Source organism: uncultured Hymenobacter sp. (genome assembly GCF_964242765.1).
Classification (GTDB): Bacteria; Bacteroidota; Bacteroidia; order Cytophagales; family Hymenobacteraceae; genus Hymenobacter.
In genome coordinates this window covers 1-57,671 of record NZ_CAXTBM010000041.1, presented here as the reverse complement: position 1 = coordinate 57,671, position 57,671 = coordinate 1, and the positions used below count along the sequence as shown (strand labels likewise).

Here is a 57,671-nt window from a genome sequence, read left to right as displayed (position 1 = left end):
AAAGATGATGTAGTAGGTAGTAGGCGAAGAAGCTTGTTGGATTAATTCAAAATGACTAGCTTCTCAAACTTGGAGGTAGTAGATTGATCTGTATTAGAACGCACACTTACTCGGTACACGTACACGCCACGGGCTAATTGGTCGTTGTATTCGTCGCGGCCGTTCCAAGAAAGCGTGTTGTCGTTTAAACTTGGTGGTACATGGGACCCACTACTTGGGATGGTGGCTCGGAGGGTGCGAACTAAACGCCCCGAGACAGTAAAGATCTGTACCTGTACCTCCAAGTCTTCGCCTTTGCGGTTGTGGTCGAAGTGAAAAGTGGTACGGCCTGCAAAAGGATTGGGATAATTCAGGACGTGAGAGAGAGCTAGCTTATCGGTTTGGGCCGCAATGAACTCGATGTCTTCGATAGAAGAGTTGTTGAACGTATCCCAAGCCTTAATATGCAGTGTATGGGGCCCAGTGCTTAATTCCTTGAATTGGTACTGGACGTTACCAGACTGAAAGCTGTCGACGTTGGCAGTGTAAAAATCATTGAGGACTGTAAGTCGGGCCGGGTCGTTGTCGAGAGTGGCGGTGATTTCGTGGCCAATGCCGGAACCCGCCGTATTGATACCACTTTCATCGAAAAGACGAGCAAGTAGCGTGGTAGTTGTAGCGGTAAGACCACCGTATACAAAGGACGTGTTGTCCATGTGCAGGGTGATTCTCGGCGGAATGGTGTCGCGGTTGGCTAACAGGGCAGCGCCTCCGATAGGTACGGACCGGTAGCCATGTGCGTCAACGAGGCGGACGGTATCTTTAGCGTAGAGGCTAACCTTTCCGAAACCTACGTTGTAGTTGATGTCGCGAGGAACTACGAATTGCAGGGAGAAGCGGCCCGCTTTTACTGTGGCCTGACCAGAGTAGATAATGTTCTCTTGGATCTGAATAGGTGCGGTTTGCTTGCCATTAGGATTGTTCGGACCGAACACGGTAAGCGTGCTAGAAGTAGGCTTTTCATAAACGACAACCTGCGCAGTACCCGAGAAATCGGTGTTGACAGCCGCTGAGGTAAGATTGCCATTGCGGACAGAACCTGACAATTGTACGGTTGATAGTGCCTTTAATGTGTCGGTTACGGTAGCGGTTAACGGCTGGCCGTTAATTGCATCTAACGTCATGGCCAAGTCAGGCCGGGCCAACTGAGTGCATGGGTCTCCTAACAACACATAGTTGCGGCCTAAAACATTAGTAGCAACTCCATTTTTAGCGTAGCGAACTGCTTCGCCAATACGTCTGACAGTACCATTGGGGGTTGAGAGAACTGAATCAAGGAATATTCCGGCCTGTGGATCACCTGCGAACACCACCCGGCTGGTAGTAAATAGACCAATGGCACCGCCATCAGTATCAGTAAGGGCTTGCTCTCCAGCCGAATCTTTAAGGGGATTATCATAATAGCTGAAATCGCAGGTGCCTGTTACTAAAAAAGTAAGCTTGCTCTTGTTGAGTAGGCGTAATACGGTACTGTGATTCAGAATCTGCTCTTGCGTTAGACCATCAGGTCCGCCGTGGCCGTTGTAGTTGATAATGAGAGAGCCCTGTTCGAATGACTCGTCTAAGGCTCGCTCGGCATCTGGTGACCTTTGTCCGGATGCTCCATTGATTTGCTGATACATATCCAAGTAAACCTTATGGATATTGAAAGCGGGTTGTTGGGTGAGAATGTCAGCTGTCAAAGGTTCAGCCTGTTCTATATGCAGGCCATCATCCTCATCATCGGTAACAAAAGTAATGCGATTACGCCAGTTGCTCATCGCAACTGATTTCAAATCATAATCGATGAGCTTCTGCACTACTCTGCTAGCCTGTGAGGAGGCCGACGAACCACTCGGAATACGCACGGGTAAACGCCCCACACTAATATCCATCAACTCGGTCTGACCACCATTTTCAGCCCATTCGCCTTCGTTGTCGTCCAGCAGCGCATAATAGTCATCGGAGCAAAAAGTTTGTGGGCCAATGCCGTCAGCAAGGTGGCCGAAAATCTGCGCGAATGATTCCCGCGATTCGTATGTGGGTACGAAGTTCTGGCCACTGATGCTAGGCTTCTTATAGTCGTACGAGGCGTCGCCGAAGAGCAGTAAGTATTGTTGCTTGTTGGGTGCGTTGCGCCGGTCATATACCATTTTCATCATGTCGCGAATGGCGCTGACGTCTTGCCCACCTGATCCGAATTCATTGTAGACCTGTGTAGTCGTTACGACTTCTACTTTTAGCTTGTCGTGAGTGCGGCGGTGGGCCGCTAGCCGTTCAGCCTCCTGCTGGAAGAGCGGATGGGTGACAACAACTAAATCAATAGTGGAATTGAGGCTAGCGTGCAGGTTTTGGTTGGCTACCCGGCCAAAAGAGGCAGGCTTGTCGAAAGCGCCGGTGGGCGTGAAGGCAATGAATTCGCGCAAAGAGTCGGTAGGAGCTACGAACGAGCCTGCGGCGCTTACTGGATACGATTTAGCCCGCCGCGGATTAGTAACATCCCATACAATAGAATTTGCACCATTAGCTATGTCGAATTGGCTGATGCGGCCCGTTTGCAAATTGCTAAAAGAGCGGAATTCCAGTGCGGAGCCACTCAATTGCAGCGGTTTCACGGCATTCACCACCAAATAATCTAGGTAACCAGTGTCGGATGCATCGGTGCCTGAATAAGTAAGCCCGATCCGTAGTGGGGCTGATAAAGAGGCAGCAGTTGCAGAATAAGTTCTAACATTTGCATTGGCAAACTCAGGGAACTGACGGACTATTGGACTATTAGACACGCCCACTAGAAGTTGAATACCAAGTTGGTTGTCGTTGAGCGCAAGCCGGAAGGATTGGGCATTCAGGGAGGTGCCTGCTAGGGAGGCCGTTACCTGCACTGGGGTTCCGGCTACCAAATTGGTGATCTGGCCAAACGAAAAGGTTTGGGAAGTGCCGTTTAGTAAACCCTCACCAAGCCATTGCCGGCCTGACTTAGCTAGGTTTACTAGTTCCTTTTCATAAACCTCGCGCTCTGCGTACTGCGAAATAGTGGGAGCGTTGGCAGCACCTACGGCCGGAGCCACCTGCACTCGGCGGCCGGCGCGCGGAGGAGCGGCCACCGTTACAAAATAGTAGGCCGTATCAGAGTAGATATTTCGGATATGGCGGAAGCGTTGGGTGTTCGGTTCCCGCTCCCAGGTGTGAGGGCCCCGGGCATAGAAAAGAAAGTATTCATTGTTCTCAAGCGTAGCATTGGTGTTGCCGGAGAAGTACACCGCATTTTCTACTAGGTCGTCGGGGCGTAGGGTGCTGATGGGTTGAGGCAGCAAGCCGGTGGCATTGCCGAAGATCTGAAGTCGGCTAGGGTCGACGCTGGCTAGGTCGTTGCCAAAGAGGGTACGCAGCACATCATAGTCTAGCTTGAAGATGCCGCTTTTCGGAACCCCTATCTTGTACCAGTTGCCAGTGGCAAGCACCGAATTGCTGGCATGTATGATTTGCTGGCCGCGGCGGCCGGTGGGGGTACCAGGAATGTAGCTGTACTCAGCCGAAATCAGCTTCTCATACTGACCACTCTGCGCACTGCGGCGCACGGCTGGTATTGTTACAATGCTGATGGTTTGACCTTGTTCTGTGCCTTCGGCTACGGCTAAGTTGGTGGCCAGGGGCTGCGAGGCAGCCTTTAACACGGCTATATCAGCAGCTGAAAAAGGCTCGTAAATAGCGTTGCGCAACTCTCCCTCGGCCACTGGCCCTGGCACGTTCAGGATGTAATAACTAAACAGTGAGCCTGGACGGTACTGAGCGCCCGAAAAAGAAGGCACTTTGTGCAGTTTATAGTCGGAACCTGGTACTTCATCGTGGCCTTGCCAGCGCAGTCGGATAGCGGCCGACCGACGGCCATCCTGGGCTTGTGCTGAGAACCCTAAAAGCAGGTAGCAACTAATTACCAGAAAAGTAAAGTAGCGCATAAGGGTATGTTCGATAAGCAGTTGTGATGTGGTAGTTAGCAATGGGCACTAAACAAGCTCGACCTAATGGCGGTTCACCGGTGGCTGTTTAGTTTAACTCGTTAGCTATTTAAATATTGTAATGAAGCCCACAAATATCAACCCACAGAAGGCCGCAGCATAGAGAGTAACACATAAAGCAGTACCACTAGGGGAATGGCGGTGGCGTGCAGGCCTAAGAGCAGACCAACCGCCAGCAGCAAGAACACGAACTGCACCCCGTTGTCTTGCCAGCGCAGGTTCTTGAATTTGAGCGCAAACAAAGGAATTTCAGCTACCAACAGTCCGGCTAGTAATACGGTGAGGCCTAGTAGCACCCAGGGGTTAAGGATAATACCACTGATATGAAAGGAGTCGTGGGCCAAAATGAGCGGGAGGGAAGCTACCACTAAAGTGCAGGCCGGAGTAGGCAAGCCAATGAATGAGGTGGTCTGGCGGGTGTCATTGTTGAACTTGGCGAGCCGCAGTGCTGAGAATATCGTGACGATAAAGCCGGCGTAAGGCAGCCAGGAAGGGGTGCCGGCGCCTGCCTGCCTCAACAAATCGTATAGGAAGGCTCCTGGTACTACACCAAAAGAAACCATATCGGCCAACGAGTCGAGGTCCTTGCCGATGGGCGAAGATGCGTGCAGAGCCCGAGCCAACAGACCGTCGGCAAAATCGAAGGCGGCGGCTAGGCCCACGAAGTAAGCCGCCGTTTCGAGGTGGCCAGCAAAGATTTGCGTTAGCGCCAAGCAGCCTGCAAATAGATTGAGGCAAGTAATGGCGTTTGGGATATGATTTTTCAAGGGGCTAAAAGTATGGGGCCTTGGAATGCTCGTTGCGTAAGTAGAGCACTATCATCTGGAGGTAATGACAGGGCACTAAAGCTTTACCTATCTTCTAATAATTGATACCCTCAAGTTAAAAATGGATTCGTTTGACGCTCGGTACCAATAGTGGTGGTTGGGCCATGACCGGGATAGACGGTCACGTCGTCGGGGAGAGTGAAGAGTTGGGTTTCAATGCTGCGGATAAGTGTGGCGTAGTCGCCACCAGGCAGATCGGTGCGACCGATGCTGTTTTTGAACAGCACGTCGCCACCGATAACGGTTGAGGTGGGAGCGTGGTAGAACACGACGTGGCCGGGAGCGTGGCCGGGAGCGAAGCGTACTTCCAAGGTGGTATCACCAAACTGAACTGGCTTATCAGGCGTCAGAAAACCAGTGGGCTCGGCTGGTGAGTAGGCGGGAAACCCGTAGCTGGACGCATAAGTGGACACCGCGCGCAAGGTGGCTGAGTCAGCCTCGTGAATCAGGAACGGTACTTTGTAAGTATCGACAACGAACTGATTGCCGAGCACATGGTCGATGTGGCAATGCGTGTTCAGCAGCAAGACAACGTTCAGGTTCTGTGCTTCCACAAAATGGCGGAGTGCCTGCTGCTCAGCGCGGTCATAACAGCCGGGGTCTACTATAGCGCACTGGCCGGTGGCGTCGTGGAGCAGGTACGTGTTTTCGGAGAAGGCATTGAAAGTGAACCCGGAAACGGTCATGAAGAATAGAAAAAAGCAGGGCAAGTTGGAACCGGGTGGTAAGTTACGAGTCTTATCAGTAGAACGGATTATCAAGCGCCGTTGAGTTGCGCGGCTACTAGCTTGAATTACTTGTAAACGCAGCTCTACTGTAAAACAATATAGCAGTTTGCTATACTTTTCGAGGGCCAGGCAAGCGGCACCGTATACCGTGGCAGTGCCGCTTGAAAGTAGCTTGAACTTCTGTGTTACGCTTGTGCTTATCTTACCTCAATGAAGGAATACGACTACCTAATTCTTGGCCATGGCATTGCGGGGGCCACGCTGGCCTGGGAGCTGCGTCGGCGAGGCCGTACTGTATTGGTGCTAGATGCCAATCAACCCAACTCAGCCTCGAAAGTAGCCGCAGGACTGATGAATCCGGTGGCTGGCAAACGGTTTGCGTTAGCTTGGCGGGCCGACGAACTGCTGACCACTGCCGGCGTCTTTTATCGGGAGTTGGAGCAGCATTTCGGGCAGCAGTTTTTCTATGAGCTGCCTATCTGGAAGCTGTTTTCGTCGGTGGCAGAGCAGAACACGATGGTGGCCCGTAGTGCCGACCAACCCTGGCAAGATTTCGTGGAAGATGCTGGTACGGCTCTGCCCCCAACGCCCGGAGTGCGCGCCGAATTTGGCGGCCTCCGCATTCGGCGGGGTGGCTATGTGCAACTGAACAAGTTGCTGGACGCTGTTAGCCGCGAGCAGCTAGCAAACGGCGGGCTACAATATGAAACTTTCAACTGGGAACAACTCGTTACCGGCCCAACCGGTATTACGTATGCAGGTCGCGTGCGCGCCCGACATTTTGTTTGTTGTGAAGGTGCCGCGGCTGTTGAAAATCCGTACTTTCAGTGGCTGCCTCTCACTCCTAACCAAGGTGAGGTGCTGGATGTAGAATGTCTGGGCCTTTCGCAGGAACAGGTACTCAACAAAGGGGCATACATGGTACCGCTCGGCACTGGGCAGTTCCGGGTAGGCGCCACCTACCGTTGGCCCCCATTTGCGGAAGGCACTACGCCCGAAGCGCTGGCGGAGCTAAGCGGGCGGCTGGCCGCTACCACCGATTTGCCCTTTACGGTGCGCGCACAAAGGGCAGGTGTACGGCCCGCCGTGCGTGACCGAAAACCGCTGTTGGGGCGGCATCCGGAAGTGCCAGAGTTGAGTATATTTAATGGCTTCGGCTCAAAGGGTGTGATGCTGGCTCCGCGGCTGGCCGCCTTGCTAGCCGACCACCTTGAAAATCCGGCCACCGAATTGTGGCCTGAAGTCAATATTAAGCGTTACCAAACGTTGTATCAGGCGGCTTCCCGGGCCGTTCAGTTTTCTTCTTGAAGCACAACGGCTCTACGCCTACCTGGAGTCGCCTCTTGTTTACCGCAGTCATTGGCTATGAAGCATTTATTCTTTTCGCGGTGGTTCCGAGGGTCGGGCCGCCAACCCGTGGTGGGAGCCGCACTTATACTACTCACGCTGCTAGCCAGTGGCCCCGTTTGGGGCCAGTCGGCGCAGGAGGAGTTTGGCCGGGTTCGGATCCAGTACAAGAATTTCGACTGGCAGCAGCTTAGCACCCAAAACTTCAACGTGTACTACTACGGTGGCGGAGATGTAAGCGCCCGCCGTGCCGCCGAATACGCCGAGAAGGAACTTCAGCGCATCACGGCATTAGTGGGATACTATCCTTATTCCAAAACCACTATTATGCTCTATAATTCCGTGGGTGACCTACGGCAGAGCAACATTGGTCTTGATGCCGACAAGTACCAAACCGGCGGCGAAACCGACCTGCTGCGCATGAGCAAGGTGCAGATTGCTTTTGCCGGTCAGCAAACCCAGTTCAAGCGCGACCTGAGCTTCCAGATTACGCGTGTGCTGCTCAACGACATGATGTACGGCGGCTCGCTGAAAGAAGTGATTCAAAGCACGTATCTGTTGCAGTTGCCCGATTGGTTTGTAAGCGGCGCTTCGGCATATGCAGCCGAAGGATGGAGCGTAGAAATGGACGACTACATGCGCGACATGACCCAAGAGTACGAGGGCAACCGCGCAGCGCCTTTCTTCTTGCGTAACCCGCAACTGGCCGGCCAAAGCCTCTGGAACTACATTGCCGAGCGCTACGGCTACACCACCATTCAGAACATTCTGAATCTAACGCGCATCACCCGGGACGTGGAAGTGGGAATTAGTTCTTCGCTGAACGTGCCGTATAAAGTGTTTCAAAAAGACTGGCTGGCGTATTATCGTCAACTGAACGCGCAGCCTCAGACGCCCTACACTGAGGCGGACAAGAAGCTTGCCATCACTCATAATAACCGCAAGAACGTTCTGTACTCGCAGGCGGTCATGAGCCCGAATGGGCAGCAACTGGCTTACGTGAGCAACGACCGGGGCCGCTATCGGGTGCTGGTGGTAAGGCGCGATGGGTCGGGCCGGCGCACGGTGCACCGGAGCGGCTACAAAACACCTGGTCAGCAAGTGGAAACCCGGTTGCCGGTGCTGGCTTGGCGCGGCAACAACCAAGTAGCCGTGGCCGAAATGGCGAAGGGCGAAATGAGCTTGCGTCTGCGGCCAGCCGATGGTGGCGCGGCAGGTTTGTTATCCAGAATAGGGGAGGCTCTGCCGTTTATTGGCGAGAAAGGCTCTGCCATTTTTCAGCCGTTTCAGCAAGTGCTGGACTTAAGCTATTCCCCCGATGGCAAAGCATTAGTATTTAGTGGCGTGCAAAATGGACAAGGCGACTTATACGTGCTGCGAGCCGGGAGCCGCCGTCCGGAAAAGCTAACCAACGACGTATTCGACGATGTGCAGCCGGTTTTCATGCCCGACGGCAGTGGCATTGTGTTCAGCTCCAACCGCTGGCTCGATTCGGCCGGTACGGCGCGGGGCAGTTTTGGCGCCGTAGTGAACAACTACGATCTATTTATGTACCACCTCGACGGCCGCACCCAGCCTGTCGAGCAGTTGGTCAGCACGATATCCAACGAAAGCCGGCCGCGGGCTATATCCAACACTGAAATCGTGTACCTGGGAGAAGAAAGTGGTATTCGGAGCCTCTACCGCTATTCGTTGACTACCCGCCAGCGCACGGCTGTGAGCAGCTTCCGGGCCAACCTGAAAGACTTCGACTACAACGCCACTTCCGGTACCCTGGGATTTATTGCATCCAGCCGGGCCCGCGACTTTGTGTATCTGTACCCCAAGTATGCGCTACCAGAAAACTTGACGCTCTCGAAAACGGCCCGCCAAGAAACGTTGGAGGACCGGTCGAAGCCTGCCGCATCGGCGGCTCCGGTGTCGGTGCCAGCCCCTGAGCCGACTGTACCAGCGCCTAATTCGGGGCAGCTTGCTCCAGATTCAAGCCAGTCTACGCAGCAACCAGCCGCCAACCCAGCCAGCACGGCTAGCAAGCCCATCAATACCAGCGACTATCAGTTTGACGAAGACTTGCCAACCGACCGCACCAACACGCGCCGGTCGGCACGTACGGTGGCGGCCGCAGCAGCTCAGTCCGCACCAATTCCCGACGCTAGCGCCTTGGCTCCCCAAGGTCCATACCGCTACGATACACGCTTCAGCATCGACAATGTTGTGTCGTCGTTGGCAGTCGACCCGCTCCTGGGCTTTGGCCTTATAGGGCAGGCCAATATGTCGGACTTGTTTGAAAATCATCGGCTTAGGGCGGGTATCTTCGTCTTGACTGATCTGCGTACCAGTAAGGTATTTGCCGAGTACACCAACCTGGAGCACCGCTACGATTGGAGCATCCGCTACGACAAGCAGGCATACTTCTTCGACAACATCAGGGGCTTTCCGGGCCGGGTGCGTTATGGCCGCCACGAGATTTCGCCTACTGTTGCCTATCCACTCACGCACAGCCTGAGCGTACGGGTCGGGCCACGCTTCGTCAACGTGTCGAGAAACGTATATGAAGTACTGACCGAGGAGCAGGACAGAAACCGTAACTACCTTGGGTACAATGGGGAACTCGTGTTCGACAATTCGGTCACGACGGGCGTGAACATGCTCGAAGGCACCCGGATGAAGATGGGCTACTTGCAACTGAACGCGCTGAACTCCACACAAGACTTCGGTAAGATCTACATCGATCTGCGTCACTATCAGAAACTGCATCGGCAGATTGTGTGGGCCAACCGTGCCAGCTACGGCCAGTACCTTGGTAATTCGCCACAGACTTTCCGCCTTGGTGGCATGGACAACTGGCTCAACAATGACTTTGAAGGTGACCGAGTGCTGAATACTCAGCCCGACCCAGCCGAAATATTCTACCAGCAGTTCGCCACCAATCTGCGGGGCTTCGACTACAGCAAACGAACCGGACCACGCTATTTGCTTTTCAACTCCGAACTGCGGGTGCCCATCATTCAGTACCTCTCGCGCAATCCTATTTACTCGGGCTTCTTCCGCAATCTGCAACTCACCGCTTTCACCGATGCGGGCACTGCTTACTCGGGCAATAACCCGTTCAACGAAAACAACTCGTATAACACGCAACTAGTGGTGCCTCCGGGCAACCCTTTCTCTGCCACGGTCACCAACTTCCGCAACCCCTTTCTGATTGGTTATGGTTTCGGTATTCGGTCCACGTTGTTGGGCTTTTATGGCAAGGCAGACATTGCCTGGGGTCAGGAAGACTACGAGCAGAAAGGACCAAAATTCTACCTCACGCTCGGTTACGACTTCTAAACGTTAACCCGCTGAAGGCATCGTTGCACAGCAACAAAAACCACTCAGGCAGTCTGAGTGGTTTTTTTATGTGGTTTTCGGGTTTTTTACAACCTTGTTCACTTGTATATAAGGCGTAATGGTTGGTTAGTTCTTCGGCCTAACTACTGGTTGACAGCCGCGTTTATCAGCAACTAAAAGGGTAGAGGGGCTTAATGGCAGCAACCTCTGTTAATCCGGGAGTTGGGTTGTATCTTTGCGGTCCTGTTCACCAGCCGTCTTGCCGTGTTGCTCGTTCGTGAGATTTGGTACTTGATGCTCAAAGACTTCCGCTTGGAATGGCGGCAGCGTGCGGCGCTAAACGGCATGCTGCTTTACGTGGGCAGCACAGTGTTTGTGTGTTTCCTGAGCTTCTCGCTTAAGGGTGGCTTACCACCCGCGCCCGCCTGGAATGCGCTGTTCTGGATAATCTTGCTTTTCTCGGCGGTAAATGCTGTGGCCAAAGGCTTTTTGCAGGAAAGCCGGGGCCGGATGCTCTACTACTATACGCTGGTACCGCCGCAAGCCGTGATTCTGGCCAAAATAGCCTACAACGCGCTGCTGTTGCTTGGCTTAGCGCTGGTCGGCCTGGCGCTGTATATGCTGGTGCTCGGCAATCCGGTGCAGGATACCACGCTTTTTGTGGGCAATGTGGCACTGGGGGCCCTCGGTTTTGCTTCTACCCTCACGCTCGTATCGGGTATTGCGGCCAAGGCCACCAACAGCAACACCTTGATGGTAGTGCTCGGCTTTCCGCTGATGATTCCAATGCTGTTGCTGCTTATCAAAGTTTCCAAGAATGCGCTGGATGGCCTCGAATTTGAAGCCAGCCAGAGTGCGCTGTTAACCTTGGTAGCCCTGAACCTGATTGTGGGGGCCGTGTCGTATTTGCTGTTTCCTTTCTTGTGGCGTAGCTGATGAAACAACACCAGATAAGCCGAAAATAAGCTGCCTAATTTCAATAAATCAGCACAAACCCGCGGGATACATTGTTCTCTTTACACACCACAAGAAACCGAGCTAGGTGCCTTTTTAGCTAGCTTATCTTCTTCCTTCTAAGCTCTACTCTTTGGATATGAAAAACTGGTGGAAAGGTCTGGCGGTGGTGCTGTTGCTCTACACCGCGGCGGCAGGTTTTCTGATGCCGGTGCCGCGGCTGGCTATCCTCAACGAGACTATTCGCAACCTGTACTTCCACGTTCCGATGTGGTTCGGCATGACCTTCATTCTGATAGCGTCGGTCTACTACTCGATCCGCTATTTGCGCACGCCAACACCGCAGCTGGATATTTTGTCGCACGAAGCCGCTAAAACCGGCATTTTGATGGGCTGCGTGGGGCTGGCTACGGGTAGCATCTGGGCCAAGTACACCTGGGGCACCTGGTGGACCAACGACCCCAAGCTCAACGGTGCCGCTATTGCCATGCTCATCTATGGCGCGTATCTGGTGCTTCGCTCGTCTTTTACTGACGAGCAACAGCGGGCCCGGATTTCAGCCATCTACAACATCTTCGCTTTTGCTACGGCCATGCCGTTGTTTTACATTCTGCCTCGCCTCACCGACTCGTTGCACCCAGGCGCGGGCGGCAACCCCGCCTTCGCTAAGTACGACCTCGACGACAATATGCGGTTGGTATTCTACCCGGCTGTTATTGGCTGGACGCTGCTGGCTTTCTGGCTGGCACAGGTAGCGAGTCGGATTGCAGTACTTAAACTTAAGGTATATGAAAAACAGCTTGCTTAACGGGGCGCTTGGAATTATGAGCAGCCCCCGGCGGTTGGCGTTGCTGCTCTTGACTTGGCTGCTGCCAGTGCTACAAGTTGCTGCCCAAACTGCCACCGATACGCCCGAAATGGCAGATGCCATGCGCGGAAGTGGTAAAATCTACGTGGTAGTGGCCGTCGTGACGGTGGTGCTGGCTGGCTTGCTGGCGTTGCTAGTTTCGCTCGACCGAAAAGTAAGCCGGCTAGAGCGAGAATTAAAGGAATAACTGAGTGCCAGAGGGATACGGAAGATTTTGAACATTTCCGTTTTATTCTTCTGGCGCTAAAGTATATTCATAGGGACTTTTCTGCTGTTTTATTTGTTACAACATACCCGGCTCGGGCTGAGCTGTTCGGTTCTTCACAAAACATGAAAAAAGCACACATTCTGGCCATTGCCATCATTGCTGTAGCCATTGGCATCATCATGAGCGCCGCCGGCGACGCCAGCGTTTATGTGTCCTTCCAGGAAGCTCGTGAACGGGCCACCGAAGGCAACCTCACCAAGGTGCACGTAGTGGGCCGCTTGCCGCGCGACAACCAGAAGAACATTGTCGGGTTAGAGTACAACCCAGTTCTCGACCCTAACTATTTCGCTTTTACGCTGGTCGATACTAATCGGGTTGCCCAGCGCTGCATCTATTTCAATCCCAAGCCTCAGGATTTCGATAAGTCGGAGCAGGTGGTAATTACGGGCGCCATGCGCAACGATATCTTCGTGGCCGACAAGATTCTGCTGAAGTGCCCTTCCAAGTACGTGGAGAAGGATATCAAAGGCGCTACGGCAGCTATCAACTAACACCTAAGCATGAAGCACAAGCAACTGATATACGGGCCTACGGAAGCGCATTTGCGTTTTTGGCTGCGCGTATTTGTTGTTCAGCTGCTTGTCGTGCACACTTCCCTGCTTGCCACCGCGCAGGTTGCCAACGACAATATCGAGCACCGGCAGGTAGTACGGTTAGGCCAACCCATCAAGTCCAACACCACCAACTGCACTGTGCAGTGGACTGCTGTCGACGAGAAGCTAACTGGCAAGTGCATCGAGTACCACAACGACCAGTGGTTCGAGTTTACGCCACGGGTTTCGGGCCGCTATTACGTGAACATCGGCGGGCAGCAGTGCCGCGACACGCGCGGGGTGCAGTTGGTGGTACTGACGGGTAAGCCGGGCCAGTCGGAAACCTATGACATACTTTCCTGCACGTCGCTTGGCAGCCAAGACGATGTATTTGTGACCTTAGACGGGTTGCGCGCCGGACAGCCGTACCTGCTCGATGTAGACGGCTACCTCAAAGACTTCTGCGAGTTCAGCTTGGCAGTGAGCAGCAAGCCGCAAGGGCTACCAGCCACGGCAGCGCCACTGCTTTCAACGGTGACGCCTTCCAACAGTAGGCTGTTCACTCTGCACTGGAACCTCTCTGATAGCCTTGGTGCGGTTCAGCAGTTTCGGGTGTTGCGGCGAGAGGCGGGTCAGTTCCGGGCTACCTCGCAAGTCACCGTAGAAGTGAGCCGCACCACCTTAGGCGGCGCCGGCACCGACTACCACTGGACTGATACACTCACCACGCCTGGCCGTTACCTCTATCAAGTAATAGCCGAAACTGCCGACGGTGCCGCGCCGGTGTTGGTGCAGCAGCAATGGTACGCATTCAGCCAAATCATGCCGGACCCCGGCTACTTTTCCGGGGCCTCGGCGTTAGCGGCCCAGCGCGCCGCCAAAGTGCAGCAGAGCTGGGAGCGGCGCAGCCACCGGGCCCGCATGAAACGACTGGCTGGGTTAAAGCGGCGGCAACCTAAATCGTAAAACAAGTTCTGGTTGACCGGTTATATTCTGGCAGGTCAGCTTCTTCTCCTATAACGCATTCGATATGCTCAACACCTTCATTGGCGACGCCGGACACCTAAGTGTTATCGTGGCTTTCGTGGCGGCCACGGTGGCAGCGTATTCTTATTACATGGCGGCGCGCAACCAGCCGCTCGGACAATCTGATGCCAGCTGGCTCCGGATTGGTCGGGTTGCCTTCTTGGTGCACGGCGCGGCGGTAGTAGCGGTTATTGCGTGCCTGTTCGGTATCATCCACGGGCACCGCTACGAGTACTACTACGCTTGGAGCCACTCCAGCAACCACTTGCCGGTGTACTACATGATTTCCTGCTTCTGGGAAGGACAGGAGGGCAGCTTCCTGCTCTGGATATTCTGGCACGTAGTACTGGGGTTCATTATTATGCGCTTCAACAAGCTGTGGGAAGCCCCGGTGATGGCCGTGTTTGCGGGCGTGCAGCTGTTCCTAACGTCTATGATCTTGGGCGTCGTGGTTGGCAGCCTCAAGATTGGTTCTTCGCCCTTCATCTTGCTCCGCGACTTCCTGACTGACTTGCCAGTGTTCAAGGTCAACCCCGATTTTGTGCCAAAGGATGGTACGGGCCTGAACGCCTTGCTCCAGAATTACTGGATGGTAATTCACCCGCCCACGCTGTTCTTGGGCTTTGCCCTCACGCTGGTGCCGTTTGCCTTTGCCGTAGCGGCGCTCTGGAAAGGTGAGTTCACGAAGTGGGTGAAGCCCGCTTTGCGCTGGTCGTTGGTAGGTGGCTTGGTGCTGGGTGTCGGCGTGATGATGGGCGCCTACTGGGCCTACGAGACGCTGAACTTCGGCGGCTATTGGAACTGGGACCCAGTGGAAAACGCGGTATACATCCCGTGGCTGGTATTAGTGGCGGCCATTCACGGGCTGGTGCTTTGGAACCAGCGGCGCACCGCGTTGCGCACTTCTTTTGTGCTGGTAGTGGCTACTTTCCTGCTGATTCTCTACGCCACCTTCCTCACCCGCAGCGGCGTGCTGGGCAACGCCTCGGTACACTCCTTCACCGACTTAGGTTTGTCGGGGCAGTTGATGATATACTTGGGTGCTTTCGTGGTGTTGGCTATTGCTTTACTGGTGAAGCGCTGGAAGCAGATTCCAATTTCCGAGAAAGAGCTTACTACCTACAACCCCGAGCTTTGGGTGTTTGTGGGGGCTACGGTGCTGTGCTTGGGTGCCTTCCAAGTACTTGTTACCACGAGCATTCCGGTCTATAATGCCTTTTTGGGCTTCATCGGCATCAAATCCAACCTGGCTCTGCCGGCTGATCAGATTGCCCACTACACCAAGATTCAGCTGTGGATGGGCGTGGGTGTGGCGCTGCTCTCCGGCTTGGCTCAGGTGATGTGGTGGCAGCGCAACGACAAAACCACCATTGTCAACTCGCTCACCAACCCGGGTGCCCTGGCGCTGCTTGGTTCGGCGCTGGTCATCCTGCTGCTGCGCTACAACAAAATGACGATTTCGCCCACCTACATCGTGCTTCTAACAGCGGCGCTGTTCGGTGTGCTGGCCAACTTGGGCGTGGTGCTGAAGATGCTGCTGCGCGGCGTGCAGCTTTCGGGCGGTGGCGTGGCGCACTTGGGCATTGCCCTGATGCTGCTGGGCATCCTGGGCTCGGCGGGTTACTCCAACATCATTTCCCAGAACATGTCGGGCATGGTGTACTCCAAGGAGTTTGGCGAGGAAATGAACCGCGACAACGTGTTGCTGTGGCGCAACGATACCACCCCCATGGGTGAGTACGACGTGAGCTATACCGGCCAGTATTTCGACGTACCTGGCGTGCCCGAGTACGTGAACAAGGACTTGCTCTTCCGCCTCGAAGACGAGTATAAAGCGCTGGCCCGCAATGACATCAAGTTCGGCGGCAAGCAGTATTACAAAACCGGTGACACGGTGGATATTCTGCCGGAAAACACCTACTACCGGGTCGAGTACAAAAACCGGAAAAGCGGCGTGGTGTTCACCCTCTACCCCCGTGCTCAGGACAACGAAGAAATGGGCGGCTTGCTCGCCTCACCCGACATCAAGCGTTTCGCCTCTCACGACATTTATTCGCACGTTAGTGCTGTGGCGCCGATGAAGGAAAAGGAGTGGAGCGAGCTGAAAGAATACAAGCTAGCCGTTGGCGACACCATTTTCCTGAACGACTACTTTGCGGTGTTCCGCTCCGTCGAGCCCGCTCAACAAACCGCTGGCCTCGGCCTCGGCAAAGACGACTTAGCTATTCAGGCCGACGTTATTGTGTTTGGCGAGAAGCAGCGGCAGTACCATGTGCATCCCGTTTTCATCGTGCGCAACCGCCTCATTGGCCGCGTACCCGACGAAATCGAGGACCTGGGCCTGCGCCTGAGCCTAAACGAAGTTGATCCTACCGCCGGTAAATTCACCTTCGGCGTGAGCACTACGCAGAAAGACTACATCATTCTGAAGGCCATCGAGAAGCCTTTCATCAACTTGCTTTGGAGCGGCACTCTGATGATGGCTGTCGGCTTTGGTCTGGCTTTACGGAACAAGAAAACCAAGCGCCAACCTGCCGTGGCGGTACCGCCTGCTGCTCGTCCGGCCACTAAGTCTCGTCCCGCACAGCGAGTGGCATAAGCGAGTGGTGCAACTTATGCAGTAAGTGTTTTCACTTGAGTGCTTCATAAGCTAAAGCTTCCTACAAGTCTTTGGTTGGTAAAAGCTCCTGCGCAACGTAGGTGATGGATCAGGTTTCGCTACTTGCAATGAAATACACTAAAAAAGGGCAGCCAAACGGCTGCCCTTTTTTGGTTGCTCTCGGCTTTAGCCTTACTTAGTAAGCACAAGCTGACGAGTAATAAACTCGTTTCCGGTCTGCACTTTAAGCAAGTACAGGCCACTAGCTAAGCTGGAGACGTTGAGTTCGTTGGTGAAGTTGTCTTTGAGACTAGCCGTATGCACCACTTGGCCAAGTTGGTTGATAACCGTTGCGTGGAGCAGCCCTTTGGCGTTGGCGCCTTGCACCGCCAGCTTCACCAGGCCAGTCGTCGGGTTAGGATACATAGCTACCGCCCGGTTCAGTGCTGCCGACGTGCCTTGTACAATGGAAAGTTGTGCGTCTAAGACAAATACGCCCAGATTGTTAGTGGCTGCGTCTGCGAGGGCAGTGCCGCCAGTAGCCGAGAAAGGCGCTACAGTGAAGAACGTTGCCGGACGCGTAGGAACCTCGTCAATAGTAGCCATTGGGAAATAAGCAGTTGATGCCGCCGTCTGCACAAGGCCTACGTAGAAATCACCGACCGCCACCGAAACTGGGGTAGTGAGGGCAAAGGATTTTAATTGATCGATGTCGGCGGCCTGTACTACGTAATCGGCAGAACGGCCAAGCAGCCCCCCGGTTGAGTTAACCACCACGGCATACACGGTCTTGCCCACTGTTTCATCATCGCCCAAGCCAGCGGCTACTGCCGTAACAGTACGAGCTACGGGGGTAGTGAACTTCGCTACGAAGGCTGCCGTGGTATTGGCCCCAAACCCAACGCTGTTGGTGAACGGCCGGTTGTTGGCGTAGCTGTAGGTGTTGGTTGTCACAACTTGCGCGTACGTCTGCGTGTTGTTGGAAGCCAGGCCATCAGCCGGTACCGCCACGGTAATGGTATTGTTGCCAACGACCGTGGGCGTAAAAGCAGCAAAAGAAATGGTAGTAGAAGCGCCCGGCGCCAGCGTTGGTACAATGGTGCCGTTGGTGAAAGTGTTGGCACCCGTCACGTTCACCGTGACGACGAGGTTGGTTACAGCCGCCGAGCCCGTGTTGCTCACCACAGTTTGTATCACCTGGGGAGTATTGACTGGCGCTTTGCCCAACGAGTAGATAACCTGAACGGCCGCATCGTTGGTTGGTACAGCGCTGGTTACGGCCTCTAGCATGTAGCGGGCATTGTTCGTGGTGTTGCTAGCTGGCGGGCCCGGCGCAGACACGCTAAACTGAAAGTAGGTATTGGGGCGGGCGGGTATTTCTGCCTGGTAGGCCATTGGAAACGCCTGCGTGCTGTTGGCCGGTACCACTTGGGCTAGTCCAGCCAAAAAGTCGCCGGCAGGCAGCAACGGATTAGTGGTCAGGCTGAAGGTGTGCAGCGTATTCAAGTCGGCAGCCGTCAGCACATAATCAGCCGAGCGGGCCAGAATATCCCCGGTTGTAAAGTCAGCTAGCGCACCAAACACCGTTTTGCCGACTAGGTTAGGGTCGTTGCCGATAGTGGCTTGTACTGCCGTTCCGAGCCGGGGCGTATTCAATGTGAACTTGGCCCCGAAGGCGCTGGTAAAAGTCGTAGCAGTGGGTGTAAAGCCATAACTACTGGTTTGCGGGATGCCCGGGTAGATGTAGGACGTCGTGGTAAGGTCCGTTGCCATGGCCAGCGTCTGCGTGTTGTTGAGGTTGTTGCCGTCACTCGGAACCGAAACCGTGAGCGTGTTGCTGCCCGCATTAGGCAACGCTACGTTGGCAAAGCTTACCACACTGGTGGCGCCGGGCGCCAAAGAAACCACAGTCTGGGCGGGAGCACTCACCGTATTAGCGCCACTCACGGCCAGGTTCACACCCACGTTGGAAAGAGCTGCCGTACCCGCATTGCGAATCACGGCCTGAAGCGTGGTAGGCTGACCAGCCGGCACCGTTAGTTTGCCATAGGCGTAAATCAACTGCACCGCCGCGTCGTTGGCAACAGGTAGCGTGAAGCTGTAGGTGCGGCCCGGATCTGGCAGAGCCGTCGTCCGAATGTTGTGGGCGTTGTTTACATAGTTGCCCGCTATGAAGGTGGTGCCCGACCAAGGGGTAGCCGAGGCCTTTACGCCCAAAATCAAGTCGGTGGCTGCCGTGCTTGCACCCTTAACCCCCACGGTTATAAACTTGGCGATATCGCCGGCAACTGGACCCGCCGTGGCGGGGCCATACACGAAATCAACCTGGTTGGTGGTTTCGTAGAGCTTCACCTGAAAGGAAATATTGGCGTATTGCACGCCAAAAGTACCGCGGGCTTTGTCGCTCACGTTTTTCCACTGAACGGTGCATATTCGGTTAGGGGCCGTGCCGGTCGTTGCCACGCGGTACTCGGTAGCTCCCCCCGAACCGGCCAGCAGATCTTGGTTGAAGGGGAGCAGTAAGTTGGTATCCGGGCCAGTTACCGGGCCGTTCAGCAGCGACTGAGCGCCATCGGTGTAGTAGGGAGCTACCGGAGCTGTGGTTCCCAGCTTCAGGTAGCCGTTGGTGTTAAGGACAAAGTCGGTAAACGCGGTGCCATTGTAGGTGAACGTAAAACCGATGGGTGTTGCCGCCGAGTTAGCATCGTCCGTGTTTGGGGTTGCAATAGCCGTTCCGCCAGTACCGAGGTCGGTATACATGCCCGCCGCGTTAATCACATTGGCCGCACTATAAAACTGCGCATTTGCCACCGTAGTGCCTGCTGCTAGTAGCCCAGCCAGCGCCAACTTATGCCAAAAACCGGTGATTTTATTCACCCAAGGGTAGTTGTTTCTCATGAGAAAAGTGAAGAAGATGGAAAAGGAAGAGAGGCTTAGGAAAAGGTTGCTAAGCAGCGTCCTGCCGGAGCATAGCGTATGCTCTAATTTGCTGATTATTCTTGAGATTACCCAGGTGTCTTGCTACTCGAAATAGGCTCTTAACCACTATCATTAAGATGGCAATTAGCGCATAGAAAAGGGCAGCCACTCGGCTGCCCTTTTCTATGCTTCTATGCTGCAAACTACTTGGTTAGCATCAGCTGTCGGGTGGTGTAATCAGCGCCAGTCTGCACTTTGAGCAAATACAGGCCATTAGACAGGCTGGAGAGGTCGAGTTGGTTTTCTAAGTTGTCTTTCAAAGCCGAGGTGTACACCGTCTGGCCAAGTTGATTGATAACTGTAACATTCAACCGGCCCTTGGCATTAGCCCCGCGTATGTCGAGCTTCACGAGGCCGTTGGATGGGTTTGGAAACATGGCTACCGCCTTATTCAGCGCCTCCGATGTGCCTTGTGGAATGGCATTCGTGACGGCTTCAATAATAAAGAGGCCAATGTTGGCATTGGTTGCCGAAGTAGTAATGTCAACCGGTGCCCCCCCTGTTAGTGCAGTTACGTAAATGGCTCCGGCACGGGTAGGGGCCTCTGCCTGCGTGCCAACTGGAAAGTATGCCGTGGTAGCATTAGCTGTTTGGGCAATACCCACGTAAAATTCACCTGCCGCTAAGGCTACGGGAGTGTTGAGCGTAAACGACTTAAGAGTGCCAATGTCGGCAGTAGCTACTGTGTAGTTAGCAGAACGGCCTACGAGTGTGCCGGCAGCATCAAGTAGTACTGCATAAATGGTATTGCCTACGCTACGGGTGTCCTCGATACGGGCTGCAACCGACGTAGCTGTACGGGCGACGCTGGTATTGAATTTAACAGCCAGGACGCCTTCATTCGTCCCAAAGCCCGCACTACTGTTGCTGGTAGTCAGGGCAGGATTGTAATAAGCGAAAGTGGTGCCTTGTACTTGTTGACTGTACGTCTGCGTGTTGTTGGCAGCCGTACCATCCGTTGGCACCGCTACGGTAATGGTATTGGTTCCGGTTGCCGTTGGAGTGAAGGCGCCAAATGAAACCACAGTAGCGGCGCCAGGCGCCAGCGTAGGCACAATTACGCCGTTTGTAAAGGTGGTAGCCCCCGTCACGTTAAGCGTGACAGCAAGGTTGGTGAGGGCCGCCGAGCCGACATTGCGTATCACGGCCTGCACCACTTGCGGAGTGCTAGGCGGCGTTTTGCCTATGGCATAGATGTACTGCACGGCCGCGTCGCTGGCGGGCACCACCCGGAACCGATAGGTCCGACCAGCGTCCGGCAGAAAAGTGTTGCGGATGAAGTGAGCAGCTAGGCTAGCTTGCCCGCCCTGTACTACCACGTTAGTGAAAACAGTACCGCTCCAAGCCTGCTGGCTAGGCTTGGAGAGCAGGCTGAGTTCGTCTAAATCAGCTTGCGTAATGGTAGTGCCGCTGCTGAGCGCATTGCCCTTCAAGCCAATAAGAAACGGCTGGCCAAGTGGAGTGCTGGTTGTGGCAGTCCAGGCGCCATATACAAACTCAATGGTGTTAGTGCCTTCATACAGCTTGATTTGAAACTGCATAGTGGCAAGCTGAGCATCTACAGCCACCGAGCCATCAGGGTTGAGGCTAGCCTTGTCGCGTAGGTTCTTGAACTGGATGGTACATACTTGGCTACCAGGTGCCCCCGTCGTCACCACCCGAAATTCGGTGGGATTAGCCACCTGGTCGGCTGCCCCCTGCAAATCCACTCCCGAAGCTGGTGCGATGATGTTGGCATCCGTAGAGTTCAGGAGCGCTTCCGTATCGTTGGTGGCGGTGGGCGCCACGGCGCCTAGTTTAATAAAGCCGTTGGTATTGAGAACGAATTGCGTGAAAGAAACTCCGTTGTAGGAAAAAGCAAAACCAACGTTCTGGGCGGCTGAGTTGGCATCATCCGTGTTAGCGGTGCTAATAACTGTGCCGGCAGTGCCCAAGTCGGTGTAAGTACCCGCAACGTTTTGTCCTTGGCTAGACACGTAAGGATTGGAAGATATCCGACCAGCTGTGCCCGATTGGGGACTTATTATCTTCTTATAGTGGCTAGTTGGTAGGTGGTCCTGCGCCTGGCTCGCTACTGTGCCGGCCGCCAACAAGACCGTTAGAGCCAGCTTCCGCCAAGGCGCGATGTGCAAATTTGTCATTGGGTAAAGGTTTGGGAAATGAAAATAAGGTTTGCGTGAAACAAGAGATATGCGGCCAAAGCAATATATAGCGCAGCATTTCCGGCCCCTCAAGTTGCTGTTTTATCTTGAGAATTTGCTAGGCTACCGTAATAATCTGCGGCTGCACCTGCGTTCTTTGCTTTCCCGCTTTCTTTGCTGCTTCTAGCTTCCTAATGACACCAACCCAGGCTTCTTCTTTGCGCGTTGCCTTGCTTGGGGCGGGGCGGGTAGCCAGCCAGCTCGGACTGGCCTTGCACCAAGCCGGCCACCAAGTGCCGTACGTCTGGAGTCGTACCACCGCTTCCGCGGCGGCACTGGCAGCTACACTGCCCCACACCCAGATCCTGCCCGACCTGAACCTGATGGCCCTGCCACCCGCCGATGTGTACCTGCTGGCCGTATCCGACGCGGCGGTGCCGGTTGTGCTAGCCCAAGCGCAGTTCCCAACGGGCGCCATCGTAGCGCATACGTCCGGGGCCGTGCCGCTTGCTGTCTTTGGCTCTTATCCAGGAGTGCAGGGCGGGGTGTTCTACCCGCTTCAAACCTTTAGCGTGGGCCGAACTTTGAATTGGCGCACCGTGCCGCTTTGTATCGAGGCCGTTACGCCTACCGCGGAAGCCACTTTACTTACGCTAGCGCATACGCTCAGCGCCAGTGTGCAGCGCGTCGATACCGCGCAGCGGCAAGCCATGCACCTAGCGGCCGTTTTCGCCTGCAACTTTCCCAACCACCTGCTGGGCATCAGTCATGCGCTATTGCAGGAGCAGCAATTGCCCTTGGCGCTATTGGGGCCTCTCATTCAAGAAACCGTGGAGAAAGCGCTTGCAAATCCCCCGTTTACGGTACAAACCGGCCCGGCGGCCCGCCAAGATGAGCCCACGTTGGCTCGCCACCGGGGGGCGCTAACCGCATATCCCGATTGGCTTGAGTTGTATAACCTGTTGAGTGACAGTATAAAAAGGCAGCAGGCGGAAGGCGGCTTAAACAACCAGGGCCAGCAAGAGCTTTGAATCGGGGGCAGGCATGCGTACCTTTGTCCCCTCGTTTTTGCCTCGTTTGAAGATCCCTTCGTGAAAGCTGTCAACATTACCTTCCAATTTCAAGACGGCCAGCCAGCCCAAACCCACGTTGCTGCCGAAGGCGAATCGGTTCTGGACGTCGCCCTCAACAATGATATTCAGCTTCAGCATAACTGCGGTGGCGTGTGCGGCTGTAGTACCTGCCATGTGTATGTGTTGCAGGGAGAAGACGAGCTGCCCGAAATCAGCGACAAAGAAGAAGACTTTATTGATCGTGCCGTGAATCCGCGCATCAATTCGCGGCTGGGCTGTCAGTGCGTGGTGCAGGCCACCACGCAGGATCTGGTTATTCTCATTCCCCCGCAGCATTTCCTGGGGCATTAATTTACAACGGTAAATAACGGAACTGTTAAGGGGTTGGCTAGCCCATAAGCTACGTGCCCGCCTAACCACTTAGTTGTTCAACCATTCAATAACTCAAGACATGGCCCACTTCGAGCCCCCGATTCATTGGAATGACCACGAAGACGTGGCCATAGCTCTCTACGAAAAGTTTGGTGACGATTTTTCGGAAGCAAAAATTTACCGCATCCGCTTCACGGAATTGCTCGACTGGGTGCTAAGCCTGCCCAACTTTGTTGGGACCAAGGAAGAAGCCAATGAAGGTCATTTAGAGCAGATTCAAGCCAAGTGGGTGTACGAGTGGCGCGACAACCAGAAATAGCCACAACTCTTGAAATCAAATAAACTGCCATCTAAGCAGCCCGCAGGACCTTTTAGCTGGTAGCATTGTAATTTCTAATCGGGATTATAGTGCTATCTGTCAGCTAAAAGGTCCTGCTTGCGTAACAGGAACGGCCTTCTCTTCTCTCCCTTACTCCGCTTATGCAGCCAGATTTATCTGTTATAAAGGTATTTATTTTCGATGTGGACGGAGTGCTAACCGATGGTAGGCTGCTGGCGCTTAACTCGGGCGAGCAAGCCCGCACCTTTCACATCCGCGACGGATTCGCCATTCGGCACGCCCTCAAGCAGGGCTACCGCATTGCCATTATCTCGGGGCGCGAGGAAGAAGGAGTGCGCAAGCGGCTGGAGTCGCTGGATGTGCGCGACATTTTCCTGGGCGTCGATGACAAGATGAAGATCTTCAACACCTACATCAACACCTACCGCCTCGACCCCGCCCACATTGCCTACATGGGCGACGACCTACCCGATGTGGAAGTGATGCGCCGGTGCGCTCTGGCCGCCTGCCCCGCCGATGCTGCCTCCGACGTGCTGGCAATTAGCAACTACATAGCCGAGAAACCCGGTGGCTATGGGGCCGTGCGCGAACTGCTGGAGACCGTTCTGAAGGCCCAGAAAACCTGGTAGCCATCCGCCTCCGCAACGGCGGTTTAGCGCCCTGACTAAGAGCAATAAAGCCTTTTCCGGGCCGGGTTGCGCTTTTCCTAATTACCTCTATCTTTACCCAATCATCTTATTCACCATTTTCTTTTAGTACATGAAAACAGGAACCGTAAAATTCTATAATGAGTCGAAGGGCTACGGCTTCATTACAGATGACGAGACGAAGGAAGACTTCTTCGTTCACGTGACGGGCCTTAACGGGGGCCAGATCCAACAAAACGACCGAGTGGAGTTTGATACGCAGGAAGGTCGCAAAGGCGTAAATGCCGTTAATGTGAAGCGCGTATAAGCTTCAACTTTCCTCCGCTTATTTTGCATTTCGGAAAGCCTCTCCAAAACTGGGGAGGCTTTCTTTCTACTATTTGCTATTTGTAGAGCCGCACGGGCACATTGTAAGTTAGTTAGGCGTTATCTTATTGTTGCCTGAGGCTTTTTTGAGTTTCTATTTCTCGCTTATTGCGTTGTGGCTATGCCGTCTGTTTTCTCGTTTTTCACTGCGGCAGTGGCTAGGCCAATCAAGGCAGACAGCAACCCAGACGGGACCAGTTCCCGCTTGCGGCCCATTGCCCGGCTGATCCGGCTTCCCAACCTGCTGATTATGCTGCTGTGTTTGGTGCTGGTGCGCGCGGGTTTGCTGCATCCCACTACGCCGGTTGCCACTCTGCTCGACTGGCGTTTTGTTCTGTTGGTGCTCTCCACGCTCTGCGTCGGGGCGGCAGGCTACATCATCAACGACTATTACGATGTTAAGATTGACGCCATCAACCGGCCGGGGCGGCTGGTGGTGGGGCGCGTAGTAAACCGCCGGCGGGCAATGCTGGCCCACCTGCTGCTCTCGGGGCTGGGCGTGGGGGTTGCCGGTGTGCTTTCGCCTTTGCTCGGCCTCGTGACGTTGGGGTCGGCGGCGCTGTTGTGGGGTTATTCCGTACGGTTTAAGCGAGTGGCGCTGGTGGGCAACCTGAGTGTTGCCATGCTCACGGGCGCGCTGGTGCTGCTTCCCGAACTGCAACTGCGCACCGGCAACGACAAGGTGTGGGTGTACGCGCTGGCGGCTTTTCTGCTTACCGTGGTGCGCGAGATAGTGAAGGATGTGGAAGACATGCGCGGCGACGCGCAGCATGATTGTCACACGCTACCCATTGTGTGGGGCGTGGCCCGTACCAAATGGGTAGTTGGGTTTTTCCTGGCATGCCTGATGGTGCTGGTAGCAGGAGCGGGTGTTGAGGCCTTGCGCAATGGTCCTCTGTTGTTGGGGCTCTGGCTGATAGTCCTGGTGCTGGGGCCGCTGCTGGCGTTGGCGCGTCTGCTTTGGCGGGCCGACCGGCGGCGGCATTTTGCCAAACTCAGTACCTGGTGCAAGGGTATTATGCTGGCCGGCGTTCTTTCTATGCTGTTGGTGGCCGTAGTTGGGTAAAACCGTAGCAGGTACTGTTGCGTTAGAACAACAATCGGGCTTGATGTGGGCTGGGTTGCTTGCAGAGATTGTTCTGTAAGAGCATGCTAGACGGTAAAGCTCATTCCTTATTCTTTCTTTCCTGAAGCCTTTTATGCGCTTTCTCTACCTGCCGCTAGCCTTGGCTCTATGCACCCTGGCGCGGCTCGGCGCTGCTCAAGTAACGCCCACCACCAACGGTTCTGCGCCAGCAGCCCCCCCGCCACCCGTCGGCCTCATCGACGACGGCCCCAAGAAGAAATCCATCTTCGCACCCAGCGACAAGCCTAGCTTTATTCCCGTGCCGATAGCCTTCTATCAGCAGGAAACCGGCTTTGCAGCAGGAGCCGCCATCTTACCAGTGTGGCGCTTTGGCACCGATACCACCGTGCGCAAGTCCAATGCGCGGCTGATTGCCTGGTACTCGCAGGAGAAGCAGAGCACCATTCAACTCACGCATACCATCTTCACGCCCGGCGAGAAGTTCTTCTTCTCCGGTGAGTTGAGCCGCTACGACCAGAAGCTGTTCTATTATGGCATCGGCAACGATAATTCCACGAATGCGGAATCGGAGCTGACGTACAAGCTGCTTATTTTCGACGAGAAAGCCCTGGCAAAAGTAGCTCCCAACTTATTTACGGGTTTGCGCTACCGCTTCACCAACACCACCGACATCCAGCCAGAAGGCAGTGCCGACAACGGTGCCACTAACTCATTTATAACGGATCCGCGCCTCGACGGCCGCGAGCGGAATGACACTCGGGTGTCAGGCTTGGGACCCGCGCTGCTCTACGACGGTCGCGACAATGTGCTGGCTACGTACCGCGGCGCGTTCGTGGATGCGCACGTACTGTTCAACGGCGGCGCCCTTGGTTCCGACTTCAAGTTTACGCGCTATCAGTTGGATGCACGGTATTTTCAGCCACTTACCACGTCCAACAACACCATTCTGGCACTGCAATACCTGACGCAGCTGCATACCGGCGACGTGCCGTTTCGGGAGCTAGGCGGCCTGGGAGCCAACCTTGGCGGCGCGCTTTACAACAGTGCCGGTCTGATGCGGGGCCTTTATGAAACCCGTTTCCGCGACCGTCAAATGATGACTTTTCAAGCCGAAATCCGGCAGAAACTCTTCTGGCGAATTGATGGCGTGGTGTTTGGAGCCGTGGGCCAGGTCGGCTACAAAGTAAATGAGTACACCTTCGACCAAACCCGGCTGGCGGGTGGTGGTGGCCTGCGTTTCCGTTTCAACCGCCGCGACCGGCTCAACATCCGCCTCGACTACGCTGGCGGCACCGATACCTCACCTAGTATCTATTTCGCTGTTGGGGAAGCCTTCTAAAGGGGGGGTCTATAGCCTAGGAAAGTAAGAGAAAACGGCCCTTCCGCGGATAGCGGAAGGGCCGTTTTTCCTTTTGGAAAGGTTGCGAGCAGCTTAAACGAGCAAGTGAATCCGCGGAAGCTGAACGTAGCGTATCTTCCGGACCCGACGTTGCCGCTGTGGCAACCAACTGCGGGTTAGAGGTCGTTTATGCGTCTAGGGTACCCGTTTATTGTGTTATTGATTTTCTTGAGTTTGCGGGTTGCTGGGCAAGCGCCACCTGATTCAATAAACCGCCCTGCTACTGTGTTGAAGCGGGAGAAAATCAGCTTTTTCCCTATTCCCATCGTCTTTTCGCAGCCTGAAACTGGCCTGGGATACGGCGCCGCCATCTTACCGGTCTGGCGCTTTGGCCTAGATACTACGGTGCGTAAGTCCAACGCCCGGCTACTTGCCTGGCGCACGCAGGAAAAGCAAAGCTTGGTGCAACTCACGCACAGCATCTTTACGCCGGGCGAACAGTACTTTGTCAGCGGCGAATTAAGCTATTACTACCGGTTCCCCATCAACTACTACGGCACCGGCCCCCGCACCTCCCGCGACGACAAGTCAGTTATTCAATACAAAGTCTTTATCGGGCAGCAGCGAGTGCTCCGGCGGCTGCGCCCCAACCTGTTTGCTGGTTTGCAAGGCCGCCTCACCGACCTACGCGACGTGCAAGTGAACCGCGACATCGAGCGCGACGGCGTGGTAGTAGCCCCTAGCCGCCTCTACGAGCGCGCCCTGCGGCAGCGCCAAGACACCCGCATAGCCGGCATTGGCCCGGTGCTGCTCTACGACCACCGCGACAACGTGCTAAGTGCCTACCAGGGTTCTTATGTGGAGCTAAGCGCCTTGTTCAACGGCGGCACCTTTGGCAGCGACTACAACTTCGGCCGCTACCTGCTCGATGCCCGCCGCTACGTATCGCTCGATACTAACCACAAAACTGTGTTGGCTGGTCAGGTAGTGGGGCAGTTTCAGGCCGGCCAAGTGCCGTTTCGGGAGCTAGCCAACTTGGGCGGGGATAAGCTACTGCGCGGCTACTACGAAGGTCGCTACCGCGACCGGCAGTCGGTGGTGGCGCAGGTGGAACTGCGGCGGCAGCTGTTTTGGCGCCTGAACGGCGTTTTGTTTGGCGGAGTAGGGCAGGTGGGAAACACCGTGGCTGATTTCGATGAAGGCGGCCTCAAATACACGGGTGGCGCGGGCCTACGCTTCAAGTTCAACCGCCGCGACCGGCTCAACATCCGTTTCGATTACGGCGTGGGCCGCGACGGTTCTACCGGCTTTTATTTCAGCTTCGGTGAAGCCTTCTAAAGAAAGAAATTTAGTGTCGGCCGCCTACTTTCAACCGAAAGCTCACGGTGCAGGTTGAGGCACTTAGAAGCGCACAGATATCCGCGCATGCCATCATGTTAACAACGCGGCTATGGTACTAAACCAAGCTGCGCTGTTGTGATTTCGCTACCTGAACAGGCGAAGTGCTAAACAAATTGTGAATGAGATGCTTGTATACACGAAGCTCGACGCTGAATTGCGAAGAGCTTTTTCCTGTATTCGCTTCACAATTCGAGTAGAACACGATTAATGGCTCTCCCTGCTCGGCCTCGTGCTGTTGCTGGTCAACAACCTCTGGTTGTTCAGCAAAAAGTACTGTGGCCCACCACACCACCTAATGCCCGCTTACGCTTCAGCGTCATTGTTCCAGCTAAAAATGAAGCGGAAAACTTACCCGCTACCTTGGCAGCTTTAGCAACGCAAACTGACCAGCACGGCCAACAACTTGATTTCGCCAGCTACGAAATTCTGGTGCTGGCCAATAATTGCCGTGATGAAACGGCTAACGTGGTCCGGGCCTTTGCTCAGCAGCATCCAATGCTGGCCTTATACGTGGCCGAAGTACAACTGCCGCTTAGCGAGGCGCACGTAGGCCAGGCTCGGCGCCTACTGATGGATGAGGCCTGCCGCCGCCTCGAATGCACCGCTGGCGCTACCGGTATCATTGCTAGCACCGATGCTGATACCCGCGTAGCGCCAACTTGGCTGGCTGCCACGCAAACAGAAGTGAAAGCTGGCGCCGACGCAGTTGGCGGCCGGATTTTCCCCGAACACACCGCTCGTAAAAGCTGCTTGGTGCGGCGCACGCACTTGCGCGATGCCACGTACCGGCTGCTTTGTGCCCACCTCGAAGCCTTAATTGACCCCGACCCCGCCGACCTGTGGCCCCGGCATCATCAGCATTATGGAGCTAGCCTCGCCATTACGGTGGCCGCCTACCGCCAAGTAGGCGGGCTGCCTGTGGTGCCTTTCTTGGAAGATGAGGCGCTGTGCCAGGCCCTACGCCGCTACGACCTTAATCTACGCCACAGCCCCGCCGTGCAAGTTGTTACGTCGGCTCGCTATGCAGGGCGGGTAGCCGTTGGTTTGTCGTGGCAATTACGCGAATGGGCCAAAATGATGCGCAAGCAGCAGGAGCCGCTGGTGGAAAGTGGCGCCGCTTTGGTCGCCGATTGGACAGTGCGCCGGAAGCTGCGTCAGCTTTGGCACCAAACTCGGCAGCAGCCTCGCCAACAGGCACTGCCTTCGTGCATCCGGCTGGCGGCCTTGCTGAGTGTGCCTGCCGGCCCGCTAACTCAGCAGATTACCAGCGCTTCAACCTTTGGGGTGCTGTGGGAATGGGTGCAAACACACCGGGCCGCTTGGCGCCGCGGCCACCTAACTACGCTGCCTGAAGCGTTGGCAGAGTTGCGGTATTTGATAGCCCAAGAGCAAGAGGCCAGCTTGCACGCAGACAGTCTACCAACATCAGCTCTAACCCGCTGGTCGTTAGTGCCGAGCCAGCAAGTCCAGCCGGTATTGCGTAGCCCGGTGGCCATGCAGATGCTGTAAGGGGCCGCCGGAGATAGTTTTATCGAGAAAGTGCTGATGCACTTCGTCGCCGGTGAGGGGATAGTCGTGTACGGGCGGCGTCCAGTGTACCAGCAGCAGGTGGCCGCCGGGACGCAGCGCCGTCAACAGTTGGTCGGCTACCTGCTCCAAATCCGGGGCGCTCCAATAGTAGCCCACCTCCGACAGCACAATTAAGTCGAAAGAAAGGTCCGTTGGAAATTCAGTTGGCAGCGTCATTTGTCGGAACTCCACTTGCGGCAACTGAGCACAACGCTGCCGGGCACGTTCCAGCGGGGCTTCGGCTACGTCAACCGCCAACAGATGCTGGCAGCGCGCCGCTATTAGCTGAGTTAGAACCCCTAACGAACAACCCACTTCAAAAGCGCTTTCATAGCTGGCCTTAGGTAAGGCCGCTACAGTATCGGCGTACTTAGCTTGCTCGTAAGGGCTAGTTTCGAAGCCCCACGGGTCAGTAGTAGCGCGGTACACCTCGTTGAAATACTCGGGAGGCAGTGTATGCGGTTGATTCGGGTTCATGAAACGCGTTTCGAGTGAGCGCACAAGCTGCGCGCTACGTGGCCAGTATTTTTTCTATTGAGGCAAGTTCTTCGGAGCTGAACTCAAGATTATGCAGGCAGTGCAGCGAGTCGGTGAGCTGCTCGGGCTTGCTGGCTCCGATGAGCACCGACGTAACCCGGTTGTCTTTTAGAATCCAGGATAGCGCCATTTGGGCCAAGCTTTGTTGCCGCGCCTGAGCCAACTCATTGAGTTGTTTGATTTGGTTGAGCCGCTCGGGCGTGAGTTGGGTTTCTGTCAGGAATCCTACGCCCTTGGCCACTCGCGAATCGGCTGGAATGCCGCCCAGGTATTTGTTGGTGAGCAGGCCCTGCGCCAACGGCGAGAACGGAATGCATCCTACCCCTTCCTTTTCCAACAAGTCGAGCAGGCCACCTTCCACCCAGCGCTCAAACATCGAGTACTTGGGCTGGTGAATCAGGCAGGGCGTACCAAGCTGCCGCAGCAACTTAATGGCCTCGGCCGCCTCGGTGGGCTGGTAATTGGAAAGACCCACGTACAAGGCTTTGCCCTGGCGCACAATCAGGTCGAGGGCGCTCATTGTTTCCTCCAGGGGCGTATCGGGGTCGGGGCGGTGATGGTAGAAAATATCCACGTACTCCAGGCCCATGCGCTTCAGGCTCTGGTCGAGGCTGGCTACCAGATATTTTTTCGAGCCCCACTCGCCGTAGGGACCTTCCCACATGTGGTAGCCGGCTTTGCTGGAAATAATTAGCTCGTCGCGGTAGCTGCTGAAATCTTCGTGCAGAATACGTCCGAAGTTGATTTCGGCGGAGCCAGGAGGCGGACCGTAGTTGTTGGCTAAATCGAAGTGCGTGACGCCACTATCGAATGCCCGCCGCAGAATAGCGCGCTGGTTGGCCAGCAGATCCACGTCGCCGAAGTTGTGCCATAGGCCCAGCGAAACGGCTGGTAGCTTCAGGCCACTTCGGCCGCTGCGCCGATACGGTATCTCTTGATAACGCGCAGGATTTGGTAGGTAGTGCATAAGGGGCTGGGGTTAGACAACGGCCGGCAACATAACAAGGCTTTTCTACATCACCTCCAGATACGCCTCGAACGGGTGCGCAAAGTGCGCCAGCATTTCCGAAGACAGCATGAAGCCCGTAGGATCATCGTCGATGATGCCCGGCGCTAGCTGTGAACGGTGCGCGGCAATGGCGCGTTGCTTCAGGCCCAACACCGAACCGATATCGAGCCGCCAACCTACGGCTTCGCCCGGTTGCGGTAAGTCAGTAGGAGCGGCTCGTTCCCAAGCCCACACCACGTATTCGAGCAGGCGCGGCGGCAGTGGTAAGCCGTCCATAGCGGCCCGCACCAATCCACTGGTGGCGCGGTGGTCGGGGTGCGGGTCGCGGCGCCAGGGGCAGAGCACGGTAGTCGGTTTAGTTGCCGCAAACAGCGTTCGTAGCTGTGCTGCTGCGTCCTGAAAGTATTCCTGCCCTTCGCTAGGCACTTGGCTATCAGGCAAACCCAAGCAGATAGGCGGTGCCTCAACTCCCAATTCAACTAGTGCCTGCCGCAACTCGGCCTCACGCAGGGCCTGGCGGGCAGCAGGCGGAAACTTCCGTGAATTCGGGTGCGACATGGTGCCGTCACTAATTAGCACCACATGAACCGACACAGCCGCCTGCCGAAGTAAAGCAATCAGGCCCCCGCAGCCCAACGATTCATCGTCGGGGTGGGGCGCAATAACCACCGTTGTCCCGAGCGTGGCGGCATATTCGGCGGGGCGCAGCGGGAGCGTGTAAAAATCGAAAGCGGAACTACTCATGCCAAAGCTGGAACGCTGGGGCTTTGCGGTCGAGGGCGAAGCGGCCGGCATCGGCCTGCGCTGCATCGGGGGCGGGCTGGCGCAAGTAGTGCGTCAGGTCGCGGTGCAGCCGCTCGAATGGCTCGGGTTTGAGTAAGCCACGGGCACCCACGCAGCGCTCGGCGAGTTGCAACACGCGCAGGCAAATATCTTCCACGGCCGTACGCATCATGTTGGCATAGGCTACGGTAGCCTCGGCACCGGTTTCGGCGGTGGGGCGGCTGGCATGGTCGGCGGCGCCGCGCAGCCAAAGGGTGCCGCTTTCAATCAGCAAGGCCATTTCGCCGAGGCGCTGGCGCTGGTAGGGGTCATCGGTTCGGCCTAGGGCCTGCAGGAAGCGGCGGGTTTCGTCGAATATGGCTTCGGCACCGCCAAGCTGCACGGCCGCAAACCGGATGGCCCCGCCGCTGAACCACGGTTGCCGGTAATAGTCGCCGGGCTCACCTAGCAGGTCGTCGTCACTTATTTCGAGACCAGTGAAGTCGGCCCGGCTGCTGGCGGTGCCCCGCATGCCCAGGGGACGCCAGAAGCTGGCATCGAGAATTGGTTTTTTGTTGACAGCCGGCAGCACCAGCAGTTGCCAGCCGCCATCAGGCAATGCCGCCGTCAGCAATGGGCAACTCAGGTAGCCAGCGCCGGAAGCAAAAGTTTTGCTGCCGTGTAGGCGGTAGCGCCCATTGGCAAGTGGCTCTAGCTTCACGCCATCCGCCGCTTCCGTGTTCCAGACTCCAAACCAACATCCGGCCTGCGCATCAGACGCCCAGCGCGCCACCTGCGTGCTGGTGCCGAGGCGTTGCAGGAGTTGCAAAGCGTTTACGTGGCCTTCGTAGAGCCGCCCCATCACCAAGTTGCCCCGGCCAATATGCTTGAGCGTGTGAAGTAGCGGCAATGTCTGTTCTGCTTCAGCTAAGTCGGCGCCACCCAAAACTGCTTGAAGTGGCGCCGTAAGCAGCCCCGCTTCGTGCATCCAGCTGAATTCCTGCTCCGGAAAGCCTCCTTCGAAGTCGGAGTGAATAGCCTGCGCAAGTAAACGCGGTGCCAGCTCGGCGGCGGCTACTTCCGGAGCAGAAAACAGCGGCGATACTGCCAAGTTACTAGCCGCTGTGGCTTGGCTCGGCAAAGTGAATACAGAAGACATAAGCAGAACAGTAGATAGCACTGATTGACAGTGCCAACAAAACCTTATAGATGGGGTTGCTGCTTTTCAACAGCTGAGGTTGGCGCTTGTTCAGCTTTGGCGGCATTTGCCGCTTGCTCCCAACAATTACACATGGGCACTTGGCATGGCCGTCCTGATGGAAGTACCTTCGTGGCGTCGTTCGTTTTTCCATCTAAAGCTTCCGCTATGTTGCAGCCCATTCGTTCCGCTCTGGTTTCCGTCTATTACAAAGACCGTTTAGAGCCGTTGGTGGCACTGCTCAAAGAGCATGGCGTAACGTTGTACTCCACGGGGGGCACGCAGCAGTTTCTGGAAGAGCAAGGAGTTGAAGTAACGGCCGTCGAGAGCCTAACGGGCTTCCCGGCCGTGTTCGGTGGCCGCGTCAAAACGCTGCACCCGAAAGTGTTCGGCGGCATCCTGCACCGGCGCCACGAACCCGCCGACTTGGCCGAAGCCGAGCAACACCAGATTCCGCCCATCGACCTGGTGATTGTGGACCTCTACCCGTTCGAGGAAACAGTGGCTTCCGGGGCGCCCGAAGCCGATATTATCGAGAAGATTGACATTGGCGGCATTTCCTTGCTGCGCGCCGCCGCCAAAAACTTCCGCGACGTGCTCGTCGTTAGCAGCCGCGACCAATACGAGGCCGTAACCGAATTGCTTGGCCAGAAGAACTGCGCCACCGACCTCGAAGACCGCCGCCAGTACGCCGCTGCCGCTTTCGCCGTTACCTCGCACTACGACACGGCTATCCATCAGTACATGGTGGGCGCTTCAGCATCAGGTTCTGCGACTACAACAGCCAGTGAGCAGCCTGCCACGCCGCTGCGCTACGGCGAGAATCCGCACCAGTCCGGTACTTTCCACGGCGACTTGGCTGCCCTCTTCGACCAACTGCATGGCAAGCAGCTCAGCTACAACAACCTGGTGGATGTCGACGCGGCCGTGTTGCTGATGCAAGAGTTCCAAGCCGACGGACCAGCGGCCTGCGCCATTCTCAAGCACACCAATGCCTGCGGCGTAGCCCAGGCGGCTACTCTCCATGAAGCCTACCTCAGCGCCCTGGCCTGCGACCCGGTTTCCGCTTTCGGGGGCGTTATCATTATAAATAAGCCGGTGGATGCCGCTACCGCCGAAGAATTGAACAAGCTCTTCTTCGAGGTGCTTATTGCCCCCGAGTTTGAAGCCGATTCCCTGCCGGTGCTGCAAAGCAAGAAAAACCGGATTCTGCTGCGCCAAAAGCCGGTGGGGTTTCCTGCCAAGCAGGTAAAGACTTTGCTCAACGGCGTAATCGAGCAGGATTTCGACCGGGCTACGGAAGGGGCTGCCGAGTTCCGGACCGTTACCGAGTCCGAGCCAACGGCAGAGGAAGTAGCGGCGCTGGAGTTTGCGCTCAAAGTTTGCAAGCACACCAAGAGCAATACTATTGTGCTGGCGCGGGCCGGGCAACTGCTGGCTTCGGGTGTGGGGCAAACCTCGCGCGTGGACGCGCTGCGTCAGGCCATCGACAAAGCCAAGTCGTTCGGTTTCGATTTGCAAGGGTCGGTTATGGCTTCCGACGCCTTCTTCCCCTTCCCCGACTGCGTGGAAATTGCCGGTGAAGCGGGCATCCGGGCGGTGGTGCAGCCCGGTGGTTCCATCAAAGACAAAGACTCGATTGATGCCTGCAACCGCCTCGGTATAGCCATGGTGTTGACCGGCGTGCGGCATTTCAAGCACTAAACAGCCGTCTGCGTTAACTAGAGGCACTTGGCTGTGTTTCCGCCGCACGCTTCATCTGCCCAAACTTGAATAGGTAGCGCAAATGCTTAGTGCAAAACTTTGCTGTGTGAATTAGCTGAGCAATTACTAATCCCGTTTTGTCGTTCAAAGTGGCGTTCAGCACTTGCGCTGGGGGGCAGCTACTTGCGCTTCCCCCAGCTTCCCCTGTAGCTTTTGCAAGCACGAGCGGTAAAGGTTTGTCGTTTAGGAAGCTCGCCTCAACAAGAAGACAAAATGCTTCATCATACTGTGCTCGGATAGGTCGGGCTTCCCTGAAACTTCCGTACTTTTGCCCCACTTTTTGTACAAGTGAATCTTCGCTTGTGCTCATTTTCTCGCCGTCAACCAATGGGTTTCTTTAACTTCCTTACCAGCGACATCGCCATCGACCTGGGTACGGCCAATACGCTTATCATTCACAACGACAAAATTGTGGTGGATGAGCCCAGCATCATCGCAAAAGATCGTACCACCAATAAAGTAATTGCCGTAGGTCGTCAGGCGCAGCAAATGCACGAAAAGACCCACGATAATATCAGAACCATTCGCCCCCTCAAAGACGGCGTAATTGCCGATTTCCACGCTGCCGAGGAAATGATTAAGGGCATGATCAAAATGATTGACACGCGGAACCGGCTGTTTCAGCCCTCGCACCGCATGGTCATTTGCATCCCGTCGGGCATTACAGAAGTAGAAAAACGCGCTGTGCGTGACTCCGCCGAGCACGCCGGCGCCAAAGAAGTTTGGATGATTCAGGAGCCAATGGCCGCCGCTATTGGTATCGGTATCGACGTCGAGCAGCCCATCGGCTCCATGATTATCGACATTGGGGGTGGCACCACCGAAATTGCAGTTATTGCCTTGTCGGGTATCGTCTGCGACCAGTCCATCAAAACGGCCGGCGACGTGTTCAATCAAGATATTCTCGACTATATGCGCCGGCAGCACAACCTGCTGATTGGCGAGCGGAGCGCCGAGCGCATCAAGATAGAAGTAGGGGCGGCCCTTACCGAGCTAGAGTTCACGCCCCCCGACTACGAAGTGCGGGGCCGTGACCTGATGACGGGCATTCCGAAAGTTATTAAAGTAACGTCGTCGGAAATTGCCATTGCCCTCGATAAGTCGGTGGCCAAGATTGAAGAAGCGGTGCTGAAAGCGTTGGAAATCAGCCCGCCCGAGTTGTCGGCCGATATCTACGAAAACGGCATTCATTTGACCGGCGGCGGGGCTTTGCTGCGCGGCTTGGACAAGCGCTTGGCCGTCAAAACCAAGCTGCCCATCCACATTGCCGAAGACCCGCTGCGCGCCGTGGTGCGTGGTACCGGCAAAGCCATCAAAGACATTCAGGCCTTTAGGGGCGTACTGCTTACTTAATTCGATGAAGCGTAAAGCGTGAGAAATGAAGAAGTGGCAACCGTCCAACCTCTTCATTTCTCACGCTTTACGCTTCATGCTTCATTGACATGAGGAATTTGTTCGCTTTCCTGTTTCGCTACCGAGGCTTGCTCGTGTTTGCGCTGCTGGAAATAGCGAGCTTGTACTTGCTGGTTCGCAATAGCACGTATCAGCGGGCAGCGTTCTTCAACTCGGCTAACACCTACGTGGGGCAAATTCTGGCTGCCCGCAACCGCATCTACGACTACTTTCAGCTGGAAAGCATCAACCAGCGGCTGGTGCAGGAAAATGCTACGCTGCGTCAGCAGCTTTACAGCAGCGACCTCAGCCACCGCCAATCCGATAGCTTGCCCGTGCCCCAAGACAGTGTGTCGCGGGTGCGGCTGGCTCGCCTCAGCCACCCCGATTCCCTGCTGCTGGGGTTGCGCACGCTGCCCACCCGCGACCCGGACTACCCACTTATTCCGGCCCGGGTTGTGAACAACACCATGCGCCGTGTGGATAACTACCTGACATTGAACGTGGGCAACCGCGACGGGGTCCGCACTGGCATGGGCGTGCTCTCGGCGGCGGGGGTAGTGGGCCGGGTGAAAGTGGTGAGCGAGCAATTTGCCACTGTTACGTCGTTGCTGCACTCCAAAACGTTTGTCTCCGCTAAAATCAAGCGCGACAACACCTTCGGCAGCATCAAGTGGCTCGGCGACGACCCCACCTACGCTTTGCTCGACAACATTCCGCGCCAAAACAAGCTGGTCCGCGGCGACACTATCGTTACTTCCGGCTACAATGCGGTGTTTCCGGAAGGAGTTCTAATCGGTACTATTGACTCGTTTTTGAAAGAGCCCGACAAGAATTTCTGGACCGTACGGGTGCGGCTGGCCGTGAATTTTTCGAATCTGGAGTACGTGTACGTGGTCAACCCACGCCTGAAAGCCGAGCGGGATACGCTGGAAGCACGCGCGGGCATCAAGCCAGTAGAGGCAGGGGAGGAGCGGCCATGAAGGGAGCAGGAGCTATACTGTTGCAATTGCTGCGCTTCGTCTTCTTTGCGGGGGTGCATATGTTGCTAGTGAGCCGGCTGGTACTTTTCGAGCTGGGCTGGTGCTTTTTCTATCTGGGGTTTCTGCTGTTTCTGCCCATTGGCACCTCCATCGTGTTGCAGCTAGTGCTCGGCTTTGGTATGGGCTTGCTGATGGACATTTTCTACGATACCGGTGGCGTGCACGCTGCCGCGGCCGTGTTGCTGTGTTACCTGCGCCCCTGGGTGTTGCGCCTGCTCACGCCCCGCGATGGCTACGAAGCCTCCGACTCGGTGAATGTGCACCAAATGGGCGGGCAGTGGTTTGTTGTGTACACCGTGCTACTCATAGGAGTACACCACCTGGCCTTTTTCCTGCTGGAACTCGGTAGTTTCCGGGCCTTTGGCCTTACGCTCGTGAAAGTAGTGGCGAGTACGCTCTTCACGGGCCTCACGCTGCTCATCGTCCAGCTGATTTTCTTCCCCACGCGCCGCCGCGGCCGCTAGTGGTGAGGTTATGAGTTGATGAATTGGGCGTTCGGGTTGCGCATAGCGCGCAGCAAAAATCCCAAACGTATGAATTCGCCACTTCGCCATTTCATCATTCCACAAAGGCACCACTTCACCCTTCCCCTTGTGTACCTTTGTGAATCCGGCCGGGTGGCCGCAAATGCTTTCTAATCAGAATATACGGCTTTGCAATACCTTGAAGGACGGCGGTATGTGGTGATGGCTATTTTTCTGGTGGTGGCTATCACCTTTGGCGCCCGTCTGTTTTACATCCAAGTACTCGATGGTAGCTATAAGCTGGCTGCCGACCGCAACACGCTCCAGCGCATTGTGCAGGTGCCGTATCGTGGCCTGATCTACGACCGCAACAATCAGCTGCTGGTCCAGAACACGCCGGTTTATGACCTGATGGTGATACCACGCGAGGTGAAGCAACTAGACACGTTGCGGTTTTGCGAGCTGCTGCAACTGCCACTAGAGGAAGTGCGCGAAGGCTTGAAAGCCGCCCGCAGCTACAGCCGCGTGAAGGCGTCGCCGCTAGTTCAGAACCTAAGTACGCCTGAGCTGGCTACCATTCAGGACAACCTGATTGACTTTCCCGGGTTCAGCATCAAGGCCCGTATGGCGCGCTCCTACCGCACCGAAAACATGGCCCACGCGCTGGGCTACGTGGGAGCCATTACGCCGGCTTTTCTGGAAAAAGAGAAATATGCCAAGTACCAGCCCGGCGACTTTCTTGGCATCAGCGGCATCGAGGCGTTTTATGAACCGCAACTCATGGGCCGGCGCGGGGTGCAGTACAAAATGGTGAACGTACGTGGCATCGAGAAAGGCGCTTTCCGAAACGGCGAGTTCGATACGTTGTCGGTGGCCGGGCAGGACCTGCACACCAGCATCGACATCGAGTTGCAGAAATACGGCGAGATGCTGATGAAGAACAAGCGTGGTTCCATTGTGGCCATCGACCCAAAAACGGGGGAGATTCTCGCCATGGTGTCGTCGCCGGGTTTCGAGCCGTCGGTGCTCACGGGCAAGGGCATGGGCAACCGCTACATGGCGCTGCTTCAGGACACGGCCAAGCCCTTGTTCAACCGCCCGCTGATGGCCACGTATCCGCCCGGCTCGGTCTTTAAAGTGGTGAACGAGCTGGTGGCGCTGCAAATGGGCGTGGTAACTCCCCAAACGGCTTTCGACTGCAACTGGAAGCTGGTGCGCTGCACTCACCGCCACGAATATCCGAGCAACGTGGGTATTGCCATCAAGCAAAGCTGCAACCCGTACTTTTTCCAGGTGATGCGCGCTGCCGTACTACGGGGCCGTTCGGCCAACCGCTTCGAAGATGCCCGCCTGGGACTGGGTGAGTGGCGGCGCAAGGTGATGGCCTTCGGGCTCGGCGACAAGCTGGGCGTCGATATTTCGCAAGAGAAAAAAGGCCTGATTCCGTCGCCGGAGTACTACGACAAGCGCCTGGGCTACCACCGCTGGAACTACCGCACCGTGTACTCGCTGAGCATCGGGCAGGGCGAGTTGGGCATTACGGGTCTGCAAATGGCCAACTTGATGGCTACTATTGCCAACCGGGGCTGGTATTATACTCCGCATTTCGTGCGCGGCATCGGCAACGGCGGACCACTGCCACAGTATAGCGTGCGCCATACCGTTGGGGTTGATGCGCAGCATTTCGAGGACATTATTCCGGGTATGCAAGCCGTAGTGGATGGCCGCGGCGGTACCGGCGAAAACGCTTCGCTGCTTGACGTGGGTATTTCGGTGGCCGGCAAAACCGGTACCGTTCAGAACCGGCACGGCGAAGACCATGCTACCTTTGCCGCCTTCGCCCCGGCCGAGGACCCCAAGATTGCTATTGCCGTCTTCATCGAAAATGCTGGTTTTGGGGGTTCTTCCGCCGCTCCCATGGCTTCCTTGATGATGGAGAAATATCTGCGCGGGAAAGTAGCGCCATGGCGCAAGCGCTGGGAGGTTTGGCTTCAGAACCCCGCCAACAGGTTCATTAGGCACCACTAGCTTCAATTAAAAATTGAGAATTAGGAATTAAAAATTGTGCGATTATGAAGCAGGACAATGTGGTGCTTATTAAGAGCTATGCGTTTGCTGTGCGAATAGTTAGGCTATATAAGTATTTGCGGGAGCAGGGAGAGGTGCCGCCGCTGGCTAGCCAAGTCCTGCGTAGCGGTACTTCCGTGGGAGCTAATGTAGAAGAAGCAGTAGGCGGATTTTCGCGGCGCGATTTTGTGTCAAAGTGCAGTGTTGCTTACAAAGAAGCCCGTGAAACACATTTCTGGTTGCGCCTGCTCCGAGATACCAATTGCCTGGAGTCGCGGCTGGCGGAGTCGTTACTAGAAGAGGCAGAAGAATTGAAAAACTGCTGGCGTCCATCATTCTATCAGCACGCCAAGCTGATGCTTCAGGCGCAGGGAAAGGGTAATTCTTCATTCTTAATTTTCAATTTTTAATTGAATACCCCCGCTAGATATTCGCGCAGCCTCGATTGGGTGACGGTGACCATCTATCTGCTGATGGTTGCCCTGGGCTGGCTCAGCGTGTACGCGGCTAGCTACTCGCCCGATGCGCCCGCCGACCCGCTGCGCAACCTTGGTTTCTCGGAGTTGATGGCCTTCAACTGGTTCAAGCAAATTCTGTGGATTGGTACCGCGCTGGCCCTTATTGTGGTGCTGGTCGTTATCGATTACAAGGCCTACGACACATTTGCCTTTGCCCTGTACGGGGGCATGATTGTACTGCTAATCGTTACGATGGTGGTAGCCCGGCCCATTGCTGGGTCGCGCTCCTGGCTGGAACTGGGGCCGGTGCGCTTACAGCCCGCCGAGTTTGCCAAGTTCACAACGGCTTTGGCGGTGTCGCGCTTCATGGCCAGCATCAACCTGCGCCAGCAAAACTTCCGCGACCAGTTGGTGCTGGCCGGGCTTACGCTGCTGCCGCCGTTGCTGATCCTGGCTTCCAACGAAACCGGCCAGGCCCTGGTGTTTGGCGCCTTTTTGCTGGCGTATTTCCGGGAGGGGATGTCGCCGCTGATTCTGCTGATTTTGGCGGCGGCGGGCATCATTCTTATTTTAGCGCTGCTGATTCCTAAGCTGTGGCTGGTAGGCCTGTTCACGCTGATTTTGGGGGTAGTACTTGGGCTCAACCGCAAAGCGCTACGCCACCATTTGCCGCTTTCCCTGAGCGTGTGGGCGGTGGTTGTTGGGATGGTGTTTGGGGTTGATTTCTTCTTCAACAACGTGCTCCAGGCGCACCAACGCAAGCGCATTGAGGTACTGATTAACCCCTCCGCCGACCCGCTAGGCGTAGGCTGGAACGTAACGCAATCCAAGATTGCCATTGGGTCGGGTGGGTTTGTGGGGAAGGGCTTCTTGCAGGGTACCCAAACCAAGTTCGACTTTGTGCCCGAACAAAGCACCGACTTTATTTTCTGTACTGTAGGGGAGGAGTGGGGCTGGTTGGGTTCTACCACCGTCATTGTCCTGTTTATGGCCCTGCTGTGGCGGGTGCTATACGTGGCGGAACGACAGAAATCGGTGTTTGGGCGCACCTACGGGTATTGTGTGGCTAGTATCTTCTTTTTTCACTTTGCCATCAATGTCGGCATGACCATTGGGCTGGCACCAGTGGTTGGTATTCCGCTGCCTTTCTTCAGCTACGGGGGGTCTTCCTTGTGGTCATTTACGACGCTTCTGTTTATTTTGCTCGGTATTGATGCCTACCGTAAGCAGGATTTAGAACGGTAGGTGCCCGTAGCTTTCAAGCTGCTTTCCCTTCTACTTTGCGCCGCTATCCTTGCTACTTGCTTCCTCTGCCGTTGCCGCGCCTTTAGGTACTAGTCATTCCAAGCGTGCGGAATGGACAGTTGTTGGGTTATTGACGGGGCTGTGTTTGCTGCTGCCTACCCGCAACTCCACGCTTGATGCCTGGTACTATGCCGCCTGCGTCCGGCACGGCCACGAACTGTTTCAGCCACACCATTTGCTCTACAACGCCGTGGGTTGGCTGTGGCTACGCGTGTTGCCAACGGGAGTAGATGTGCTGGCGGCCCTCAAGGTTCTTAACGCACTGGCGTTTGGCGGCTGCCTGCTGGCACTGTGGGACTTGCTGCGCCGGCTAGGCGGCACTGCTGCGCCGGTTACGGGGTGGCTGCTGCTAGTAGGCAGTAGCTTCGGTATGCTCCGCTTCGCCACTGAAAACGAGACGTACATCCTGCCCCTGCTGCTTTCCCTGTTGGCCAGTCGGAGTTGGGCGCGAGCTATTGAGGAAGATAAAAATCGGCAGTGGCTGATGGCTGGTGCGTGGGCCGCTGCTGCCGCGCTGCTCCACCAAATTCATGCGTTTTGGTGGCTGGCGCTGCTGATAGGTGTGGTGGCTGCGGGTCCTGTTGGCCGCTGGCGAAAGGTAAGTTTATACGGGTTGCCTGCGCTACTTGTACCGCTAGCTTACGCCGCGGCTATGCCTAGCTGGAAGCTGCCTTTCACGCCCCTGGCTTTTTGGCGCTTTGTATTTCACGACTTGTACGCAGGGCATGCCGGGGCGCGGCCCTCGGGCCAGACGTTGCTGCTAACGATTATCAATTTGATTCGCACGTTTGGGCAAGTGCACGGCTCCACGCTGGCGCTGCTGAAGCGCTGGCCGGCGCTAGGTGGGTTGGCACTGCTGAGTGTGGGGCTGATGCTGCTGGCGGTCCGGAAACTGTGGCAAACTCGCCAAACAAGTGCGGCCACATTTCCAGGGAACGTTCCGAAAGGTTTGCCTGCTTCAACGGTAGCCCCCAAGCAACTGTTTTGGCGTACGCATTTGCTGGCTTTGGTTCTGCAGGTGGGGTGTGCGGTTTGGGCAGAAGGCAATGCCGAGTTTATGGTGATGATACCGGCCTTGCTGGCGCTATTGCTGGTGAGCTTGCCGGGGGTAAGCACCGCTTTGCCGTGGGCAGGTGCTTCGTTGCTGCTCTGGAACCTCACGTTCGGTTTGTTGCCAGCCCATGCGCTGCGCCTCACCAACACCGCGCCGCTGCTCGCCCGGATCCAACAAGAGCCCGCCGCGTGGTGGCTGCTAGCAGACCCTAATCTGGTTCTGAACCAGTTCCATTACAACACCGGGCAGGCTATTGGCCCCCTCAATGTACTGCCCGCACCTGCGCTCTTGGTGCAGCGGCCAGGGCAGTCGCCAGCACGTTTCCGGGCGTGGCTGGCCGCTCGCCGGGCAGCCGGGCAACCCGTGTACACCGACGCCCTCGGCGGCCCTAATTTATTCGACCGCGCCCGTCTCACCCAAGGAGGCGACGAAGCGCAACGGCAGTTGGTGGCTGGCTTTCACCTGGCCCGCATCGATTCTTTTCCAACGTCTTTCGGCCCTATCTATCTAACTGAAATCAGGTAAGTAAGCTATTGAAGAGATGGTTTAGAGTTCAATACATATTCTAGACCGTCCTGCTCTGCTGGGCGAAGCATCTTGCGTGCTGATGTTGTAGTGCTAACTGAGTCTACCACGCTAGCCAAATGCTTCGACCAGCGCAGCCGGGCAACCCAATGGTATTCTCTTGAGCTCCAAGCCTATACTTAGCGCTATGGCTTGCCTAACTGGTTGATGCCTAGCTGCTGGGTGAGCACAAGCGCAAAAGCCACCGCAAAAATTGGCGCTGCCAAGAAGCCCATGCGGCCTAAGTCGCCGGAAAGAAGCATGTGCACTACCACTACGGCTACAAATGCCCCACCTGGCCACCCTAAGTGCGTAACCCAGCTAGGCATCTGCCCCCGGCGCCAGCCTAGCAGCAACGCCAGCCAGAAAAAGCCGAACACGCTGAATAGTTCGCCTGCTCCTTTCACCGAAAGCAAACGGCGCAACGAATAACCCAGGTTTTCAAAATGACTAAGGGCATTCTGCACACTCTCAGCGGGTGGAGCGCCAATGCGGGTGTCAACCCAGTACCGAATGCCAAAGGCCAATGCCGCGCCCAGAAGCAACCACGCCAGCTGCACCGGCCACCGGAGCGCTCGGCGGCCAAACACCAGCAACCAGGGCACCAGAAACACAAACGACTCCTTGGCCAGCCACCCTAGCAGCAACGCCCACGCTAGCGCCGCCCCCGATCCACTACGGGCTGCATAAAAAGCCAGCGCAAACACCAGGATATACAGGCTATCAACGAGAGGCAGCCCGCTCGTGTACACGGCCCAGCGGCTGCACAGCACGGCGACTACGGCCAGTGCCGCCGCCGCGGCCGAAGCGCCATATAAGCAGCAGGTTTCGTACAGAATCAGCCCTGCCCCGGCCATGAGCAGCGTATTGAGTAGGTAGAAGGCAAGCCGGAGCGGCCAATCGGTGGTGGCGCGCTGGGGCCAGATGCGGGCATACACTTGTTCGAGCGGCCAGGCAATGGCAGCCGCAGCGGCCGGCACCAGCACCCGGTAGCGCCGCGTCACGTTCACATCCGCAAACTCGCCGCGGGCCATGCGCAGGTAGCTGCGCGTATCCTGGGAGTGCGAGAAATCATAGTGCACGTACATTGTGTAGGCCGGTCCGGCTAATACGCCCAGCGCCAACAGATATACCAGCGCCAACTCCCGCCACCGCGACTTACCTATTGTTTCGAACACCACCAGAAGCTTTAAAAGTGAGAACTCCGCCCTCGGCGGAAGGCCTACTATGAACATACTTGAAAACAAAGAACGTCATGCTGAGCTTGCCCCAGCATGACGTTCTTTAGTTTACCTCAGTGCTTTGCCTGGGGTTGGGGTCAGGCGAACTTTCGGTCTATCAGCTTCAGCAGCTTGTTTACGTGCTCGTCTTTGCGAGTCCAGTCGTACTTGCTAGCTAGCTGTTGGCTTACGTAGCGCCTGGCCGATTCGGCGTCGGGCAAAGTATCGAGGTGCTGAATAGCGGCGTGATATTCCATATTCTCCCCCCCAAACAGCTCGTTGATAAAGCTGAAGCGTTGATTGATAGAAATTGCCTCCCGCAAGGTTTCCACCTTCGGTGCCTGCTCGGCCAGTGTAGCCGCCGGGCGCTCGGGACGAAGAGTTTCACTTAGCGTTTGCCCAGTCGGCTGGTTCGCCTTCAACTTCTCGTAGAGCGGTACTACCGTCGATGGAGCCTCCGTTTTGGCCGCTACTTCCAATGCCGCAGCCGGTTCACCTTCGGGTGCCAAGGCGGGCTTTGCCGCGAGTTTTTCCGGTTCTGGCGTAGGCACAGCCGCCGTTCGGATTGGCTCGGGCGCTGGTGCCGCAACCAGGGGCGCCGTAGCAGCAGGCTCTGCGGGAGCCGCGGTTGTAGCCGGAACGACAGCAGTGGCGTGTAAGTCATCTTCCCGCAAGGGCAGCAACTCGTTAAACTCCGCTACCAGCACAGATAATGGGTGTTGCAACGGCTTGTTGGCTTCCTGGTGCAGGCCGAACTGCTTCAGCAGGTTTGCCCGTTCCAGCACACCCTCAGCCGACAGCGTATCAACAAAGCCCTGGTAGAGTGGCTTGTTGAGGTCGAGGTAGCGGAGGGCATCGCGCAACTGGGTTGTGGTAGTGGTGGGCTGACGGTCGAGCAGCTTGTCATCAAAGGTTTCGGCTGGGTCTTGGACCGCCGCCAGTGTATCGGCCACGGCGCGCGCAAGCAGCGGCTCGAAAGTCGGGCGGCTGAGCTTGATGCGGCGCGAAAGAACGTTCATGAATTGGGTGAGGGCCGTGCGCACATCATCTGCTTCAAAGTCGAAATAAGGGCTGCGTAGGCGCGCTACTTCCTGTTTCCACTGCGTGAGCAGTTGCTGCACCACAAACAGGTTCACTTGCCGGATAGCAGTGAAATTAAGCACCGCTGGCCCGTCGAGTGTAGCGGTGGGGCGGGCGCCGAAATGCTGGTCGCAGAGGTGGGCGGCTAGCTTGCGGCCATAATCTTCGCGTAGGGTCGTACTATATTTGTCGTTCATTGGAAAGCCAGATTCAGGCCTGAAAGTTAAGGAAAATGCCTACGCTCACCGTGCAAAACCTGCCCGCCACCGTGCCAGTACCCAGCGGTAGTACGCTGCTGGCAGCGCTACAAGCCGCCGGCTACGACTGGATGCATGCCTGCGGCGCCAAAGGCCGCTGCACCACCTGCCGCATTATTCTGGTGAGTGGCGCCGATGCCCTAACGCCCCCTACCGCGGCCGAGTTGCGCTACCGAGCCGCCAACCGCTTGCAGGAAAACGAGCGCCTCACCTGCCAAACTTACCTCCCCGAAGGCGTCGTGATTGGGCGCGTGCCGGAAGCCACCAAGTTGCCGCACATGCAGTATGTAGTTGCGTAACGGAGTGGCTGACTACCTGAGTTATAGCGTGCCGAAGGTGGGAAACCGAGGAAAAGTGGTGGTGGCTTCCGGCAGTAAAGTTGTAATTTGGGCTGTCAAGCTGAAGGCTTAGAGGCTCGAAAGACCCCTAAATACCTCGCTCAATTACTTTGTCACTCAGTTACGCCCAACGACGTTGTTTATTGAACCCCGCGGCGGCCATGGCCGCGACGTACCCCGCCGGGGCTGGATTGAAGTGGTGTGCGGCTCGATGTTCTCCGGTAAAACCGAAGAGCTAATTCGCCGGCTCAACCGCGCCAAAATAGCCCGGCAGCGGGTGGAAATCTTCAAGCCCGCCCTCGATACCCGCTACCACATCGAAAACGTGGTGTCGCACAACGCCAACAGTATCCGCTCGACGCCGGTGCCGCTGGCGCAGGAAATGCTGCTGCTCGCCAGCGGCTCCGACGTGGTGGGCATCGACGAAGCCCAGTTCTTCGATGAGAGCCTGGTGGAAGTGTGTGTGCAGCTAGCCAACCGGGGCACCCGCGTCATTGTGGCCGGCCTCGACATGGATTTCCAGGGTCGTCCTTTCGGTCCCATACCGGCCCTGATGGCCGTTGCCGAATTCGTAACCAAAGTGCACGCGGTCTGCGTGTGTTGCGGCGAAATAGCTTCCTACTCGTTTCGGGTGGCGGCTTCCGAAGACAAGATACTGCTCGGCGAAACGGATGCGTATGAAGCCCGCTGCCGGCCCTGCTTTTTGAGCGGCATGCAGCAGAAATCGGGAATTGAAGCCACGGGACAGCGCAAACACTAAATACCAGGCTCGGGCGTTGAACGGTTGTTCCGCACTTCAAACGGCGGGAGGAATCCGGGGGAAGATTGTTCTCTAACCAAGCTTCCATCTTCTCGCCGCTCGTTGCGCGCAATGTTGAAATAACCGTTCTATAGCCTAGTCGCTCTTTATCTTTCCTCTATGATTCTTCTGCTACGCACGTTGCGCCATACGGCTCTCTTATTAGTGATTCCACTTCTGCTCGGGCCCACTGCGCTGCACGCTCAAAGTACAGCGGGCTTCGGCGATTGGCAATTACACCTGCCCAACAACCGCGCGAAGATGATGGCCGACGCCGGCCAGCGTATCTACGTAGCGGCCGAAGACGCCTTCTTTTACTTCGACAAGGAAACTAATACCACTACGCTGCTCTCGCGCCGCGACGGTCTCAACGGGGTGGGCGTCAACACCGTCGCCTACGATTCGGTGAGCCAGCAAGTGCTGGTAGCCTACCGGGATGCCAACCTCGACCTGTTGAGTGCCGACGGGACCCGCATCCGTAACATCAACGATATTCAGCGCAAGCAGATAGCGGGCACCAAAACCATCAATCATATTTCGTTTAACGGCCGCTTTGCCTACTTGTCCTGCGACTTTGGCTTGGTAGTGCTGGATATGACCAAGCTGGAAGTGCGCGACACGTTCACGAATATCGGTCCACTGGGGGCAGCGGTAAAGGCTTACGCCAGCACCGTAGCCAACGGCTTTCTGTTCCTGGCTACCGATAAAGGCGTTTTGCGTGCAAGCCTAACCGCCGATCAGGCCAACTACCGCAACTGGAACCTGGATTTGCCCGACGCCAACAATGCCTACCGAACGCTAGCCACCTATAACGGCCAAGCTTATGCGGGCCGTAACTTCAGCAATCCGCAGCGGTATGTATCGGGCAGGACGTGGGAACCAATTTACAGTGTTTACGCTGGTCAATACCAAAACCTGACAGCCTCCAGAGCTGGTTTGCTGATTACGGCCGACCAGAAAGTGTCCATCTTAAGTCCGGCCAACACGCTGAGCGCCTTGGCTGGTGCCGGATCTGTTACTTTTCCGCAGGCCGCTCTTAGTTCGCGCGACGGAGCTTTCTACATAGCTGACTACCAGCGCGGCTTGCTCAAAACCACCGACCGGCAGAACTTCGAGGCCTTCGTCAATAACGCCCCGCAGGAAGCAACTTCATTTGGTTTGCTGGCTGATGCCCGCACCAATACAGTGAACATATTCAGTGGGGGCTTCACGGAAGACACTCCACAACGAGATTATAAGAAAGGATTCTACGAGTACAAGGATGGAAAATGGACCAACTACACCAAGGAAAACTTCCCCAGCACCACCCAATTCCCCGACATCAAGGACCTGATTAGGGGTACTAGGGCCGCCGACGGCACACTCTACATTGCTAGCTATGGAGGGGGGCTATTGCGGTGGAAAGGTCCGGGTGATTTCAAGCAATACCTAGCCGGAATGCCGGGCGTACAATTAGTAAGCGAATTTGCTGATAATCCCTTGTATACGCGGGTGATGGATGTAGCCGAGGCTACCAACGGTGACATATGGGTGTCAACCCGCCATACGTTGCGTCCTGGGCCCAGCTTGCATGTGCTCACGCCCAGCACGGATACGTGGCGCACTATTCCGTTTAACACCCTGAACGACCTTAACCGGCTTGTGCTGGATGATTTCGGCGGCGTGTGGGTTTCGCAGTTTCGGAGAGGGGCGGGAATTTTTGCTTATGATGACGTCTCGAAAACGCAACCCCTACACTTCACCGCCGACAATGGCGGGCTACCCTCCAATGCGGTATGGGCTATGGCCAAGGACCGCAAAGGCGCTATATGGGTGGCTACTGGCAAAGGAATAGCCTATTTGGATGATCCTAGCTCGGCGTTTGTAGCCGGGAGTACCGCTACTTTCGCTAAACCCTTAGTGCAGCGCGGAGAAGGAACAGGATTTTCCGCTCTCGAAAACGACGTAGTGAAAGCCTTAGCCGTGGATGGAGCTAACCGCAAGTGGTTTGGCACCGAACGGGGGCTATGGCTGTTCAGTGAAAATGGCGACGAAGGCCTGCTGCACTTCACCACCGAGAACAGCCCGCTACCTTCTAATGGCATCATTGATATAGCGGTAAACGACCGCACGGGGGAGGTATTTGTTGCTACGGATGCGGGCGTGGTGTCGTACCGTGGCTCGGCCACCGTAACCGAGGGGGTACCGAAGGATTGCGCCAAAGTATCGCCTAACCCGGTGCGCACCAGCTTCACCGGGCAGGTGGGCGTAACGGGCTTGGCCAACAACGGTATCGTTAAAATCACCGACGTGACGGGCAAACTCGTGTATCAGACCACGGCTACGGGCGGGGGCGTCATCTGGAACCTCGCCGACTATAATGGCCGCAAGGTGCAGTCGGGGGTGTATCTGGTGCTCTCATCGGACGCCGACGGCAAAAACGGCTGCATCAGCAAAATTGCCGTAGTGGAGAAATAGGCGTGCTGATAGGCAGACTTTCAACTGTGCAAACCAATCAAACAGGCGAATTGATAACAGCCGCTTAGTTTTTCGGCGCACCAGGAAACCAGTATACTAGAGTAGAGCAGCAGCATAGCAACGCATCAAAAATCAGCAAGCAAAATAATGTTAATTAAAACCCGCGGTATCGTACTGAGCTACATCAAGTACCGCGAGACCAGTATCATTGCGCGGGTGTATACGGAGCGGCTTGGCGTGCAAAGCTACGTTGTGAACGGGGTGCGTAAAGCCAAGCCACCGGGGCGCATTGCCTTATTTCAGCCCCTTACGCTGCTGGAATTAGTGGCCTACACCTCCCGAAGCGGGGGCCTTACGCGCCTCTCCGAGTTCCGTTGCGCCGAGTCCTACCGTAGCATTCCCTACGACGTACAAAAGAGCAGCGTGGCGCTCGTGCTGTCCGAAATTTTGAACCATTCGGTGCTGGAGGAAGAAGAAAACGAGCCGCTATTCAACTTTCTCCACGACAGTCTACTGGCCTTCGATCAGCAAACGAGCGGCTACGAAAACTTCGCGCTCTACTTTCTGCTCAATCTAGCCACTTACCTAGGTTTTGGCGTCGAGAAAGGGGAAGAAATCGTCACGCAAGTAGCCTTTGCAGCTACGGTGCCAACGGCGCAGGGAGGAGGCCCCATGGTGCTGCGACTACAGGAATTCGAGCAGTACCTTGATGAACTGCTGCAAGACCCCGCCCGCACCACAATTCCCAACGGGCGGGTGCGGCGCGAACTGTTAGCCGTGATTATCCGCTACTACCAACTCCACGTCGAACGACTAGGCGAAGTCCGCTCCCTGGCTATCTTGTCGGAAGTGCTAGCAGAATAGATAGAAGTAGGATACAGTAAAATAGAGAGGGGGACGTTCTGCTCACACAATTCGCGGCAGCAGAATATCCCCCTCTTCGTTGTATTAACTAGCTACTTAACTTCTACCAACTCCACATCAAAGCGAAGAATGGCGTTGGCTGGAATGTCGGGGCCGGCGCCACGGGAACCATAAGCCAAGGAGGAAGGAACAAGCAGAATGGCTTTGGTGCCTTTGGTGAGAGCAGCCAAGCCTTGATCCCAGCCAGGAATTACTTGGCCAACGCCCAGTGCGAAAGATATCGGCTTCCCGCCCTGCTTCTCCGACGAGTCGAAGACCTTGCCATCCAGCAGCATTCCTTTGTACAGCACCGATACGGTTTGCCCAATTTGAGGCTTGGGACCAGTGCCAGGATTTGTCACAACGTAATAGGTGCCCCCCGTGGTTTTTAAGCCTTTTAGGTTGTTCTTCTTCAAGTACGCCTGGATCTGAAGGTCATCTTTCTGCAAAAGACGGGCAGCTTCCGCCGCCGCTTTCTGCTGGGCTAGCTCCGCCATCTTCTGCTGGTCGGCGGCCGCTTCTTCTTGCGTCATTATTTTCTGAACCTTCGCCAGCATCGTCATGGTGTTGCCGGCCTTCTTCATGAAGGGCGGCACCGGCTGGCGGAACGACTTAGCAAACACGCTATCAACATTGAAACGAAACACGGCCGAGTCGCCGGGTTGCAGTAGCGCCACGGCATCTTCTATGCCGCCGCGCACCTTCAACTCGGTCAGTGGCAGTTGGGCGGGTATGCCCATCAGTTCTTTGCGCGTGTTGAAGAGCAAGGAATCCTTGGCGGTACGATACTGAAGATGAGCGGCCAAGATTTTGCCCACGCGGGTAGAATAGGTTGGGTCGCCGGCCGGGTTCACGTCGGTGCGCAGTAGGTAACGCCCGTTGGTGTTGCGGTAGATTTTGTACTCGATGCCGGAAGTGGTCCGGCCAAAGTTTTGCGCCTGTACTCGCTGCCCGCCCAACCCGAGTGCGACATACAAAACAACCAGGAGCAGAAAAGAACGCTGTAGAGGAAGCATAAGTGGTAAAAAAAACCTTGAGTTGCTCTGTGTTAGTGAGCAGCTTTGCATTCAAAATTCCGACATCCTGTTCGGTACTGTCTTAGGCAGACCCATCAAGACAAAGGCTAGTAGAAGTGAGGTGTCAAAAAACCAACGAGGCACTTATATGAAAGGGCCGCCGCTTTGGTGTATCGCTATTCAGTTGAAGGCTCCTAGGGCATCTAGTTAGGCGACGCCTACCAGCTAGCCGTTTGAAAAACGAATCGGCGGCGGCCAAACCCGTTTAGGCCTGTGCCACCGCCGACAACAAATTCACGCAGCAAACTCGCTCACTAGTAATTGCGCAAGCTTGCCATACTAGCAGCTTACCGTACGTCTAGCACCGTCATATCGAAGAGCAGTGGCTCATCAACAGGAAATATAAGCGCACCGTTTGCATCTCGTTGGCCGCCAGGACCATATCCTAGGTAAGACGGAATCAGCAGCAGTTTCCGGTCGCCTTTCTTCATCTGTAACAGTCCTTCGTCCCATCCTTTGATAACACTTCCGGCCCCAACAGTTACAGGAAAGCAGCCACAAGGAATACCTTTCTCGGTGGAGTTATCAAACACGGTAGTCTCGTTGGTTTCGCGCAGGAAGCGGCCCACGTATTTTACTTCTACCCGGTTGCCACTTACTATGTTGGTCGTGCCTGACCCCTCGGATAGGCTCACCAGATAGATTCCATCGTTCGTCGCGTCACTCAAGCGCTTATACTGATTGATACCCGAGCCCTCCGTGATGCCGTGGCGGGTCAGATATGCCCGAATCAGGCCATCATCAATGATCTTATACTCCTGCTCGCGTTTTTCTGCTGTTTCCTGCGTGGTATCGTCCTTTTCGCAGCTTGAAAAGGCGGGAGCCGATACGACCAGCAGCATGGCAGCGATGCGGAAAAGTAAAGAGCGTTTGAAACTGTTTTTCATAAGAGTAAGCGGCAAAAAGGTAAAATGCCGCGCCGGCTTGCCGGCGCGGCGCGTGCTTAGGGGTTCTTCACATCCACCAACTCCACGTCGAAGCGCAACGGCGCGTCAGCGGGGATGTCGGTACCGGCGCCGCGCTGGCCATAGGCCAGCGGCGACGGAATTAGCAGCGTGGCTTTGCTGCCTTTGCTGAGCAGCGGAATCGCGCGGTCCCAACCCGGAATAACTTGGCCTACGCCAATAGCAAAATCAATTGGCTTGCCGTTGTTGGGCGCCTTCTCCGACGAATCGAATACTTTGCCGTCCAGCAACATGCCCTTATACTTCACCGATACCGTCTGGCCGGTTTTAGGCTTCGGGCCAGTGCCGGGAGAAGTAACCATGTAATACACGCCCGACGTGTCTTTCTGCACGTTCAGGTTGTTTTTCTTCACGTAGTCTTGCAGAATCGCATCGTCCTTCTTGCTCTGCTCGGCAGCGTGCGCTACCATCATCTGCTGCTGGTCGACCATCGCCTTTTGCTGGTCGGCCATGGCTTCTTCGCGGCTCTGTACTTTCTGGGCTTTCACCAGCATCGTCATGGTGTTGCCAGCCTTCTTCATGAAAGGCGGCACCGGCTGGCGAAACGACTTGGCGAAGATGGTATCAACGTTGAAGCGGAACACGGCCGAGTCGCCGGGTTGCAGCAAGGCAATGGCTTCTTCCAGGCCGCCCTTAATCTTCACTTCCTGCAACTCAATACGCATTGGAATGCCCATTTGCTGCTTGCGCGAATTGAATAGAATAGAGTCTTTGGCGGTGCGGTATTCCACGTCCAGCGCCAGAATTTTGCCGACCCGGCTTTTGTACGTCGCGTCGCCTTCGGCACTCACCTCACGCGAGGTGAATTTTCCGCCTTCGTTTTTGAAGACTTTGTACTCGATGCCAGACTTGGTTTTTGCGAAGTCGCCGCCTTTGTTGCAGGAGGCTAGGCTCAGGACGCCGGCCGCCAGGGCCAAGCTTAGAATGTTGCGATGCAAATGCATGAAGCGGGAAAGGTGGTGAAAAGGAAATTTAAGGCAAGTTACGCCGTAGGCGGCGCAACTGCCAGGGGGGCCGTCACCAGTTGGCTCTGGTACTGAGGCAATAAACCGAGGAAACGTTGCACGGTGTTGTCGAGCGAGTCGTAACTAATGCCGCCCGCCGCGTTGTGGTGGCCGCCACCCTGGAAATGGTCGCGCGAGAAACTGCTCACGGAAAAGTCGCCAACGGAGCGAAAAGAAATCTTGATGGCTTGCCCGCGGTCGATGAGCACGGCCGCGAAGACAATACCCTCGATGCTAAGCGCAAAATTTACGAGCCCTTCGGTGTCACCGGTTTTCGAGTCGTACTCTTTTAGCTCGGCCTGCGTAATGGCGATGTACGCCGTGTTGTATTCGCGCAGCACCCGCAGCTTGTCTTTGAGCACGAAGCCCAGAAAACGGAGCCGCGTTTCAGAATGCGAGTCGTAGATGCGGCGGTGCACATCAGAGAGGTTGATGTCGGCGTTGAGCAACTCCGCAATGATGAGGTGCACGTTGCGGGAGGTGCTCGGGTGCCGAAACGAGCCCGTATCGGTCATGATGCCGGCGTAGAGGCACTCGCCGATGCCAGCGTCGATCAGGTGCTGGTCGCCCATGTCGCGGATCACCTCAAACACCAGCTCGGCCGTAGCGGCGGCTTTCGAGTTCGAGAAGTCGAGGTCGGCAAACTGCTCGGGCTCTTGGTGGTGGTCGATGAGCACCTTGGTGCCGGGAGCCTGCCGGATGTATTCGCCCATCTCATTGATGCGACCCAGACACGAGAAGTCCAGGCAGAACAGCACTTCAGCCGTTCCAATTATTTCCCGCACTTGCGCGTCGTTGCGGCGGGCATCATACACGATTACGTCGCTGTTGCCCGGCATCCACGCCAGGAAATCCGGGTAGTCGGAGGGCGTGACAACGGTTACGGTGTGGCCTTTTTTGCGAAGGTAACCCGCCAGCCCCAACGATGAGCCGAGAGCGTCGGCATCGGGCTTGTGGTGAGTGGTGATAAAAACTTGCCGGGGTTGCGATAGCAGCTCCTGCAGCTCAGAGATTGTGGACATTGCCTACTGATAGGTGGCTGAAATTCGGGGATTTATGCCGGGAGCAAGGCGGCAAAAGTCGGAAATATTCCGGGTTCCAACAAAACAGGTTTGGGTTTGGTGCAACGGCGAAGGTAATTGCCTGATTAGAAAACCTATACTGCCTTCGTCATTTCCTAAAAGAATTACCCTTAGATTTTGTTTGTCAACTGTTTTGCCACTGAAAGAACACGGCTTTCAATGAAATAATTGCGGCAAAGCACTCCTTAGCGTTTGCTGCATTGGCTCTGCTGTAGCAGTAAGAGCGAAATATTTTTGCAGCGGTCTGCAGGAAGGTCGGATTTACTGACTTCGTAATAAACAAGGGTCGTTGCCGCGCTAAGAAACCATCAATCTACTTTACTTCAGGAGGGTGTTTCGCGCTCAACTTCTGGCGTAGCTAGCAACTTCCCGCCCAAACCGTCTAGTTTTGCGCCCGCAAACTCTTTGCGCCTTCCCAAGCGGAATTTCATTTCAACCCAACCCATAGATAAGATGGCCACCAACCGCACGTTCACCATGATTAAGCCCGACGCGACGCAGGACAACCACATTGGTGGTATTCTGAGCATGATTGAAGAGGGTGGTTTCCGTATTGTAGCGCTCAAGAAAGTGAAGCTAACTCCCGAGCGCGCCGGCCAGTTCTACGAAGTGCACAAGGAGCGCCCCTTCTACGGCGACTTAGTGAAGTACATGTCGTCGGGTGCCATTGTAGCGGCCATTCTCGAAAAGGGTAACGCCGTAGCTGATTTCCGCACCCTTATTGGCGCTACCAACCCCGCCCAAGCGGCCGAAGGTACCATCCGGAAAAAGTACGCCAAAAGCATCGAAGCAAATGCCGTGCACGGCTCCGACTCCGACGAAAACGCTCAGATTGAAGGCAGCTTCTTCTTCGGCCCTGACGAACAGTTCTAGGCGTAAAAGCAAATAGCTGAAGCTACGAACTTGGAATCTGATTTTACTTGAGGAGATACCAACTCTTAGTTCTACCTTTTCGATTCCGACATAGAAAACCTCGCTTTGCAGGCTGCAAAGCGAGGTTTTCTGTTTACTGGAAACAGACTTTTTATGTACCTTTTTTATGCCGACAGCTAACGGGCCTGCCCAAAGCCGATGCGTCCGTTGGTGGATGCGGCATCAAAGGCCGGAGCATCACGGTTGTACACGTCGGTGAGAGCCAGGGGTCCATCTACGGGCGCCGACTGGCCGAGTGCCGTAGCTAGCGCCTGTGCTTTTTCTTGCACTAGCGGCTGAAAATGATAGGCGGCAATTAAGCGGCCTTTGCGCAACAATGCGTTGTCGATACGGGCCAAGTCGGTATTGAAGGTGCACACCACTTGGATGTGAAAACAGTCGGCGAGCAAGCCATCGGAGAGGTTGAGCAGGTTGCTAACGGCACTGCCGCCCCGCCCGCCTTCGCGCTTCAACAGCAACTCTTCGGCATCCTCGATGATGAGGATGGAATTGGTATTGTCGTGGAGCAAATTGATGAACTCAGGGTCGGCAATACGCGCGGCGAGGTTAGGCGGAATAAATAGTTTGGGCTTGTCGAGCAGGCCGCACAAATGGCGGATGTAACTGGTTTTGCCAGTGCCGGGCGGACCGTGCAGAATAACGATGCCCTTATCCTGCGGCTGGCGCAAACGCTCGACAATAATGTCGTGCACTGGCAGTAGATCGTCGTTGTAGTGCGTGCTCAGGTCCAGCTCCGGAACTTTGATGGAGAGCGGCGTGAACTCCAGATCATTGTAAGCTAAGCGCAGCACATGAATCCGGTGACGTTCTTGCTCGCCAATTTCCAACAGGGCCTGGAGCTGCATTAGGAGCTGATCGAGGGCAGCTTTGTCGGTGGCGGTGGAGTAGTATACAAAGGCGCCCCGGTCGCCGTAGCCGCTCCGGTCGTCGATGTATAAGAGGAGTTCGGGGGCCAGTAGCAAGGCATACGTCACCAACTCTGGCTCCGTTTCCGATTTCTCGTAGGCCCGGACGTGCGCCACCGTAGCGGCCTCGAGGTCGTAGAGTTCCGCCAACTGTCCTAATAGCTTCTGACGGTCGTCTTTGCTGGATAGCTGGAAGTTGAGGCGCCGCGGGAGCTTGCCGTAGGACTGATAAAACCAGGTGTTAGGCTGGAAATAGTAAGCGGTTTCGAACATAGGCAGCAAATTGGCCGCAACCGGCGGGTTATCGACCGGGTGAGCAGCTGCGGTAGCTTTGGGCATACTGATGCGAATAGTGTAGGAAGAGGCTTATGGCTGGGAAAGTACGCTATACATAGCGCAGAAAAAAGCCCGAACCGTATGGTTCGAGCTTTTGCAATTGTTAAACCGTCTCGTTTCGATAGCGCCCCACGTGCACACTGGGAGTAGTAGCACAATAGCGTACTTTAAGTATGCTTGCGCTTGAAGCTTTATGATCTTTCTGCTGAAAGAATTGGCTCGGCATGCACATTCTTTATTGCTTGTGGCTCGTGTTTATGTTTGAAAAGAATAATGAATAATACTGCTATAACCAACGCATATAAAGCGAAAGTTATCCAGATACTAGGCCAATCCTTGCTGTTGTCGGCGTTGGTGAAATATTCTTGAATAATAATTCCGCTCAAAGAACTGCCAAGCACTGCACCAAATCCGTTGGTCATCATCATAAATAAACCTTGTGCGCTTGCTCTTATTGCAGGATCAGTTTGCGTTTCAACAAACAGCGAACCGGAAATATTGAAAAAGTCGAAAGCCATTCCATATACGATGCACGATAAAATTATCATCCATAATCCATCACCCGGATTTCCATAAGCAAACAAGCCGAAGCGCAGTACCCAGGCAATCATACTAAAAAACATTACTTGCTTTATTCCAAATCTTCTTAGGAAGAAAGGAATTGCCAAAATAAATAGCGTTTCGGAAATTTGTGAAATAGACATAATAATAGCGGGGTACTTTACCGCTATTGTATCCTTGTAAATATCTACAGTAGCAAAATCATGGAGAAAAGTATCTCCGTAAGCATTTGTCAACTGTAAAGCGCCACCTAAGAGCATTGCGAAAATGAAAAATATGGCCATTTTCGAGCTTCTGAACAGGGTAAACG

General features: G+C 55.6%; 47 protein-coding genes. 30 read left to right on the top strand and 17 right to left on the bottom strand.

Translation table 11 applies throughout. The annotated features are described in order from the left end of the window. Positions 1-41 precede the first annotated feature (41 nt). The 3 genes from porU to ACFE7X_RS16795 form a co-directional block, all read right to left on the bottom strand. Entirely contained in the window at positions 42-3,974 is a 3,933-nt protein-coding gene (gene porU, locus ACFE7X_RS16805) for a type IX secretion system sortase PorU (RefSeq protein WP_375436843.1), read from the bottom strand. Between the two features lie 137 nt (positions 3,975-4,111). Further along, entirely contained in the window at positions 4,112-4,801 is a 690-nt protein-coding gene (locus tag ACFE7X_RS16800) for a CDP-alcohol phosphatidyltransferase family protein (RefSeq protein ID WP_375436842.1), read from the bottom strand. 110 nt (positions 4,802-4,911) lie between these two features. Further along, positions 4,912-5,547, bottom strand: coding sequence for an MBL fold metallo-hydrolase (locus ACFE7X_RS16795; protein ID WP_375436841.1), 636 nt, complete (start codon positions 5,545-5,547; stop codon positions 4,912-4,914). A 252-nt stretch (positions 5,548-5,799) separates the two neighbouring features. Here ACFE7X_RS16795 and ACFE7X_RS16790 point away from each other — a divergent pair, with 252 nt between their 5' ends. The 8 genes from ACFE7X_RS16790 to ccsA all read left to right on the top strand — a co-directional run bounded on the left by ACFE7X_RS16790 (position 5,800) and on the right by ccsA (position 16,514). Next, positions 5,800-6,897 carry an NAD(P)/FAD-dependent oxidoreductase gene (locus tag ACFE7X_RS16790; protein ID WP_375436840.1) on the top strand — a complete coding sequence of 366 codons (1,098 nt, stop codon included), beginning with the start codon at positions 5,800-5,802 and terminating at the stop codon, positions 6,895-6,897. Between the two features lie 57 nt (positions 6,898-6,954). Continuing rightward, a complete protein-coding gene (locus ACFE7X_RS16785) occupies positions 6,955-10,266 on the top strand; it encodes a hypothetical protein (protein WP_375436839.1) in 3,312 nt (1,103 codons plus the stop codon). 294 nt (positions 10,267-10,560) lie between these two features. Then, positions 10,561-11,202 (top strand): heme exporter protein CcmB, encoded by a 642-nt coding sequence (locus tag ACFE7X_RS16780; RefSeq protein ID WP_375436846.1) that lies wholly within the window; start codon positions 10,561-10,563, stop codon positions 11,200-11,202. A 157-nt stretch (positions 11,203-11,359) separates the two neighbouring features. Then, a complete protein-coding gene (locus ACFE7X_RS16775; protein WP_375436838.1) occupies positions 11,360-12,028 on the top strand; it encodes a cytochrome c biogenesis protein in 669 nt (222 codons plus the stop codon). Next, positions 12,009-12,275: a CcmD family protein gene (locus ACFE7X_RS16770; protein WP_375436837.1), complete on the top strand. Its 267-nt coding sequence runs from the start codon at positions 12,009-12,011 to the stop codon at positions 12,273-12,275. The genes ACFE7X_RS16775 and ACFE7X_RS16770 overlap by 20 nt, the downstream gene beginning before the upstream one ends. Before the next feature lie 143 nt (positions 12,276-12,418). Beyond that, entirely contained in the window at positions 12,419-12,847 is a 429-nt protein-coding gene (locus ACFE7X_RS16765; RefSeq protein ID WP_375436836.1) for a cytochrome c maturation protein CcmE, read from the top strand. A 9-nt stretch (positions 12,848-12,856) separates the two neighbouring features. After that, on the top strand, positions 12,857-13,855 hold the full coding sequence (locus ACFE7X_RS16760) for a hypothetical protein (RefSeq protein ID WP_375436835.1): 999 nt from the start codon (positions 12,857-12,859) through the stop codon (positions 13,853-13,855). A gap of 64 nt (positions 13,856-13,919) precedes the next feature. After that, positions 13,920-16,514, top strand: coding sequence for a cytochrome c biogenesis protein CcsA (gene ccsA / locus ACFE7X_RS16755; protein WP_375436834.1), 2,595 nt, complete (start codon positions 13,920-13,922; stop codon positions 16,512-16,514). Positions 16,515-16,706: 192 nt separating this feature from the next. On the opposite strand, the gene ACFE7X_RS16750 is transcribed toward ccsA, so the two are convergent. Both ACFE7X_RS16750 and ACFE7X_RS16745 read right to left on the bottom strand, forming a co-directional pair. Beyond that, entirely contained in the window at positions 16,707-19,412 is a 2,706-nt protein-coding gene (locus ACFE7X_RS16750; protein WP_375436833.1) for a CARDB domain-containing protein, read from the bottom strand. Positions 19,413-19,636: 224 nt separating this feature from the next. Continuing rightward, positions 19,637-21,634 (bottom strand): T9SS type A sorting domain-containing protein, encoded by a 1,998-nt coding sequence (locus ACFE7X_RS16745; RefSeq protein ID WP_375436832.1) that lies wholly within the window; start codon positions 21,632-21,634, stop codon positions 19,637-19,639. Between the two features lie 194 nt (positions 21,635-21,828). Between ACFE7X_RS16745 and ACFE7X_RS16740 the strand changes: the two genes are divergently transcribed. The 9 genes from ACFE7X_RS16740 (at position 21,829) to ACFE7X_RS16700 (ending at position 29,768) form a co-directional block, all read left to right on the top strand. Continuing rightward, a complete protein-coding gene (locus tag ACFE7X_RS16740; RefSeq protein WP_375436831.1) occupies positions 21,829-22,665 on the top strand; it encodes a Rossmann-like and DUF2520 domain-containing protein in 837 nt (278 codons plus the stop codon). Positions 22,666-22,725: 60 nt separating this feature from the next. Further along, positions 22,726-23,058, top strand: a complete 333-nt coding sequence (locus tag ACFE7X_RS16735) for a 2Fe-2S iron-sulfur cluster-binding protein (protein WP_375436830.1) — start codon at positions 22,726-22,728, stop codon at positions 23,056-23,058. A gap of 100 nt (positions 23,059-23,158) precedes the next feature. After that, positions 23,159-23,398 carry a Fe-S cluster assembly protein IscX gene (iscX, locus tag ACFE7X_RS16730; RefSeq protein WP_375436829.1) on the top strand — a complete coding sequence of 80 codons (240 nt, stop codon included), beginning with the start codon at positions 23,159-23,161 and terminating at the stop codon, positions 23,396-23,398. A 161-nt stretch (positions 23,399-23,559) separates the two neighbouring features. Next, positions 23,560-24,048 (top strand): KdsC family phosphatase, encoded by a 489-nt coding sequence (locus ACFE7X_RS16725; protein ID WP_375436828.1) that lies wholly within the window; start codon positions 23,560-23,562, stop codon positions 24,046-24,048. 130 nt (positions 24,049-24,178) lie between these two features. Next, entirely contained in the window at positions 24,179-24,373 is a 195-nt protein-coding gene (locus ACFE7X_RS16720; protein WP_022824432.1) for a cold-shock protein, read from the top strand. A 180-nt stretch (positions 24,374-24,553) separates the two neighbouring features. Next, complete coding sequence (locus tag ACFE7X_RS16715; protein ID WP_375436827.1) at positions 24,554-25,498, top strand: geranylgeranylglycerol-phosphate geranylgeranyltransferase; 945 nt, start codon at positions 24,554-24,556, stop codon at positions 25,496-25,498. 133 nt (positions 25,499-25,631) lie between these two features. Next, the gene (locus tag ACFE7X_RS16710) at positions 25,632-26,858 is read left to right on the top strand and encodes a BamA/TamA family outer membrane protein (protein ID WP_375436826.1); all 1,227 of its coding nucleotides are present in this window, start codon (positions 25,632-25,634) and stop codon (positions 26,856-26,858) included. Between the two features lie 189 nt (positions 26,859-27,047). Next, a complete protein-coding gene (locus ACFE7X_RS16705) occupies positions 27,048-28,196 on the top strand; it encodes a BamA/TamA family outer membrane protein (RefSeq protein WP_375436825.1) in 1,149 nt (382 codons plus the stop codon). A 270-nt stretch (positions 28,197-28,466) separates the two neighbouring features. Further along, positions 28,467-29,768, top strand: coding sequence for a glycosyltransferase (locus ACFE7X_RS16700; protein ID WP_375436824.1), 1,302 nt, complete (start codon positions 28,467-28,469; stop codon positions 29,766-29,768). On the opposite strand, the gene ACFE7X_RS16695 is transcribed toward ACFE7X_RS16700, so the two are convergent. The 4 genes from ACFE7X_RS16695 to ACFE7X_RS16680 are packed head-to-tail and all read right to left on the bottom strand — an operon-like array spanning position 29,706 to position 33,295. Further along, entirely contained in the window at positions 29,706-30,305 is a 600-nt protein-coding gene (locus ACFE7X_RS16695) for a class I SAM-dependent DNA methyltransferase (RefSeq protein ID WP_375436823.1), read from the bottom strand. The two genes, ACFE7X_RS16700 and ACFE7X_RS16695, sit on opposite strands and share 63 nt — an antisense overlap. A gap of 34 nt (positions 30,306-30,339) precedes the next feature. Then, positions 30,340-31,332: an L-glyceraldehyde 3-phosphate reductase gene (gene mgrA / locus ACFE7X_RS16690; RefSeq protein WP_375436822.1), complete on the bottom strand. Its 993-nt coding sequence runs from the start codon at positions 31,330-31,332 to the stop codon at positions 30,340-30,342. Positions 31,333-31,377: 45 nt separating this feature from the next. Further along, positions 31,378-32,118 (bottom strand): PIG-L deacetylase family protein, encoded by a 741-nt coding sequence (locus ACFE7X_RS16685; protein WP_375436821.1) that lies wholly within the window; start codon positions 32,116-32,118, stop codon positions 31,378-31,380. Then, positions 32,111-33,295 (bottom strand): acyl-CoA dehydrogenase, encoded by a 1,185-nt coding sequence (locus ACFE7X_RS16680; protein WP_375436820.1) that lies wholly within the window; start codon positions 33,293-33,295, stop codon positions 32,111-32,113. The genes ACFE7X_RS16685 and ACFE7X_RS16680 overlap by 8 nt, the downstream gene beginning before the upstream one ends. 207 nt (positions 33,296-33,502) lie before the next feature. Here ACFE7X_RS16680 and purH point away from each other — a divergent pair, with 207 nt between their 5' ends. The 8 genes from purH (at position 33,503) to ACFE7X_RS16640 (ending at position 43,406) form a co-directional block, all read left to right on the top strand. Then, the gene (gene purH, locus ACFE7X_RS16675) at positions 33,503-35,038 is read left to right on the top strand and encodes a bifunctional phosphoribosylaminoimidazolecarboxamide formyltransferase/IMP cyclohydrolase (protein ID WP_375436819.1); all 1,536 of its coding nucleotides are present in this window, start codon (positions 33,503-33,505) and stop codon (positions 35,036-35,038) included. Positions 35,039-35,425: 387 nt separating this feature from the next. Further along, the gene (locus tag ACFE7X_RS16670; RefSeq protein ID WP_331145880.1) at positions 35,426-36,451 is read left to right on the top strand and encodes a rod shape-determining protein; all 1,026 of its coding nucleotides are present in this window, start codon (positions 35,426-35,428) and stop codon (positions 36,449-36,451) included. Positions 36,452-36,540: 89 nt separating this feature from the next. After that, positions 36,541-37,473, top strand: a complete 933-nt coding sequence (mreC, locus tag ACFE7X_RS16665; protein WP_375436818.1) for a rod shape-determining protein MreC — start codon at positions 36,541-36,543, stop codon at positions 37,471-37,473. Between the two features lie 59 nt (positions 37,474-37,532). Beyond that, positions 37,533-37,997: a hypothetical protein gene (locus tag ACFE7X_RS16660; RefSeq protein WP_375436817.1), complete on the top strand. Its 465-nt coding sequence runs from the start codon at positions 37,533-37,535 to the stop codon at positions 37,995-37,997. A gap of 189 nt (positions 37,998-38,186) precedes the next feature. Continuing rightward, positions 38,187-40,025 (top strand): penicillin-binding protein 2, encoded by a 1,839-nt coding sequence (mrdA, locus tag ACFE7X_RS16655; protein ID WP_375436816.1) that lies wholly within the window; start codon positions 38,187-38,189, stop codon positions 40,023-40,025. Positions 40,026-40,069: 44 nt separating this feature from the next. Then, a complete protein-coding gene (locus ACFE7X_RS16650) occupies positions 40,070-40,474 on the top strand; it encodes a four helix bundle protein (protein WP_375436815.1) in 405 nt (134 codons plus the stop codon). Then, a complete protein-coding gene (rodA, locus tag ACFE7X_RS16645; protein ID WP_375436814.1) occupies positions 40,475-41,767 on the top strand; it encodes a rod shape-determining protein RodA in 1,293 nt (430 codons plus the stop codon). 49 nt (positions 41,768-41,816) lie between these two features. Continuing rightward, entirely contained in the window at positions 41,817-43,406 is a 1,590-nt protein-coding gene (locus tag ACFE7X_RS16640) for a glycosyltransferase family 39 protein (protein WP_375436813.1), read from the top strand. 185 nt (positions 43,407-43,591) lie between these two features. Here ACFE7X_RS16640 and ACFE7X_RS16635 read toward each other — a convergent pair whose 3' ends face one another. Continuing rightward, positions 43,592-44,623 (bottom strand): hypothetical protein, encoded by a 1,032-nt coding sequence (locus ACFE7X_RS16635; RefSeq protein WP_375436812.1) that lies wholly within the window; start codon positions 44,621-44,623, stop codon positions 43,592-43,594. A gap of 140 nt (positions 44,624-44,763) precedes the next feature. Next, complete coding sequence (locus tag ACFE7X_RS16630; protein ID WP_375436811.1) at positions 44,764-45,942, bottom strand: hypothetical protein; 1,179 nt, start codon at positions 45,940-45,942, stop codon at positions 44,764-44,766. 35 nt (positions 45,943-45,977) lie between these two features. Here ACFE7X_RS16630 and ACFE7X_RS16625 point away from each other — a divergent pair, with 35 nt between their 5' ends. The 4 genes from ACFE7X_RS16625 to recO all read left to right on the top strand — a co-directional run bounded on the left by ACFE7X_RS16625 (position 45,978) and on the right by recO (position 50,460). Beyond that, complete coding sequence (locus ACFE7X_RS16625; RefSeq protein WP_375436810.1) at positions 45,978-46,301, top strand: 2Fe-2S iron-sulfur cluster-binding protein; 324 nt, start codon at positions 45,978-45,980, stop codon at positions 46,299-46,301. Between the two features lie 175 nt (positions 46,302-46,476). After that, on the top strand, positions 46,477-47,100 hold the full coding sequence (locus ACFE7X_RS16620; protein WP_375436809.1) for a thymidine kinase: 624 nt from the start codon (positions 46,477-46,479) through the stop codon (positions 47,098-47,100). Positions 47,101-47,259: 159 nt separating this feature from the next. Next, entirely contained in the window at positions 47,260-49,596 is a 2,337-nt protein-coding gene (locus ACFE7X_RS16615) for a two-component regulator propeller domain-containing protein (RefSeq protein ID WP_375436808.1), read from the top strand. Between the two features lie 147 nt (positions 49,597-49,743). Next, on the top strand, positions 49,744-50,460 hold the full coding sequence (gene recO / locus ACFE7X_RS16610; protein WP_375436807.1) for a DNA repair protein RecO: 717 nt from the start codon (positions 49,744-49,746) through the stop codon (positions 50,458-50,460). Positions 50,461-50,552: 92 nt separating this feature from the next. Here the strand turns inward: recO and ACFE7X_RS16605 are convergent, their stop codons facing one another. From ACFE7X_RS16605 to ACFE7X_RS16590, 4 genes are all read right to left on the bottom strand, one after another. Beyond that, on the bottom strand, positions 50,553-51,515 hold the full coding sequence (locus ACFE7X_RS16605; RefSeq protein ID WP_375436806.1) for an FKBP-type peptidyl-prolyl cis-trans isomerase: 963 nt from the start codon (positions 51,513-51,515) through the stop codon (positions 50,553-50,555). Between the two features lie 347 nt (positions 51,516-51,862). Continuing rightward, positions 51,863-52,462 carry an FKBP-type peptidyl-prolyl cis-trans isomerase gene (locus ACFE7X_RS16600; RefSeq protein ID WP_375436805.1) on the bottom strand — a complete coding sequence of 200 codons (600 nt, stop codon included), beginning with the start codon at positions 52,460-52,462 and terminating at the stop codon, positions 51,863-51,865. Between the two features lie 56 nt (positions 52,463-52,518). Further along, positions 52,519-53,484 carry an FKBP-type peptidyl-prolyl cis-trans isomerase gene (locus tag ACFE7X_RS16595; protein WP_375436804.1) on the bottom strand — a complete coding sequence of 322 codons (966 nt, stop codon included), beginning with the start codon at positions 53,482-53,484 and terminating at the stop codon, positions 52,519-52,521. Between the two features lie 38 nt (positions 53,485-53,522). Continuing rightward, a complete protein-coding gene (locus ACFE7X_RS16590; RefSeq protein WP_375436803.1) occupies positions 53,523-54,566 on the bottom strand; it encodes a bifunctional oligoribonuclease/PAP phosphatase NrnA in 1,044 nt (347 codons plus the stop codon). A 513-nt stretch (positions 54,567-55,079) separates the two neighbouring features. On the opposite strand from ACFE7X_RS16590, the gene ACFE7X_RS16585 reads away from it, so the two are divergent. Continuing rightward, positions 55,080-55,499 (top strand): nucleoside-diphosphate kinase, encoded by a 420-nt coding sequence (locus tag ACFE7X_RS16585; RefSeq protein ID WP_375436802.1) that lies wholly within the window; start codon positions 55,080-55,082, stop codon positions 55,497-55,499. A gap of 176 nt (positions 55,500-55,675) precedes the next feature. Here the strand turns inward: ACFE7X_RS16585 and ACFE7X_RS16580 are convergent, their stop codons facing one another. Together ACFE7X_RS16580 and ACFE7X_RS16575 are read right to left on the bottom strand one after the other, a co-directional pair. Beyond that, the gene (locus ACFE7X_RS16580) at positions 55,676-56,803 is read right to left on the bottom strand and encodes an AAA family ATPase (RefSeq protein ID WP_375436801.1); all 1,128 of its coding nucleotides are present in this window, start codon (positions 56,801-56,803) and stop codon (positions 55,676-55,678) included. A gap of 188 nt (positions 56,804-56,991) precedes the next feature. Further along, positions 56,992-57,671: MFS transporter (locus tag ACFE7X_RS16575; protein ID WP_375436800.1), on the bottom strand; the 680-nt coding region annotated here is incomplete at its 5' end.

Coding starts and splice junctions, on each gene's coding strand:
- ACFE7X_RS16605 (WP_375436806.1), bottom strand. CDS start 51,515: ATGCTTCCTCTACAGCGTTCTTTTCTGCTCCTGGTTGTTTTGTATGTC.
- ACFE7X_RS16660 (WP_375436817.1), top strand. CDS start 37,533: ATGTTGCTAGTGAGCCGGCTGGTACTTTTCGAGCTGGGCTGGTGCTTT.
- ACFE7X_RS16790 (WP_375436840.1), top strand. CDS start 5,800: ATGAAGGAATACGACTACCTAATTCTTGGCCATGGCATTGCGGGGGCC.
- recO (WP_375436807.1), top strand. CDS start 49,744: ATGTTAATTAAAACCCGCGGTATCGTACTGAGCTACATCAAGTACCGC.
- ACFE7X_RS16700 (WP_375436824.1), top strand. CDS start 28,467: ATGGCTCTCCCTGCTCGGCCTCGTGCTGTTGCTGGTCAACAACCTCTG.
- ACFE7X_RS16795 (WP_375436841.1), bottom strand. CDS start 5,547: ATGACCGTTTCCGGGTTCACTTTCAATGCCTTCTCCGAAAACACGTAC.
- ACFE7X_RS16585 (WP_375436802.1), top strand. CDS start 55,080: ATGGCCACCAACCGCACGTTCACCATGATTAAGCCCGACGCGACGCAG.
- ACFE7X_RS16725 (WP_375436828.1), top strand. CDS start 23,560: ATGCAGCCAGATTTATCTGTTATAAAGGTATTTATTTTCGATGTGGAC.
- ACFE7X_RS16625 (WP_375436810.1), top strand. CDS start 45,978: ATGCCTACGCTCACCGTGCAAAACCTGCCCGCCACCGTGCCAGTACCC.
- ACFE7X_RS16710 (WP_375436826.1), top strand. CDS start 25,632: ATGCGCTTTCTCTACCTGCCGCTAGCCTTGGCTCTATGCACCCTGGCG.
- ACFE7X_RS16745 (WP_375436832.1), bottom strand. CDS start 21,634: ATGACAAATTTGCACATCGCGCCTTGGCGGAAGCTGGCTCTAACGGTC.
- ACFE7X_RS16590 (WP_375436803.1), bottom strand. CDS start 54,566: ATGTCCACAATCTCTGAGCTGCAGGAGCTGCTATCGCAACCCCGGCAA.
- ACFE7X_RS16615 (WP_375436808.1), top strand. CDS start 47,260: ATGATTCTTCTGCTACGCACGTTGCGCCATACGGCTCTCTTATTAGTG.
- ACFE7X_RS16580 (WP_375436801.1), bottom strand. CDS start 56,803: ATGCCCAAAGCTACCGCAGCTGCTCACCCGGTCGATAACCCGCCGGTT.
- ACFE7X_RS16695 (WP_375436823.1), bottom strand. CDS start 30,305: ATGAACCCGAATCAACCGCATACACTGCCTCCCGAGTATTTCAACGAG.
- ACFE7X_RS16685 (WP_375436821.1), bottom strand. CDS start 32,118: ATGAGTAGTTCCGCTTTCGATTTTTACACGCTCCCGCTGCGCCCCGCC.
- ACFE7X_RS16715 (WP_375436827.1), top strand. CDS start 24,554: ATGCCGTCTGTTTTCTCGTTTTTCACTGCGGCAGTGGCTAGGCCAATC.
- ACFE7X_RS16785 (WP_375436839.1), top strand. CDS start 6,955: ATGAAGCATTTATTCTTTTCGCGGTGGTTCCGAGGGTCGGGCCGCCAA.
- ACFE7X_RS16760 (WP_375436835.1), top strand. CDS start 12,857: ATGAAGCACAAGCAACTGATATACGGGCCTACGGAAGCGCATTTGCGT.
- ACFE7X_RS16740 (WP_375436831.1), top strand. CDS start 21,829: ATGACACCAACCCAGGCTTCTTCTTTGCGCGTTGCCTTGCTTGGGGCG.
- ACFE7X_RS16600 (WP_375436805.1), bottom strand. CDS start 52,462: ATGAAAAACAGTTTCAAACGCTCTTTACTTTTCCGCATCGCTGCCATG.
- purH (WP_375436819.1), top strand. CDS start 33,503: ATGTTGCAGCCCATTCGTTCCGCTCTGGTTTCCGTCTATTACAAAGAC.
- ACFE7X_RS16595 (WP_375436804.1), bottom strand. CDS start 53,484: ATGCATTTGCATCGCAACATTCTAAGCTTGGCCCTGGCGGCCGGCGTC.
- ACFE7X_RS16720 (WP_022824432.1), top strand. CDS start 24,179: ATGAAAACAGGAACCGTAAAATTCTATAATGAGTCGAAGGGCTACGGC.
- ACFE7X_RS16650 (WP_375436815.1), top strand. CDS start 40,070: ATGAAGCAGGACAATGTGGTGCTTATTAAGAGCTATGCGTTTGCTGTG.
- iscX (WP_375436829.1), top strand. CDS start 23,159: ATGGCCCACTTCGAGCCCCCGATTCATTGGAATGACCACGAAGACGTG.
- porU (WP_375436843.1), bottom strand. CDS start 3,974: ATGCGCTACTTTACTTTTCTGGTAATTAGTTGCTACCTGCTTTTAGGG.
- ACFE7X_RS16630 (WP_375436811.1), bottom strand. CDS start 45,942: ATGAACGACAAATATAGTACGACCCTACGCGAAGATTATGGCCGCAAG.
- ACFE7X_RS16750 (WP_375436833.1), bottom strand. CDS start 19,412: ATGAGAAACAACTACCCTTGGGTGAATAAAATCACCGGTTTTTGGCAT.
- mgrA (WP_375436822.1), bottom strand. CDS start 31,332: ATGCACTACCTACCAAATCCTGCGCGTTATCAAGAGATACCGTATCGG.
- ACFE7X_RS16705 (WP_375436825.1), top strand. CDS start 27,048: ATGCGTCTAGGGTACCCGTTTATTGTGTTATTGATTTTCTTGAGTTTG.
- ACFE7X_RS16670 (WP_331145880.1), top strand. CDS start 35,426: ATGGGTTTCTTTAACTTCCTTACCAGCGACATCGCCATCGACCTGGGT.
- ACFE7X_RS16775 (WP_375436838.1), top strand. CDS start 11,360: ATGAAAAACTGGTGGAAAGGTCTGGCGGTGGTGCTGTTGCTCTACACC.
- ACFE7X_RS16780 (WP_375436846.1), top strand. CDS start 10,561: ATGCTCAAAGACTTCCGCTTGGAATGGCGGCAGCGTGCGGCGCTAAAC.
- ccsA (WP_375436834.1), top strand. CDS start 13,920: ATGCTCAACACCTTCATTGGCGACGCCGGACACCTAAGTGTTATCGTG.
- mreC (WP_375436818.1), top strand. CDS start 36,541: ATGAGGAATTTGTTCGCTTTCCTGTTTCGCTACCGAGGCTTGCTCGTG.
- ACFE7X_RS16680 (WP_375436820.1), bottom strand. CDS start 33,295: ATGTCTTCTGTATTCACTTTGCCGAGCCAAGCCACAGCGGCTAGTAAC.
- ACFE7X_RS16765 (WP_375436836.1), top strand. CDS start 12,419: ATGAAAAAAGCACACATTCTGGCCATTGCCATCATTGCTGTAGCCATT.
- ACFE7X_RS16770 (WP_375436837.1), top strand. CDS start 12,009: ATGAAAAACAGCTTGCTTAACGGGGCGCTTGGAATTATGAGCAGCCCC.